This window comes from Flavobacterium sp. UW10123 (assembly GCF_040538975.1).
In the GTDB taxonomy this organism is placed as follows: Bacteria; Bacteroidota; Bacteroidia; order Flavobacteriales; family Flavobacteriaceae; genus Flavobacterium.
In genome coordinates this window covers 57,672-115,342 of sequence record NZ_JBEWQE010000007.1, presented here as the reverse complement: position 1 = coordinate 115,342, position 57,671 = coordinate 57,672, and the positions used below count along the sequence as shown (strand labels likewise).

General features: G+C 35.4%; 30 protein-coding genes (2 of these 30 cut by a window edge). All 30 read left to right on the top strand.

The features are described from left to right. Nucleotides 1–1,718 carry the 3' portion of a pectate lyase family protein gene (locus tag ABXT06_RS09800; protein ID WP_354590596.1) on the top strand. It extends 742 nt beyond the left edge of the window, so the window shows 1,718 of its 2,460 coding nt (coding positions 743–2,460); the start codon falls outside the window, past its left edge; its stop codon occupies nt 1,716–1,718. Nucleotides 1,719–1,898: 180 nt separating this feature from the next. Further along, complete coding sequence (locus tag ABXT06_RS09795) at nt 1,899–3,917, top strand: aceric acid hydrolase (protein ID WP_354590595.1); 2,019 nt, start codon at nt 1,899–1,901, stop codon at nt 3,915–3,917. 246 nt (nt 3,918–4,163) lie between these two features. Further along, a complete protein-coding gene (locus tag ABXT06_RS09790; RefSeq protein WP_354590594.1) occupies nt 4,164–5,150 on the top strand; it encodes a pectinesterase family protein in 987 nt (328 codons plus the stop codon). Between the two features lie 674 nt (nt 5,151–5,824). Continuing rightward, nucleotides 5,825–9,202, top strand: a complete 3,378-nt coding sequence (locus ABXT06_RS09785) for a SusC/RagA family TonB-linked outer membrane protein (protein WP_354590593.1) — start codon at nt 5,825–5,827, stop codon at nt 9,200–9,202. Between the two features lie 17 nt (nt 9,203–9,219). Next, nucleotides 9,220–11,190 carry a RagB/SusD family nutrient uptake outer membrane protein gene (locus ABXT06_RS09780; protein ID WP_354590592.1) on the top strand — a complete coding sequence of 657 codons (1,971 nt, stop codon included), beginning with the start codon at nt 9,220–9,222 and terminating at the stop codon, nt 11,188–11,190. A 103-nt stretch (nt 11,191–11,293) separates the two neighbouring features. After that, entirely contained in the window at nt 11,294–13,006 is a 1,713-nt protein-coding gene (locus ABXT06_RS09775; protein WP_354590591.1) for a polysaccharide lyase, read from the top strand. A gap of 276 nt (nt 13,007–13,282) precedes the next feature. After that, nucleotides 13,283–13,972 carry a DUF3826 domain-containing protein gene (locus tag ABXT06_RS09770; protein ID WP_354590590.1) on the top strand — a complete coding sequence of 230 codons (690 nt, stop codon included), beginning with the start codon at nt 13,283–13,285 and terminating at the stop codon, nt 13,970–13,972. A gap of 43 nt (nt 13,973–14,015) precedes the next feature. Next, nucleotides 14,016–15,722: a polysaccharide lyase gene (locus tag ABXT06_RS09765; protein ID WP_354590589.1), complete on the top strand. Its 1,707-nt coding sequence runs from the start codon at nt 14,016–14,018 to the stop codon at nt 15,720–15,722. A 261-nt stretch (nt 15,723–15,983) separates the two neighbouring features. Beyond that, nucleotides 15,984–19,136 carry a DUF6298 domain-containing protein gene (locus ABXT06_RS09760; protein ID WP_354590588.1) on the top strand — a complete coding sequence of 1,051 codons (3,153 nt, stop codon included), beginning with the start codon at nt 15,984–15,986 and terminating at the stop codon, nt 19,134–19,136. 155 nt (nt 19,137–19,291) lie between these two features. Further along, nucleotides 19,292–20,698: a glycoside hydrolase family 140 protein gene (locus ABXT06_RS09755; RefSeq protein WP_354590587.1), complete on the top strand. Its 1,407-nt coding sequence runs from the start codon at nt 19,292–19,294 to the stop codon at nt 20,696–20,698. A gap of 232 nt (nt 20,699–20,930) precedes the next feature. Beyond that, entirely contained in the window at nt 20,931–22,499 is a 1,569-nt protein-coding gene (locus ABXT06_RS09750; RefSeq protein ID WP_354590586.1) for a glycoside hydrolase family 28 protein, read from the top strand. 60 nt (nt 22,500–22,559) lie between these two features. Next, nucleotides 22,560–23,477 carry a glycoside hydrolase family 43 protein gene (locus ABXT06_RS09745; RefSeq protein ID WP_354590585.1) on the top strand — a complete coding sequence of 306 codons (918 nt, stop codon included), beginning with the start codon at nt 22,560–22,562 and terminating at the stop codon, nt 23,475–23,477. Between the two features lie 143 nt (nt 23,478–23,620). After that, a complete protein-coding gene (locus ABXT06_RS09740) occupies nt 23,621–25,486 on the top strand; it encodes a six-hairpin glycosidase (RefSeq protein ID WP_354590584.1) in 1,866 nt (621 codons plus the stop codon). Nucleotides 25,487–25,702: 216 nt separating this feature from the next. Further along, a complete protein-coding gene (locus ABXT06_RS09735) occupies nt 25,703–28,483 on the top strand; it encodes a glycoside hydrolase family 78 protein (RefSeq protein ID WP_354590583.1) in 2,781 nt (926 codons plus the stop codon). Between the two features lie 203 nt (nt 28,484–28,686). After that, nucleotides 28,687–30,105 (top strand): acetylxylan esterase, encoded by a 1,419-nt coding sequence (locus tag ABXT06_RS09730; RefSeq protein WP_354590582.1) that lies wholly within the window; start codon nt 28,687–28,689, stop codon nt 30,103–30,105. 291 nt (nt 30,106–30,396) lie between these two features. Further along, nucleotides 30,397–32,847, top strand: a complete 2,451-nt coding sequence (locus ABXT06_RS09725; RefSeq protein WP_354590581.1) for a glycoside hydrolase family 95 protein — start codon at nt 30,397–30,399, stop codon at nt 32,845–32,847. Nucleotides 32,848–32,949: 102 nt separating this feature from the next. Then, on the top strand, nt 32,950–34,518 hold the full coding sequence (locus tag ABXT06_RS09720) for an MGH1-like glycoside hydrolase domain-containing protein (RefSeq protein ID WP_354590580.1): 1,569 nt from the start codon (nt 32,950–32,952) through the stop codon (nt 34,516–34,518). A 69-nt stretch (nt 34,519–34,587) separates the two neighbouring features. Further along, the gene (locus ABXT06_RS09715) at nt 34,588–35,676 is read left to right on the top strand and encodes a HEAT repeat domain-containing protein (RefSeq protein WP_354590579.1); all 1,089 of its coding nucleotides are present in this window, start codon (nt 34,588–34,590) and stop codon (nt 35,674–35,676) included. A gap of 198 nt (nt 35,677–35,874) precedes the next feature. After that, nucleotides 35,875–38,625 (top strand): glycoside hydrolase family 78 protein, encoded by a 2,751-nt coding sequence (locus tag ABXT06_RS09710; protein ID WP_354590578.1) that lies wholly within the window; start codon nt 35,875–35,877, stop codon nt 38,623–38,625. Between the two features lie 143 nt (nt 38,626–38,768). Beyond that, nucleotides 38,769–39,914: a sialidase family protein gene (locus ABXT06_RS09705; protein WP_354590577.1), complete on the top strand. Its 1,146-nt coding sequence runs from the start codon at nt 38,769–38,771 to the stop codon at nt 39,912–39,914. Between the two features lie 162 nt (nt 39,915–40,076). Next, nucleotides 40,077–40,961, top strand: coding sequence for a sugar phosphate isomerase/epimerase family protein (locus ABXT06_RS09700; RefSeq protein ID WP_354590576.1), 885 nt, complete (start codon nt 40,077–40,079; stop codon nt 40,959–40,961). 186 nt (nt 40,962–41,147) lie between these two features. Next, a complete protein-coding gene (locus ABXT06_RS09695; RefSeq protein WP_354590575.1) occupies nt 41,148–43,877 on the top strand; it encodes an alpha-d-galacturonidase in 2,730 nt (909 codons plus the stop codon). A gap of 318 nt (nt 43,878–44,195) precedes the next feature. Continuing rightward, a complete protein-coding gene (locus ABXT06_RS09690; protein WP_354590574.1) occupies nt 44,196–47,720 on the top strand; it encodes a malectin domain-containing carbohydrate-binding protein in 3,525 nt (1,174 codons plus the stop codon). Nucleotides 47,721–47,888: 168 nt separating this feature from the next. Further along, complete coding sequence (locus ABXT06_RS09685; RefSeq protein ID WP_354590573.1) at nt 47,889–50,306, top strand: glycoside hydrolase family 2 TIM barrel-domain containing protein; 2,418 nt, start codon at nt 47,889–47,891, stop codon at nt 50,304–50,306. 166 nt (nt 50,307–50,472) lie between these two features. Next, nucleotides 50,473–51,030, top strand: a complete 558-nt coding sequence (locus ABXT06_RS09680; RefSeq protein WP_354590572.1) for a YdeI/OmpD-associated family protein — start codon at nt 50,473–50,475, stop codon at nt 51,028–51,030. A 48-nt stretch (nt 51,031–51,078) separates the two neighbouring features. Next, a complete protein-coding gene (locus ABXT06_RS09675) occupies nt 51,079–51,735 on the top strand; it encodes a Pr6Pr family membrane protein (RefSeq protein WP_354590571.1) in 657 nt (218 codons plus the stop codon). A 302-nt stretch (nt 51,736–52,037) separates the two neighbouring features. After that, entirely contained in the window at nt 52,038–52,400 is a 363-nt protein-coding gene (locus ABXT06_RS09670) for a BlaI/MecI/CopY family transcriptional regulator (RefSeq protein WP_354590570.1), read from the top strand. Next, nucleotides 52,397–54,409: a M56 family metallopeptidase gene (locus ABXT06_RS09665; RefSeq protein ID WP_354590569.1), complete on the top strand. Its 2,013-nt coding sequence runs from the start codon at nt 52,397–52,399 to the stop codon at nt 54,407–54,409. Before ABXT06_RS09670 ends, ABXT06_RS09665 begins: the two co-directional genes overlap by 4 nt. Nucleotides 54,410–54,702: 293 nt before the next feature. Continuing rightward, complete coding sequence (locus tag ABXT06_RS09660) at nt 54,703–56,796, top strand: alpha-L-fucosidase (RefSeq protein ID WP_354590568.1); 2,094 nt, start codon at nt 54,703–54,705, stop codon at nt 56,794–56,796. Nucleotides 56,797–57,204: 408 nt separating this feature from the next. Further along, nucleotides 57,205–57,671, top strand: the 5' portion of a protein-coding gene (gene nagB / locus ABXT06_RS09655; RefSeq protein WP_354590567.1) for a glucosamine-6-phosphate deaminase. It continues 1,447 nt past the right edge of the window; only the first 467 of its 1,914 coding nucleotides appear in the window; it begins with the start codon at nt 57,205–57,207; the stop codon falls past the right edge of the window.

Genomic DNA, 57,671 nt, shown 5'->3' with positions numbered 1-57,671 from the left:
ATAAAAATGCGGTAGAAACGGCAACCGAATCTTCAAAAGAATTTAAAGGAAAACAAACCGATAAAAGCTTTAGCGTTTCTGATTTATACAGCGGTTCAACGTATTATTGGAGAGTAGACGAAATTGATAATAATGGTGCGATAACTTTAGGAAATGTGTGGTCTTTTAAACCTGCTCAACTGGCTTTTCCAGGCGCTGAAGGATACGGAAGATATGCCGTTGGTGGACGTGGTGGAAAAGTAGTAGAAGTAACTAATTTAAATGATGATGGACCAGGAAGTTTACGTGATGCCATCAATCAGGAAATTGGTCCAAGAACGATTGTTTTTAATGTTTCAGGAAATATCAAATTGGCTTCGAGATTGGTTGCAAATCAGCCTTATATTACTATTGCAGGACAAACGGCTCCGGGCGAAGGAATTACAATCAGCAGGGCGCCAATTGGGTTAACTGGAAATGATGGAGTAATTCGCTTTTTAACTGTTCGCATTGGTGGTGGAACTACTTTTGACGGAATGGGATTAACAGGTGCAGATTACAGCATTATTGAGCATTGTTCTATCAGCTGGACAATTGATGAATCGTTTAGTTCACGTGGTGCGCATCATATTACGCTGCAGCGAACTTTAATTTCAGAAGCTTTAAACGTTGCGGGACATGATAAATATCCTGCTGGAAAAATGCACGGTTTTGCAGCAACAATTGGCGGAGATATTGGAAGTTTCCATCATAATTTATTGGCACACAATCAAGGTCGTAATTGGAGTATTGGCGGAGGTTTAAACGGAGACGGTTACTACACAGGAAGATTGGATATCACAAACAACGTAGTTTACAACTGGGGAACGAGAACAACTGATGGCGGTGCAAACGAAGTAAATTTTGTAAACAATTATTACAAACCGGGTGCTTCAACTAAGATTTTTGTTGCTTTGAATGCACAGCACGAAGGTGTTGGAAAAGGAATGCAGCGCTATTATTTTGACGGAAACATAATGCCGGGTTATTTTGATGAGAAATCTCAGGACAAAGGAAGAAAATCTACTATAAGCAATAATGAAAAAGTTGAATATGAAACTTTCGTTGATAAACCATTTTTTCCTTCTTATGTAAACACGCAATCAGCAAAAGCAGCGTATAAAAATGTACTTTCGGATGTTGGGGCGAATCAGCCGTTTTTTGATAAACATGATAATAGAATCATAGATGAAACTTTAAAGGGAACTTTCACTTATAAAGGAAGCAAAAGCGGTTTAGGCGGAATGATCGATAACGAACAGGATGCAGGAGGATGGCCAAATTTCGCCTCAGAAACTCGCCCAGCTGATTGGGACACCGATCATGACGGTTTGCCAAATTGGTGGGAAAAAGCTTTTGGTTTGAATGAAAATTCAAAAGCAGGCGATTTCTCAGATGCTAATTCAGATACGGATAAAGACGGATTCACTCAGTTGGATAATTATTTAGACTGGCTGGCTCAGCCTCATTATTTTATCAATTTAAAAGATAAAAAAGTTTTAAACGTGGCAGATTATTTCAAAGGTTTTGAAAATAAACCAGCTTATACTTTCTCTGAAGTAAAAAATGGAAAAGCGAGTTTAAAAGGAAAAGAAATTCAGTTCACAGCTTCAGATAAAGGTTTCGCCTCTTTCGTAGTAACGGTAAAAGATGCAGATGGAGATTCAATGAGCAGAACTATTAATTTCTTTGTAAAATAAAAAAATGGGTTTGCCACGAATTACAATAATTTCCACGAATTAGTTTTTTGCCACAGATTAAAGGATTTGCACAGATTATTTATAAAAAAAATCATTTTAATCTTTTTAATCTGTGGCTAAAAAAGAAAGAAAAAATTAATGCAATTGGTGTAATTCGTGGCAAACAAAAAAATATTCAAAATGAAAAAGAACATCATCATATCGTCATTATTTCTTTCAACCGTAATCTTTGCGCAGAATAAAGGTTTGGTTGCTAATTCAGAAAGTCCATATTCCAAACTGCAGAGTGTTGGCTTGCAAGATGTAAAATGGACAAACGGTTTCTGGAAAGAACAATTTGATGTAGAAACAAAAAATACCTTGCCGTATATGTGGGATTTGTATCATAACGATGAAGTTTCGCATGCGTACAAAAACTTCGAAATTGCGGCTGGATTAAGTAAAGGAACTTTTAAAGGACCTTCGTTTCATGATGGTGATTTCTACAAGATTTTTGAAGGAATGGCAGCAACTTATGCCGTTACAAAAGATAAAAAACTCGATGCCGAAATGGATAAAGCCATTGCGCTTTTCGCGAAAGTACAGCGTAAAGACGGTTATATTCACACACCAGTTTTAATTGATGAACGTTGGGGAACTTTAGGACCAGAAGAAGTTAAAAAACAATTGGGTTTTGAAAAATACAATATGGGGCATTTAATGACTGCGGCTTGTATTCATTATCGTGCTACAGGAAAAACAAATTTCCTGAATATTGCCAAAGGAGTTGCTGATTTCTTGTACGATTTCTATAAAAAAGCATCGCCAGAATTGGCTAGAAATGCGATTTGTCCGTCTCATTATATGGGAATTGTTGAGATGTACAGAACCGTTAAAGATCCAAAATATTTGGAACTGGCTAATAATCTAATTGATATTCGCGGAACCACAAATGACGGAACCGATGATAATCAGGATAGAATTCCATTTAGACAGCAGACAACCGCAATGGGACACGCCGTAAGAGCGAATTATCTGTATGCAGGAATAGCCGATTTGTATGCTGAAACAGGCGAAAAGAAATTATTAGACAATCTAGAATCTATTTGGGATGATGTAACGTATCGCAAAATGTACATTACGGGAGGCTGTGGTTCTTTATACGACGGAGTTTCTCCAGACGGAACTTCTTATGATCCAACGGTGGTGCAGAAAATCCATCAGGCGTATGGAAGACCTTTTCAATTGCCAAATGCAACGGCTCATACAGAAACTTGTGCCAATATTGGAAATGTTTTATGGAACTGGAGAATGCTTCAAATTACGGGAGAAGCCAAATATGCTGATATTGTAGAGCTGGCACTTTACAATAGTGTGCTTTCAGGAATGGATTTGGAAGGAGAAAAATTCTTGTACAATAATCCATTGAATGTTTCAAATGATTTGCCGTTTCACCAAAGATGGGGCAATGAACGTGAAGGTTATATTGCTTTGTCAAACTGTTGTGCCCCAAACGTAACCAGAACAATTGCCGAAGTTGGAAATTATGCTTACAGTCTTTCAAAAGAAGGTTTGTTTGTCAATTTGTACGGAAGTAATTCTTTGAATACCAAAACAATTAATGGAGGAGCATTAGAAATTGAACAGCAAACAAACTATCCTTGGGATGGAAAAATAACCTTGAAAATTGTAAAAGCTCCAAAAGATTTGCAAGCTTTCTTTTTAAGAATTCCGGGTTGGAGTCAGAATGCAGAAGTTTCGGTTAATAATTCAAAAGTTTCAGATAAAGTTGTTTCGGGAACTTATTTGAAATTGAATCAGAAATGGGAAAAAGGAGATGTTATTGAGTTGAATCTTCTAATGCCGGTTGAATTGATGGAAGCGAATCCGTTGGTTGAAGAAGTTAAAAATCAGGTCGCTGTAAAAAGAGGGCCTTTAGTATATTGTTTAGAATCTGATCAATTGCCAGCTAAAATTAGTGTGAATGATGTGGCTTTGAAGTTGAATTCTAAATTTGCAACGAATCCGTTTACATTAAACAATAGAAATTTGATGAGCATTGATGCCGAAGCGGTAATAAAAGCTAATAATTCGTGGGAGAAAACGTTGTACAAACCGCTTTCTGCTAAAAATGAAAATACTGTACAAGTGAAATTGATTCCGTATTTTGCTTGGGGAAATAAAGGAAAAGGCGAAATGACGGTTTGGATGTCGCATTAAATTTTGGACGCGGATGAAACGGATTGCCCTTGGCAAAACGCGGATTAAAACGGATTTTTAATTTTTGTCAAAGATATTAATCGTTCAGTTTGTCATTCTGAGGAACGAAGACACGAGCGAGAGCGAACTGGCGAAGCAATCACACACGTAACTCGACAAAGATTGGCGATTTAGATTGCGGAGTTTCTAGTGTGATCTTTCCTTCGTCAAGATGACAAAACAAAATGAATAAGTAAATTGAAAAACATGAAATACATTCTAGCCTTATTTTTACTCACAACACTTTCACTATCAGCCCAAACGCTCGATAATAAACTCACATTAACCGTTGCTCAAGACGGTTCAGGAGATTTCAAAACGATTCAGGAAGCGGTGAATAATGTAAAAGACAATTCAGAAAAAAGAGTTGTAATTACGATAAAGCCAGGAAAGTATGTGGAGAAATTAGAGATTCCAGCGACTAAGCCATTCATTACTTTAAAAGGTCTTGACCGAAATAAAACCATTATTTCATTTGATGATTATTCTGGGAAACCGCTTCGTGAACCAGATCCATCGGGGAAAAAGGAATTTGGAACATCAACATCTTATTCTTTCATGATAAAAGGAAATGACTGTACATTGGAAAATCTAACCGTTGAAAATACCGCGGGAAGAGTAGGACAGGCGGTAGCTTTACACATTAAAAGTGATAAAGTTATTGTAAAGAACTGTAATCTTTTAGGGAATCAGGATACGCTTTATTTATCAGAAGGAAATACTCGCATCTATTTTGAAAACTGTTTTATAAACGGTACAACCGATTTTATTTTCGGAGCTGCAACAGCTTATTTTTATAAATGTACTATTGAGAGTTTAGTAAATTCTTATATCACAGCAGCTTCAACTCCGCAAGGGCAGGCCTATGGTTTTGTTTTTGTTGATTGTAAGCTTACCACAAAAGACAAATCAGTAGATAAAGTTTTTTTAGGAAGACCTTGGAGGCCTTACGCTCAAACCGTTTTTATCAATACAGATTTAGGTTCGCATATTATTCCCGAAGGTTGGAACGCTTGGATTGACACAAGATTCCCAGACAAAGATAAAACAGCTTATTATGCTGAATATGGTAGTAAAGGTGGGAGCGCAAAATATATTGCGCAACGAGTATCATGGTCGCATCAATTAACGAAAGATGATATTAAAAAATATAATAGAGATTTAATTTTGAACGGATGGAATCCCATTCAGTAGTTTAAATGAAATTAAAATATATCAGACGAAAAGCCCACTAATGCCAATATTAGTGGGCTTTTCGTTTGTTTTTTTCTATATTCATAAATAGAAAAATAACATTTAAATTTTGTTGGTCAGAATTTACTTTTAAAAATTATTTTTTTTGCTAAAATTTATTTCTTGTTTTTTAAGTAATCCTGCTACTACTTTATAGTTAAATTTGTAAGTTTTTTATCTAAAAATAAATGTAATTGCAACAATTATCTCTATCGTTTTCGTAAAAATTGACATTTTGTAAGCAGTTAAATATCAGATAACATATTGTTAAGTTTTGCAGAATGTACATCAGATGTTTATTTTTGATAAAAATCTTATTGTTTTTGAGTCAAAATGAGTTTGTAAATTTTGTTTTAAGCAAACATTTGTCTTAAATATTTTGGTTCGTCTATTTTTTCCATTCGTTTTTTATTAATATTGTTTTTTTAGTCACATTTTTTTTGACATTCTGCGATTAAAACAGGATAGAGCAGGACGGTTCTAATGTGTCATCGTCATATTTTTGGAATATTAAAATAAATGTGTTTTAAACATTTAATAAAATTAATTTAAGATTCCATTAAGAAATTTTGTTAATAGACAAGACGCATTAAACATGACTAACTAACATTAATAACCTAACCAAAAAAACATTTATGAAACAAGCACTTATAAAAAGATGTAGTTTTCTTTTGTTTACGCTGATGAGTGTATTGAGTTATGCTCAAAGTAATCAAGTTACTGTAACTGGAGCTGTTACCGATAATTTATCTGGTCTTCTTCCTGGAGTTAACGTAACTGAGAAATCTACAAAAAATACAGTTACAACAGATTTTAATGGTAAGTATCAAATTAAAGTAAAACCAGGTGCTACTTTGGTGTTTTCATTTATAGGAATGAAAAAATTAGAAATTGCGATTAATGGACGTACTATAGTAGATGCTAAATTATCTGAAGATTCAAACGAGCTTCAAAATATTGTTGTAGTAGGTTATGGTACTCAGAAAAAGGAAAAACTTACGGGAGCAATTGCTACAATTAATGCCGCAGATGTTCAGGATTTACCAGTTTCAAATTTATCTGATGCTTTGAAAGGATTAGTTCCTGGATTAGCTGTTATAGATGGAGGCGGACGTCCTGGTGATGCTGCTTCGTTACAGATTCGTCAAACTTTTAGTTTCTCTAAAGATGGAGGATTCAATACTCCATTAATTGTAATTGATGATATGGTGCAGGTAGATCCAGTATCGGGTTTCCCTACATTAGATGCTTTTAATCGTTTAGACCCATCAGAGATAGAAAGTATTACAGTATTAAAAGATGCCTCTGCTGCTATTTATGGTTCTCGTGCTTCTCAAGGAGCAATTGTTGTAAAAACGAAAAGAGGTAAAGCGGGTGTTACTAAATTTTCATACTACAGTCAATTTGCCGTAAATGACGCTGTAAGCCATAGTAAAACTATGAGTGCTTATGAGTATGGAGTTTGGTCTAATAGATTTTTATCTGTTAAAAATTTAAGTAATAATGGAGTAGGTTACTTTTCAGATTCTGAATTGGAGCAAATGAAAGATCTAAATTATGATTGGTTAAAAGAAGCTTGGAGACCGGCTACTCAAGACAAGCATACTTTAACTGTTACAGGTGGTAATGAAAAAATGACATATTTTGCAGGTCTTAACTATTTTACTCAAGGGGCAAACTTAGGATCTCAAGATTACCAGAAATGGAATTTTAGAACGGGTATTAATGCTAAGATCTCGAACTCATTAGATTTCTCAGCAGCAATTTCTACTAATTCAGGCGATATAGAAAAATCATTTACAAAAGCGTCAGCTAACATTAATGATAGCAGTTATGGAAGTATTGCTGGTGGAGGTGAGCAAGCTGATTATGGATATTTATTGCACATGCCTAAATATATTCCTTGGGAAACGGTAGTAGATGATAAAGAGTACTATATGTCTCCTTTTCCTAAAACAACAAGAACTTTAGGAAGTGCAAATGCTAATACTACAATTGCTGGATGGAATTACTTTGCAACTCTAAACAACGGTTCTAAACAAATTTCGGATGACTTTTCATATAATGTGAATATGTCTTTAAACTATAAAGTTCCTTTTGTAAAAGGGTTGTCTCTTAAAGGTACTTTTGCAAGAACTGAAAGCACAGGATATACAGAACAAGTTCAGTTGCCATTTGACTTGGCTAGAATTGTTGGATATGAAAAAGCAGATATGCACTTAGCAAGTGCGGCAGTTCCATCTACTACAAATAATGGCGTTGATCCTTACTACCAAATCGATACCAACGTTCGTAACTCTCGTGTATATTATAATACTTCTCTTAGCAGAAATAATCAAGCTAACTTTTTTGCGAACTATGCTAGAGTGTTTGGTAATCATGATGTTGGTGCTATGTTTGGTGTGGAGCGCACAGAAGCTGAGTATAGAACTACACGCTTAGCTTATGAACAAACTGGAAAAGATTATGGAGGAACATATCAAACAGCTGGTGTAATTTCTTCTAACTCTATTAACACAAAAGGAGAATCAGGAACACTTTCATATTTAGGAAGATTTAATTACAGTTATAAGTCTAGATATTTATTAGAATTTCTTTTCCGTAGTGATGCTTCGACAAAATTCGCTCCTGAAAACTACTGGGGATTCTTCCCATCAGTTCAGGCAGGTTGGATTATGTCTAAAGAAGACTGGTTTACTAAAGCATTACCAGGGATAGACTTTTTGAAATTGCGTTATTCTATTGGTAAAACAGGAAAAGATAACGTACAAGCTTGGAGATGGATGCAATACTATGATGTTATTGTAGATAAAGGTGCTGTATTTGGAACAGGTAATACAGGAGGATCTTTAGGAGGCGGTGTTACTCCAAAAGTAAATCCAAATAGAAATGTTGGTTGGGATACAACAATCAAAAATAACATAGGGCTTGATATTAATGTATTGAAAAATAGATTACAAATGAGTACTGATTTCTATTATGATAGAACAACAGATATGCTAACCAACATGGCAGGTGCTGTTGGTGTGCCAATTTCAGTTGGTGGCGGTTTTGCGGAACAAAACTACGCTGCTGTTGATGCATGGGGACTTGAGGTAAGTTTGAACTGGAGCGATAAAATCAAAGATGATTTTAGTTATAATGTTGGAGTAAACTTTGGATACTCAGATAACAAAGTAAAAAAATATCCAGATCAAGCTTTGCAACATCCATCATTTAATGTAACGCAGACAGGATCTTCTTCTTTCTTCCCATATTGGGGATTCAAAACTTGGAACGGAACTTCTACGGGAGACGGAATTTTACGTACAGATGAAGATATCGCAAACTACTGGGCCTATTTATCAGAAAGAGCGGCAGCAGCTGGCACAACACCTAGTTTTAATAAAATTACTAGCGTATCTGGTATGGTTAAAGGTATGTTAGCATATGAAGATGTTGGTGGTGCATTTGATCCAACAACAGGAGAACAAGCTGGGCCTGATGGAAGAATTGATAAAAATTTAGATTATCAAAAATTGGTTAATGTAAATAGAACTTATGGTTTTACAACCAATTTAGGAATGAAATACAAAGGATTTTATGCAAGAACTCAGATCTCTACTTCTTGGGGAGGATTCCGTGAACTTGATGTTGTAAAACAAGGAACATCTTCAGCACACAACATGTGGGCTCACGAAAGCTACTGGACAGACATGTACGGACCAGATAATGTAAATGGTAAATACCCTAATTTAGCGCTTTATGACGACGAATTGGTAGGTGCTCCTTCAAACTTCTGGCAGTTAGATACTTTCCGTTGTTTTGTTAGAAACTTAACAGTAGGTTATGGTTTGCCAAAAGACGTTTTAAACAAGTTAAACATTAGTAGTCTAGCAATTGGTGTAACTGGAAATAATCTTTGGGATTTCTATAATCCATATCCTAATCACTATCGCAATATGTATGATTCATCGTATGATACTTATCCAACTTTGAGAACTTGGTCAGTAAACTTAAGTGTATCATTCTAATAAAAAAATAAGTAATTATGAAACTAAGAATAAACTCAATATTAACTCTTGTAGTATTACTTATAGTTAGTGCTTCATGTAGTGATAATTTTCTTGAAGACAAGAAAAATTTCGGACAAGTTGACGATTCATTTTATGAAAGTCAAGATCGTACAAATTGGTACATAAATAATTTGTATTATGACTTTTTCTATGCATATAAATCGCCTTTAGCAACCTTGGTAGGTCAGTATAATGATTCATACTCTAGATTAACAGAAGAGATTGGCGGAATTCAAGATCTTGTGAATCCAACCAAAACATTAGTAAATTCAGATGATGCAACTAACTATTTTGGAACCAAATTGGAAGATAAAATTAAAAATGAGCCTTATAATCGTATCAGAGACTGTAATAGCTTTTTAGAAGACATTGATGTAAAAGGATCTACATTAGACAAAACATTCCGAGATCGTGCAAAAGGACAGGTGTATTATCTAAGAGCAGTTCAGTATTTTGATTTAATGCGCATCTATGGTGGTGTACCTCTTGTTACAACAGTGCAAGGTGCATCTTCATCTAATGAAGCAATAAAACTCCCAAGAGCTTCAGTTACTGAAGTGGTAAATCAAATTGTAGCAGACTTAGATATGGCGGCTTCATTATTGCCTGGTAACTGGCCAGATGCTGGTGCAGATTATGGTCGTTTTACAAAAGGAGCTGCTATGGCACAAAAAGCTAGAGTATTGTTAACTTATGCAAGTCCATTATTTAATAAAAATTGGGATGGCTCGACAGAAAGATGGGAAGCAGCATTACAAGCTGGATTAGCTGCAGAAGCTCAATTGACAGCTGATGGCTACGGATTATATGGAAGCAACGCCAAACAATGGGATGAAATGTTTAAGGTTGAAGGTTTTAATAAAGAAGCAATTGTAGTTCAATTGCTAGGAAACGGACCAACTGTTGCTGTAAGTAATAATAATTCTTGGGAAAAAGCTATGCGTTTGGTCAGTCAAGGTGGTACAGGGGCTTTTGAAGCTCCGAAAGAAATGATTGACTTATTTCCAATGTCTGACGGATCAAAACCGACAACTGCAAATGGTTACGATCCTTTCTTATTCTTTAAAAAACGTGATCCTAGATTTTATAGAACATTTGCTTTCTCTGGAATGAAATGGGGATATGCTGAAGATGCAAACAGTGTAGCATGGTCTTACCGCTGGTTAGACGGATCTGATAAGGATAAACCGTATTTTAGTGATAACAATCAGGAAAATAGTCCAGCTTTCGTAAGAAAAATGTCAAATGTAACAGCGTCAAATGCTAGTAGTTTCCAGTATTCTGTTACTAATATCATGGAATATCGTTATGCGGAATTATTGCTAAATATTGCTGAATGCTATGCTGCAAAAGGGGACATTGGTAATACAATCAGTTATTTAGGGAAAATTAGAGCTCGTGTTGGAATTCCTGCTACAAATAATTACGGAATCGGTATTTTGACTGATAAATATGCTGCTATTGCTGCTTGTCTATATGAACGAAGAGTAGAATTAGCTTACGAAGGAAAACGTTTCTGGGATGTACAACGTTGGATGCTTTATAGTAACGAAACTCTTGCAGGAACTAGCGGTGGTACTGTAACTAAGTTAGGTTTAACACCTATTAACGGTACACAGCGTACAGGATACTACCTGCAATATAAAAATACTTCCACTAAGAGCGATCCTTTAAAAAGTGTTCGCGGATCAATCAGTGTTGATCCAGATTCGGCTAACTTTAGTACTCAACTAGATGATTTGGCAACTTTTTATACAAATAATTTCGTATTCACTAATTTATTGACTCCAATGGATAACGTAAATAACGTTGCAGTACAGATTAAATTTAATCCGAATTATTATATAATGGGATTACATACTAGTATTCTAACTCAAAATCCTTGGTTACAACAAACTATTGGATGGAACGGGGGATCTAATGGAAACTTCAATTACCAAGAATAGAGTTTAATATAAGAAACAGATTAACATACAAAGCTTTTCACCTGTATTTGTCAAAAGATACAGGTGATTTGTTTAAAAAGAATTACCACAACTAGAAATTAACATGAAAAATTCCGCATTATTTATCGCATCATCTCTGCTTTTTTTGGCAAGCGCAAAATGTTTTGCCCAGTACCCGAAGATTAGTCCAGAAGTTCAGGCTCAGGAAAAAGCAATTAAAGAAGAAGCTCAAAGACTTTCTGATGAAGCTTGGACAAAAGCTTTAGTAGTTATTGAAGAAGAAGCAAAACATGGAAAACCATATATTCCGTGGGCAGCAAGGCCAACAGATTTACCTCAGGCAGATATTCCTGCTTTCCCAGGTGCTGAAGGTGGAGGAATGTACACTTTTGGAGGCCGTGGAGGAAAAGTTTACACAGTAACAAGTCTAGAAGACCGTGGACCTGGAACATTACGTGAAGCTTGCGAACAAGGAGGAGCGAGAATTGTGGTATTTAATGTTGCTGGAATTATCAGATTGAAAAGTCCCTTGATTATTCGTGCGCCTTACATCACAATTGCTGGACAAACTGCTCCTGGTGATGGTGTTTGTATTGCAGGTGAATCAACTTGGATTGATACGCATGACGTAATTATCAGACATGTACGTTTCCGTCGTGGAGAAACTTTCGTAGGTCGTCGTGATGATGCTATCGGAGGAAATCCAGTTGGAAACATCATGATCGATCACGTTTCTGCAACTTGGGGATTAGACGAAAACATGTCAATTTACAGACACATGTACAATCCAGGACCAGGTTATCCAGATATCAAAGTGGGAACGGTAAATATTACAATCCAAAACAGTTTATTCGGAGAAGCTTTGGATACTTACAATCACGCTTTCGGAAGTACTTTAGGTGGAGAAAACTGCTCTTTCATGAGAAACATGTGGGCTAATAATGCAGGAAGAAATCCTTCTATAGGTTGGAACGGAATTTTCAATTTTGTGAATAACGTAGTTTTCAACTGGTACAACAGATCTACAGATGGTGGAGATTATACTGCAAATTACAACATCATTAATAACTTCTACAAACCAGGTCCAGTAACCGATTTAACACAGCCAATCAGCTATAGAATCTTAAAACCAGAATCTGGAAGAAGTAAATTACCTTATATGGTTTTTGGTAGAGCTTATGTAAACGGAAACGTAGTTAATGGAAACGAAAAAGTGACTAAAGACAACTGGGACGGTGGAATTCAGTTAGAAAATAAAAAAGGGGAATTAATGACTTACGATGAAGCAAAAGAATACTTTGCTAAAATGAAAGCAGTTAAACCTTTCCCAATGCCTTGGTTCAACAAATTTATGACTGCTGAAGAGTCTTATGAATTCGTTCTTAAAAATGTTGGAGCAACTCTTCCAATTAGAGATAAAGTAGACGAAAGAATCGTAAGAACTGTAAAAACAGGAGTTCCTGAATATGCTAAAGGTTTAGAGAAAAAGACTTTCTACCAATTCGAACACAGACGTTTACCGATGGATTCTTATAAAAAAGGAATCATTACCGATATTTCTCAAGTTGGTGGATATCCAGAATACAAAGGAAAACCTTATGTAGATACAGACAAAGACGGAATGCCGGATGCATGGGAGAAAAAATACGGTTTAAACCCGAATGATCCATCTGATGCACAAGGAGATTTAAACGGAGACGGATATACTAATATTGAAGATTACATCAACGGTGTAAATCCTGCGATAAAAGTGGACTGGAAAGATTTAGCTAATAATAAAGAAACATTAGTTAGACCTTTATTAGATTTAAAATAAGGAACAATTTTTAAAAACATTCTTGTTTCAGAGTAAACAAGAATGTTTTTGAAAAGAGCCTGAAAGGCTCAACGCACCAACATAGGACAACGTCCTATGTATAAAAGAAAAAAGCCCTTAAAGGGCGAAAGTAATTAATGAAATATGGACAACGGCTTGCGCCCTTTCAGGGTTTCGTCTGTATGATTTATAATTCATAGGATGTTATCCTATGGTGTTGCTTAAAGGCCGTTGGCCTTATGATTGAGTCAAAAAATACTAAAAAAAAGAAAGACAATGGCACTAAATAATATAAACGCAGGTTTGTTATCGCTGGTTTTCGCATTTTCAAGTTTAAATGCGCAACAGCATTTAGATCCTGAATATGTAAAAGTTACCAACGAAAGAGCTGCAAAAATCGTTACCAAATTAGATTTGAAAAACGAAGCAAAAGAAAAAGCAGTTTCCAATATCATCGCGCAGCAATTCAGAGATTTAACTGAAATTCAGGATGGAAGAGATGCTGAAATCAAAAAAGTAAAAGAAGACACTTCTTTAGCTAAAGAAAAACAAAACGAAAAGATTGATAAACTGAAAGCAAAAGCAGACGAATCAATTGCCAAACTGCACAAATCTTATATCAAAAAATTAAGTAAAGAATTATCAGAAGACAAAATTACTGAAGTTAAAGACGGAATGACTTATGGAGTTCTTCCAATTACAGTAGCAGGTTACAACGACATGCTTCCAAATTTAACAGCAGAGCAAAAAGACTATATCTACAAAGCTTTGGTTGAAGCCAGAGAACATGCAATGGACGCTGGTTCATCTAAAGAAAAACACGGTTGGTTTGGTAAATACAAAGGAAGAATCAACAATTATTTATCAAAACAAGGTTACGATTTAAACAAAGAAAGTAAAGACTGGCACGATCGTGTTGAGCAGAGAGAAAAGAATAAAGCAAAAGATTCTACTGCAAAAGAATAATCTCTAAAAAAACTAACTACCATTAACTACACCACACAATTAAATGCAAAATATTTTCCCAAACCGTACTTTTAAAAGAGCATTTATGACTTTGTCATTTTGTTCGCTTATGTCATCGGCATATGCCCAATATCCCGTAATTCCAAAAGATGTTCAAGCAAAAGCCGATGCTATTTTGGCTGATGAAGAAAAAAGGCTGAGCGAAATCTGGAATGCTAATCTGCATATAATCAAAGAAGAAGCAAAACAAGGAAAACCATATTTACCTTGGGCTTCTTATCCAAAAGATTTTGTTTTTGCAGATATTCCTGCTTTTCCGGGTGCTGAAGGTGGCGGAGCATATACACAAGGCGGTCGTGGTGGAAAAATATTTGTCGTGACAAGTTTAGAAGATAGTGGAAAAGGAACTTTCCGTGAAGCTTGTGAAGCAGTAGGAGCAAGAACGATTGTTTTCAACGTTTCGGGGATTATTCAACTGAAAAAAAGAATCAGTATGCGTGCGCCTTACGTAACCATTGCTGGACAAACGGCTCCAGGTGACGGAATCTGTATTGCTGGTGAAACTTTAGAAATCGACACGCACGACGTTATCATTAGACACATGCGTTTCCGTCGCGGTGCTACTGAAGTTACCAGAAGAGACGACGCATTGGGCGGAAATCCAATGGGAAATATCATCGTAGATCACTGCTCTGTAAGTTGGGGATTAGACGAAAATATTTCTTTATACAGACATCAGTTTGCAACTAATGCAAAATCAAAACTGGAAAAATTACCAGCTTGTAATATCACGATTCAAAACACGATTTCGTCAGAAGGTTTAGACACGTACAATCACGCTTTCGGAAGTACAATCGGCGGATTGAATAGTACTTTTATGCGCAATTTGTGGGCAGACAACATTTCTAGAAATGCTTCTATCGGAATGTATGGCGACTTTAATTTTGTGAATAACGTAGTATTCAATTGGTGGAATCGTACGCTGGATGGCGGTGATTATCGTTCGATGTTGAATATCATCAACAATTATTTTAAACCAGGTCCAATTACACCGCAAAACGAACCTATTTCACATAGAATCGTAAAACCGGAATCGGGTTATATTGAGCCAAAACAATATGGAAGAGCTTATGTTTCAGGAAACTTTATTGTTGGTTCACCTGAAGTTACAGCAGATAATTGGAACGGCGGTGTGCAATTAGAAAACCTTCCAGAAGCTGAAACGGCAGCATTTTTAGCAGCAATCAAACAGCCAAAACCTTTCTCAATGCCAAAATTCAAAATTATGGGAGCTGAAGAAGCATACGAATATGTTTTAGCAAATGTTGGAGCAACAATTCCAAAAAGAGATGCAGTCGATGAAAGAATTCTTAAACAAGTTCGTACAGGAAAAATCGAAGTAAAAGACGGTCTAGAAAATTCAATTGGAAAAGAATATATCAAAAGAAGATTACCTGCCGATTCATATAAAAAAGGAATCATTACACATCCAGATCAAGTTGGCGGATATCCAACTTACAAAGGAAAAGCCTATAAAGATTCAGATAATGATGGAATTCCAGATGCTTGGGAAAAGAAATATGGTTTAAATCCAAATGATGCTTCAGATGCGAATAAAGATTCAAACGGAGATGGTTATACCAATATCGAAAAGTATTTTAATGGAATCGATCCCAACACTAAAACAGATTGGACGAAAATGGAAAATAATACGGATACATTGACGAAGCTGAAATCATTGTTACAATAGTTAAGTATTCTCAACGCAAACCTGACAGGTTTTTAAAACCTGTCAGGTTTAATTAACATAAAGAATATCACCAAAGTTTGTCATTCCGAGGAACGAGGAATCACACTAGAAATTCCACAACAGTGCGTAAATATCGCGTGAGATTTCTCCTTCGTCGAAATGACAAGATTGGAGAAAATAGGATTTTATAAATTTATTGTTCCTTAAAAGGTTAATTTTAAGAATCTAAAATCTAAACTCTGAAATTTAAATTAAAAAAAAGTGAATTTCGATCAATTAAAAAATATAGTTTCTTCTTTTAAAAACACATTTTCTTTAGTGTGTATTACTCTGTTTATTAGCGGAAACATCACAGCCCAAAACACTTTCCCAGATATCGTTAAAACCAAAGAAGGCAAACTTTCTTTCACAACAGATAGCCAAGGAAACCAAATACCTGATTTTTCTTTCGCAGGGTACAGAAACTCTGAAGTTGCGATTCCGAATCTGGACAATAAAATTTTTGTTTCCAAACAAGAAGAAGACGCAACTCAGAAAATTCAAAATGCAATTGATTATGTAAGTTCTCTTAAACCAGACAAATCAGGATTTCGTGGAGCAGTTTTGTTAGACAAAGGAATTTTCAAAATCAGCGGAACATTATACATCAGAAAATCGGGAGTAGTTTTAAGAGGAAGTGGCAATTCGGAAAACGGAACCGTACTTTTAGGAACCGGATTAGAAAGAGAAGCTCTAATTAGAATTTTAGGCGTAAACGATAAAGTGTATAAAGATTCATTTGAATTTGCAAACGCGTATACACCACTTGGAACTCAGAAAATCCAATTAAAAAATACAGCAAAATTAAAAGTTGGTGACGAAATCGAAATCAGTAAACCTTTAACGGATAATTTCATTAAAGAAGTAAACATGCAGGATTTCGGCGGAGAAACTTCCTGGATTGGCTGGAAAAAAGGAGATTGGACCACAACTTGGAATAGAGTTGTAACCAAAATAAACGGAAACGAAGTAACCGTAAACGCACCAATAACAATGTCTTTGGATGACGTTTTCGGGACTTCAAAAGTAACCGTTTATTCATGGGCAGGAAGAATTGAACATATCGGAATTGAAAATATTTTACTAAAATCAACTTATAATGCTTCAAACTTAAAAGACGAAGAACATAGATGGCAAGCAATAAGTATAGAAAACACTAGAAATGCTTGGGTAAAACAAGTTAATTTCAAACACTTTGCAGGTGGAGCAATTACGATTTTAAAGACAAGTCAGCAAATTACGGTTGAAGATTGTATTGCTACAGAACCGATTTCTGAAATCGCTTCATTTAGAAGACATACTTTTTATACAGAAGGTCAGCAGACTTTATTCCAACGCTGTTATTCAGAATTTGGATATCATGATTTCGCTGTGGGCGGATTTGGAACAACAGGACCAAATGCGTTTGTACAATGCGAATCACATTTGCCATTCGAAAATAGTGGAGCAATCGGAAGCTGGGCAACTGGAGTTTTATTTGATATTGCCAATATCGATGGAAAATCTTTAAGTTATAACAACAGAGAACAAGGCGGAAGAGGCGCAGGATGGACATCGGCAAATTCTGTTATTTGGGAATCATCGGCTTCAAAAGTAGAATGTTACAGCCCGCCAACAGCACAAAACTGGGCTTTTGGAGTTTGGGGACAATTTGGAGGAAACGGACATTGGAAAAACGTAAACGAACATATCAGTCCAAGAAGTTTGTTTTACACACAACTAGAAGCCAGATTAGGAAAACTTCCAGTTCAGGCTTTTATTTATGATTTAGGTTCAGAAGCTTCTTCAAGTCCGAGTGTAGAAGTTGCTGCAGAATTAACTAAAAACTCTGCTACAACGGCAAAAAGTTTACAAGAATTGATTGCAGAAGCTTCAAAAGCAAATCCGATTAATACAGATAGTAAAGGTTTAAAAAATGCAAACGATTTAAAAGTTGTATCAAATAAAACAGAAAAATCAACTTCAAAAGTAACAACAGAAAACGGTTGGTTAACTTTTGAAGGAAAAGTAATTGCAGGAAAACAAACCAACGTAGCATGGTGGAGAGGCGATTTAAGTGATGATTTTGTGAACAAATCTACACCGCACATTACTCGTTTCGTTCCAGGAAGAACAGGAAACGGATTAACAGATAAGGTACAAGAAACAGTAGATTATTTGACTAAAAACAATATAGTTGCCTTAGAACACAATTACGGTTTATGGTACGACAGAAGGATGGACGATCACGAACGCGTTCGAAGAATCGATGACGATGTTTGGCCCCCGTTTTACGAACAACCTTTTGCCAGAAGCGGAAAAGATTTCGCTTGGGATCATTTGAGTAAATACGATTTGACAAAATTCAACGATTGGTATTGGAGCCGTTTAGCGCAATTCGTAACATTGGCAGAACCAAACGGACAATTGTTAATCAATCAGCAATATTTTCAGCACAATATTTTAGAAGCAGGAGCGCATTGGGCAAGTTCACCTTGGCGTTCTGCTAATAATATCAACAGCACAGGTTTTCCAGAACCACCGCCTTACGCAGGAGATAAACGCATTTTTATGGCAGAGCAGTTTTACGATATTACGAATGCTCAAAGAAGAAAATTACACGAAGGTTTTATCCGAAAATCATTTGAGAATTTTCAGGAAAACAGCAACGTAATTCAGTTAACAAGTGCAGAATATACCGGTCCATTACATTTTATAGAATTCTGGATTGATCAGGCACAAAAATGGAAAGATGAAACAGGTAAGAAAGGCTTAATTGGTTTAAGTGCTACTAAAGACGTTCAGGATGCTATTTTAAATGACGCCAAAAGAGTAAAAACAGTTGACGTAATCGACATTCGTTATTGGTATTACAAAGAAGATGGTTCTGCTTATGCACCACAGGGAGGCGTAAATTTAGCACCAAGACAGCATGCCAGAAAACTAAAAACAGGAAAAGAAACCGATAATCAAGTATATCGTGCCGTTCGTGAATACCGAGAACAATATCCTGAAAAAGTCATCTTATATTCAACAGATGGTTCTTCAAGATTCGGATGGCCAGCTTTAATGGCTGGAGCTTCATTGCCAAATATTCCGAAAATCGAATTGCCTCAGTTTTATTCCGCTTTAAGCGAAATGAAATTAGTTGACGGAAATACGTTTTCAGATAATCTTTGGAAACTGGAAAACAAAGGAAAAAGCTATCTTTTCTATTTGAAAACCGACCAAGATATTACAATCGATTTATCAAACGAAAAAGGAACATTTGAAGTATTTGCAATTAATGCAACAACAGGAAATATAACGAAAAAAGCAAATGTCAGCGGAGGAAAACAAGTGACAATTCCACAAGCTGAAATAAAAGAAAAAGTGCTTTTTGTAGTGAAAAAATAGTTAGCCACAGATTTCACAGATTAAAAGGATTAAAAGTAAAATCTGCCTAATCTGTGAAATCTGCGGGAAAAAATATAAAGACAAAGCTTGGAAAATCCATTAAATCAGTGAAATCTGTGGCAAAAAAATAAAACACAATTCAAAAACAACCCAAAATGAATCTGAAAATTAAATCTTTATACGCACTTTGTATAAGCTTTATGTTGACAGCACAAAGCGGATTTTCGCAATCTGTCAAAGCAAAAGCATCTCTGCCTGAAATCAAAGTATCTAAAAATCAGCATTATTTTGTTACCGAAAACGAAAAACCATTTTTCTGGCTAGGCGACACAGGCTGGCTGGCATTCGGAAAACTGGACAGAGCTGGAATTGAGAAATATTTCAAAGACAGAAAAGAGAAAGGATTTAATGTAGTTCAGGTTATGGTTTTGCATAACATCAATGCGGTTAACGTTTATGGTGCTAAAGCTTTAATAAACGAAGACGTTTCAAAACCGTTAATTACGGCAGGAAATGATTTCAAAGATGCAAAACAATACGATTATTGGGATCATGTAGATTACACTTTAGACGTAGCTCAGAAAAACGGAATCTACGTTGCCATGGTTCCAGTTTGGGGAACAAACGTTTCAAAAGGAAATAAAGTAAGCAAAGAACAAGCAATAGTTTATGCTGATTTCTTGGCTAAAAGATATAAAAACAGAACCAACGTAATCTGGTTAAACGGTGGAGACACACACGGAAACGAATTTCAGGATATTTGGAACGCCATCGGAAATACTTTAAAAACCAACAATCCAAATCAGTTAGTGACTTTCCATCCATTTGGAAGAACCGATTCTTCTGAGAATTTTCACAACGAAAAATGGTTAGATTTCAATATGTTCCAATCAGGACACAGAAGATACGATCAGGATTCTATAAAAACGAATTTCAAAGAAGACAATTATAAATTCGTTCTAAGAGATTTCGAATTAAAACCGACAAAACCAACACTTGACGGAGAACCATCTTACGAAGGAATTCCACACGGTTTGCACGATACACTTCAGCCAAAATGGACAGCAAACGACGTTCGCCGTTACGGATATTGGTCAGTTTTATCAGGCGGTGCAGGTTACACATACGGACATAACGCCGTAATGCAAATGTTCAGAAAAGGCGATAAACCAGCATACGGAAACAAAGAATTATGGACATCAGCCATTAATGCGCCAGGAGCAAAACAAATGGTTTATATTAAGAAATTAATGGAAGAAGTACCATTTTTAGAAGGAGTTCCAGATGTTTCTTTAGTAGTAAATCAAGGAGAAAAATACGATTATATTCCAGCCATTAGAGGAGAAAAATACGCTTTACTATACACTTATAACGGAAGAATAATTGAAGTAAAACTAGGGAAAATTTCAGGAGATAAATTTGAAGCGACTTGGTACAATCCAAGAAATGGAAAGAAAACTAAAATCGGAACATTTGATAATAAAGGAACGCAGAATTTTCAGCCGGAAGGCAAAAAAGAAGATGGTAATGACTGGGTTCTGATTTTGAAGTCTACTAAGTGATTAGTGAAAAGTAAAAAGTAATTAGTGAAATGCAATTTGTGAGTAAGTAATCACGAATTATCCACAATCTTGTCATTTCGACGAAGGAGAAATCTTCGCAAGAAACTCTACAAAGTTGCTCAAGCATGCGGAGCCACTAACGAAGATTTCTCCTTCGTCGAAATGACAAAAAATGAGAGTAAAAAATCTGTGCTAATCATTTTAATCTGTGGCAAAATAAAACAATACAACTATGAAAAACATACTAATAATACTCTGCTTCATAACAGGATTAAATACAACTTTCGCACAAGACGGCTGGCTAAACATCTTAAAAGAAGGCGGAAATAACAAAGGAATAAAATGCACGCAAGCCATTCAGAATGCTATAGAAAAAGCATCTAAAAACGGCGGAGGAACCATCTTTTTCCCTGCGGGAGAATATTTAACAGGAGCTCTAACATTAAGAAGCAACATTACCATTCACTTAGATTCTGGAGCGCTTTTAAAGTTTTCAGAGAATTTTGATGATTTTCTGCCTTACGTAGAAATGCGTTACGAAGGAATTGTAATGAAGAGTTTTCAGCCCTTATTTTATGCAAAAGATGTAGAAAATATTACCATCACAGGAAGAGGAATAATTGACGGACAAGGAAAAGCATGGTGGAATGAAGTGTACCGAATTGAAACTGCAAAAGAACCACTTCCTCCAACCAAATACCAAACCATGTGGGAAGAACAAAACAAAGGCCTTTACACAGAACCATATTATAAAAGAACGGTTGATAAAAAGTTTTTCAGACCATCTTTTTTCCAAGCTTACAACTGCAAAAATATTTTAATTGAAGGTGTAACCTTTAAAAACTCACCTTTCTGGACAATCAACCCAGAATTTTGTGATAATGTAACTGTTACAGGAATTTCGATTTTTAATCCACATTCGCCAAATACAGACGGAATTAATCCTTCTTCTTGTACAAATGTCCATATTTCAAACTGCCATATCAGTGTTGGCGACGACTGTATTACAATAAAATCAGGTAGAGACGGCGACGGACGTAAATATGGAAAAGCAACAGAAAATGTTACCATTACAAACTGCACCATGTTAAGCGGTCACGGAGGTGTGGTTATTGGTAGCGAAATGTCGGGCGGAATCAAAAAAATAACGATTTCAAACTGTGTTTTTGACGGAACAGATCGTGGAATCCGCATTAAATCGGCTCGCGGAAGAGGGGGAGTTGTTGAAGATATTCGTGTCGATAATATTGTCATGAAAAACATCAAAGAAGAAGCCATCGTATTGAGTCTTTTCTATGATAAAGGAACTGCCGTTGAACCTGTTACGGAGAAAACGCCGATTTTCAGAAACATTCATATGAGTAACATTACGGCTTCAAACGTAAACAAAGCTGGACAGATTCTTGGAATTACAGAAATGCCAATCCAAAACATCACTTTTTCCAACATCAATATGGACGGAAAAGAAGGTTTTACGGTAAACACGGCAACAGACGTAGAATTTCACGACGTAAAAGTAAACGCAACTGTAGGTTCATCGTTCAAAATCTCAGATTCGAAAAATGTGATTTTAGACAATGTTGGATCTTCAACAGCGATAAAAGGAGTTCCGGTTATCAAATTAGATAACGTTTCAAATACGTTGATTAATAATAATTTTCCCTTCAATCCAACTGATATTTTTATCGAAGCTAATGGAAAAGACACTAAAAATATTTTCCTGAAAAACAATATGTTCAACAATGTAACAACTACTATTAAAAAGGGAAAAGATTTAGATAAAAAAGCAATTACAGAATAAAATCGAGGAGTCAACTTTGTCAAAGTTTCGAACTTTGACAAAGTTTAAACGCAACATAAAATGAAAAAAATATTCATCATACTAACCCTTTCGCTTTTTGCTGTAAGTTATTCGCAGAAAAAGAAAGATTTATATCTTTTTACGTCATTTAGAGAACCCGCAACAGAAGGTTTATATTTGGCGTACAGCGAAGACGGTTACAACTGGAAAGGATTAGAAGGATCATTTTTAAAACCAGAAATTGGAGCCAGTAAAATCATGCGTGACCCGTCAATCACAAAAGGAGCAGACGGAACCTATCACATGGTTTGGACAACCGATTGGAAAGGCGGAAACGGTTTTGGTTACGCAAGTTCAAAAGACTTAATTCATTGGTCAGAACAGCAATATATTCCCGTGATGAAAAACGAACCAGAAGTCGTAAACGTTTGGGCTCCCGAGATTTTTTATGATGATGTAAAAAAGGAATACGTAATCATTTGGGCATCAACAATTCCATTCCGATTTGAAAAGGGAGTGGAAGACGAGAAAAACAATCATAGAATGTATTACGTAACGACAAAAGATTTTAAGACGTTTTCGGATACCGAATTATATTATGATCCAGGTTTCAGTGTAATTGATTGTGTGATTGTCAAAAAAGGAAAGAAAGATTATGTTTTGGTTTTGAAAGACAACACAAGACCCATGCGAAATATAAAAGTAGCTTTCGGGAAATCACCTTTGGGACCGTTTGAAAAACCTTCAAAACCGTTGACAGAATATTTGTCAGAAGGCCCGACAGTAGTGAAAGTGGATAAAAACTGGTTGTTGTATTATGATAATTACGGTTCAAAAAATTATAAAGCGTTAAGTACAACAGATTTTGTTCATTTTGAAGATGTATCCTCCAAAATAAGCCTTCCCGAAGGACACAAACACGGAACGATTACAACAATCTCTGAAGACGTTTTAAAGGGATTAATTGAAAAGAAATAGTTAGAAAAATTTCACGCAGATCTAAAAATGATTTAAGCAGATCAAGCAGATTTTTTAATTTTTTTAAATCAAAAAGATTAAAATTAAATCTGCGCAAATCAGCCAAAATCTGCAAAATCTGCGTGAAACAAAAAAATAATAAAATGATTGCTTTCCAAAACATAAAAACCAACATCATCAGAACAGCTACAATTCTTCTAGCTTGTACCGCTGTAAATGCACAAAACGACACGGTGCGTTATGTTGGCAAAACACTTTCAAACATCGATTATCATCACGGACAGTTGAGTCCAGCCGTTGGAGTTCACGCTACACAAATCATGCGTGCAAGCCGTGAACATCCTGAAAAAGCAGATGGTTTTGGCTGGACATACAATCATCAGCCGATGATGGCGTATTGGAACAATACTTTTTATCTACACTATTTAAGCGATCCTTCGGGTGAACATATTCCGCCGAGCCAAACTTTATTAATGACTTCGAAAGACGGTGTAACGTGGACAAAACCAGAAGTAATTTTTCCAATTTACCGCATTCCAGACGGATGGAAAAAAGAAGGAGTTGAAGGCGTTGCCAAAAATCTGGATGCGATTATGCATCAAAGAATGGGCTTTTATACATCAAAAGACAATCGCCTTTTTGCCTTGGCATATTACGGAATCGCGATGGATGAAAAAGACGATCCAAACGACGGAAAAGGAATTGGACGTGTCATTCGTGAAATCAAGAAAGACGGAAGTTTCGGCGAAATCTATTTCATTAGATACAATAAAACCTGGGATAAAACGAAATCGAAATTCCTATTTTATACCGCATCAAAAGACAAAGGTTTGAAAAAAGCCTGCGAAGAAATTTTATCAGAACCTTTGGTTTTACAGCAATGGGTGGAAGAAGCTGATCGTGACGATGAATTGATTCCGTTGCAAAAACCTTACAAAGCGTTTAGTTATTACCATTTACCAAACGGAAATGTTGTCGGTTTATGGAAACATGCGTTAACTTCCATCAGCAGAGACGGTGGAAAATCTTGGGATTATATGCCATTGCGTGCTCCAGGATTTGTTAACAGCAATGCTAAAATCTGGGGGCAAAAAACATCAGACAATCGTTATGCAACGCTTTATAATCCGTCAGAATATCGTTGGCCATTAGCGATTTCAACGAGTGATGATGGTTTAAATTATAAAGACTTATTATTGGTTCACGGAGAAGTAAGTCCGATGCGTTACGGTGGAAACTATAAATCTGCCGGCCCTCAATACGTTCGCGGAATTACAGAAAAGAACGGAACTCCACCAGACGGAAAAATCTGGGTAGGTTACAGCATGAATAAAGAAGATATTTGGGTGGCGTCGATTCCGGTTCCAGTAACTTCTGTTGTGACAGAAAATGTAAATGATGTTTTCAATACTCTTCCAAACGGACAAGAATTGAAATTTTGGAACACCTACGATTTGTCATGGGCATCGACAAAAATCGAAAAGAAAGCTGATGGTAAAAAATGGCTGACGTTGAGAGATCAGGATTATTTTGATTATTCTCGTGCGGAAAGGGTAATTCCTTTCGCCTCAAAAATGGAAGCCGTTTTCACAGTAAAACCAGAACAAAACAATCATGGATTATTGCAGATTGAATTTCAAAATAAGCAAGGTTTGCCATCGGTAAGATTAATTTTTGATTCGGATGGAGAATTAAAGGTAAAAAATGGTGCCCGTTTGAGTTCGATTACAAAGTACGAAGCAAACAAAGCATATACAATCACTGTTAAATTAGATGCTAAAAACCGTCAGTATACTATAAAAGTAAACGATGGAAAAGAATCAACAAAGATATTTTATGCGCCAACAGACGGTTTCGAGCGAATTATGTTCCGCACAGGAGAACAAAGACATTCGCCAGATGCGGACACAGCGCCAGACACAGACGATTACGATGATCTGCCTCAAACAGGAAAATTAATTCCAGAGGCAGTATTCAATATCGAATCTTTGATTACTAGAAAGTTGTAAAGAAAAAATAGCCACAACCCGAGCGATAGCGAACGAGCGAAGCAATTCACGAATTATTTTATAAACGTTGCGTAATTTTTGCCACAGATTAAAATGATTAACACAGATTATAATCCATTTAATCCTTTAATCTGTGGCAGAAAAAATTAGAGAAATAAAATGCAAAAGAATAATTAGAGAAAATTCGTGAATTCGTGGCAAAAAAAAATATACAAAGTGAAGTTTTTTAAAAGCATATTATTAGCCGTTTGTCTTCTAGTGACTGTAGTTTCTAAAGGACAAATTCTGCCTGTACGTTTAACAACAGAAATGGCTGAAAATCCATTAGCAGTTGTCGAGAATCAGCCAAAATTAAGCTGGCAATTGGTTTCAAAAGAATCTGATGCATCGCAAGTTGCTTATTTGATTTTAGTAGCTTCATCAGAAGAAAAATTAAATAATGACGACGGAGATATTTGGAACAGCGGAAGAGTAAATACCGACAAAAACCTGCATATAGTTTATAGCGGAAAACCATTAAAAAGCGAAACCAAATATTTCTGGAAAGTCAAAGTTTGGAACCAATCGGGAAAAGTTTCAAAATGGAGCAGAAACGCTTCGTTCAGAACGGCGCCGTTGGAATCAGATTTAAATCCAACTTGGATTGGCGCGATTACCAAAGCCGATAGTCATTTGCCAGAAGGAAGAACATATCATACAGCCACTTTCAACAGAGAAAAAAAGATGTCCTTTATCAATGCTTCCGATTCTCTGGCGCGTAGAAGTATTATGCTTCGCAAACCTTTCGAAGTAGAAAAAGCAGTTAAAGAAGCTGTTGTTTATATTTCAGGTTTAGGACATTATGAATTAACCATCAACGGAAAAAAAGTGGGTAACAGCCAGTTTGCGCCTTTGTGGACCGATTACGATAAAACGGTTAATTACAATGTTTACGAATTAAGTCCAAAAGAATTTCAAAAAGGCGATAACGTAATTGGCGTTCTTTTAGGAAACGGAATGTACAATACGCTTGCTGAGAGATATACCAAATTCTTTGTAAGTTTTGGTCCGCCAACTTTATTTTTTAAAATGAAAATCAAATATAACGATGGTTCAGAAGAAATTATAAAGTCTGATAGAACTTGGAAATACAGTAAAAGTCCGATTACCTATAATAGTATTTTTGGAGGAGAAGATTACAATGCCAATTTAGAGCAAAAAGATTGGAATCGTAAAGGATACAAAGATAGAGATTGGAAAAAAGTAGTTATTCAGGAAGCACCAAAAGGAGTTTTAAGACCGCAAACTGCACCGCCAGTTACGATTCAGAAACAATATGAGGTTAAAACGGTAAAAGAGCTAAAACCAAATTTTTATGTTTTTGATATGGGACAAAATCTTTCGGGATTTCCAACCATAAAAGTAAAAGGGAAAAGAGGGCAAACGATTCGTGTTTGGGTGGCTGAAGGATTAAATGAAGAAGGCACAATTGCACAGGGAAGATCTGGAAAACCTTATTATTACGATTACACTTTAAAGGGTGATGGAGTGGAAGAATGGACGCCAAAATTCAGTTTCTATGGTTATCAATATGTTCAAATTGAAAATATAAATTATAAAGAAGATAAGAATAAAGAGTTTCCAACTTTGGTTGATTTGAAATCGAATTTCATTTACAATTCGGCAGGAGAAGCAGGAAGTTTTTCGTGTTCAAATGAAATTTTCAATAAAACGCACGAACTGATTAACAACTCTATAAAAAGTAATTTTCAAAGCGTTTTTACCGATTGTCCGCAACGTGAAAAGTTAGGCTGGCTAGAAGAAATTCAGTTAAATGGTCCAGGTTTAATGTTTAATTACAATCTTCAGAATTTCCTTCCCGCAACCATGCAGAATATTTCTGATTCACAACGTGATAACGGTTTAATTCCGACAATTGTTCCTGAATATGTAATCTTTGGAGGCGATTTTACCGATTCTCCAGAATGGGGAGTTACAGGCGTGATTTTGCCTTGGATGTATTATGAATATTACGGAGATGTCTCATTATTAGAGAAATATTATCCAATAATGAAAAAGTACGTCGATTATTTAGGAACGAAAGCGACAAACAACATCGTTTCTCACGGATTGGGCGATTGGTACGATTATGGAACACATCCTGCAGGATATTCTAAAAATAGTCCGATTGCACTTTCTGCGACTTCTCATTATTATTATGGAGCGTATTTAACGGCTAAAGCAGGGAAATTATTAGGAAAAACTGAAGATTTTGAAAAATACAATGCATTGGCTTTGGATATTAAAACTGCTTTTAACAAAGAATTTTTCAATGAAGAAACCAAACAATACGGAACCAATAGTCAGTTTAGCAACGCTGTTCCAATTTTTATGGATATTGTAGAACCGCAATATAAAGAAGCAGTAATGCAAAATCTTTTAGCGGATATCAAAGAAAAAGGAGACCGTTTGACAACGGGAGATGTTGGAAATCGCTATTTATTCCAGACTCTGGCACAAAACGGCGAAAACGAAACGATGTATAAAATGCATAATCATTACGATGCACCGGGTTATGGTTTTCAGATTAAATTTGGCTTGACCACTTTAACGGAACAATGGGATCCGAGAAAAGGAAATTCATGGAATCACTTTATGTTAGGTCAAATCGAAGAATGGTTTTACCAAAGTTTAGCGGGAATCAAATCGGATCCTGAAAAACCAGGTTTCAAACATTTCTTTATTCAGCCAGAAGCGGTAGGCGATATGACTTTCGCGAAAGCAGACTACCAATCGGTTTACGGAAAAATTGCTTCTTCATGGGAAAAGAAAGACGGCAAATTTATTTTAACGGTTCAGATTCCGGTAAATACGACAGCAACAATAAAATTGCCGGTTGCTAAAAATTCAGAAATAAAAATGGATGGTAAAAGATTTAAGGTAGGTTTTGATGAAAAAGCACAAAAGCCTGTTTTAGAATTAGGATCGGGAATTTATACAATAGAATGTCAATTGTAGTTATGAGTTATGAGTTCTAATTAAACCCGAAAAAAAATCAAGAAAATCAATTGCCTCCTGCTTTAGCTGGAGGTTCAAAATAAGACAAGTCAAAAGGCTTTAGCCAAATGTGAAAGTTCGGCTAAAGCCAATTTTAAAAAATCAATTTATTCCCTCCAGCTAAAGCAGGAGGCAATTCAAAAAATGTGTTGAATTATATCAAAATGAAAAAAATAAAATACATCTTCTTAGTTTCCATTTTTGCTTTGACATTTGCCAATGCACAAAGCACTTCTGACACTAATTTTAGAAAGCCAGTATCAGAAACACTGAAAAAAATAGAAACTCTTTTTAACGTAACGATCAACGACGACAGAGGTTTATTAAAAGGAAAAGAACTGGATTATGCCGATTGGAGAATTGAACCTGGAAATCTGCCACTTTCGCTGACTAATATTTTAGCGCCGTTTGAATTGATGTATTTTAAACAACCCGATGGAACCTACATCATACGCAAGTATGAAAACCATAAAGTTTCGGTAGATAAAGGAAAAGAACGTTTGTTTTACTTAGAAAGCCTTTACTCGACGAAAGAACAATGGGAGAAACGCAAAACGGAGTTAAAAGCTTGTATGATTGCATCATTTGGTTTGGATAAGGCACCCCCAATGCCCAAGTCTAAACCACTTTTAACTCCAAAAAGAATTTACAAAGACTACAGTGTAGAAAATATTGCTTTGGAAATTCTTCCCGGAGTTTATGCAACAGGATCGATTTACAAACCATATCCGTTTAATAAAAAGTCGGCTGTAATTATTACGCCAGACGGCCATTTCGGTGACGGAAGATACAGAAAAGACGAGCAGTACCGTTGTGCCATGATGGCCAAAATGGGCGCAATTGTAGTCGGTTACGATTTATTTGCGTGGGGAGAATCGTTATTGCAGTTTCCAGAAGAAACGCACAGAAACAGCATCGCATCGACAGTCCAATTGTTGACAGGAATTCGTTTATTAGATTATTTATCAACCGTAAAAAATGCCGACATGTCAAGAGTTGGCGTTACTGGTGGCTCAGGCGGAGGTTCGCACACAATGTTTTTATCGGCGATTGATGATCGTGTGAAAGTTTCAGCTCCGGTTGTAATGGTTTCGTCACATTTTTCAGGCGGTTGCCCTTGCGAAAGCGGACGCGGAATTCACTTGTGCGGAAACGGAACTAACAATGCCGAAATCTCAGCTATGATGGCACCAAAACCGCAATTGATTGTTTCGGATGGAAAAGACTGGACATTGGCGGTTCCGGAACTGGAATTTCCTTTTATCCAAAGAACATACGAATTGTACGGAAAGAAAGATTTAGTAGAGAATGCGCATTTTGCCAAAGAAGGTCATGATTTCGGAATTTCAAAACGCATGGCTTTGTATCCGTTTATGGCGAAATATTTAAATTTAGATTTGAATAAAGTAAAGGACGACAAAGGCGAAATCGATGAATCGACTTGCGTAATTGAACCAAAAGAAAAGCTGTTTGTTTTTGGAGATAAAGGAGAAAAACTGCCGAAAAATGCTCTAAAAGACATCAACAAATTATATGAAATGTTCGGAGAAAAAAATCTGAAGGTTTACGAGGTTAAGAAGTAATAGAGTTTGCCACAAATTTCACGAATTGGCACGAATTATTTTTTTGCCACAGATTGCACAGATTAAAAGGATTTTTTTATCTCCTTAATCTGCAACCCGAGCGATAGCGAACAGGCGAAGCAAATCTGCGGGAGTAAAATTTTTTCACGCAGATTTTGCAGATTTTGCAGATTTTTAATCAGTGAAAATCCTTTTAATCTGTGGCAAAATAAATTAGAGCAATTGAAATAAAAATTTAAAAAAGAAATTAGTGCCAATTCGTGTAATTCGTGGCGAAAAAAAAAATATAATATGAAGTTAAAAATTAAAATAACGGCAATCTGTTTTGGTATTTTTTCCATAACTGCAACAGCTCAAAGCGACCTAAAATTATGGTACGATAAACCCGCATCCATCTGGAACGAAGCTTTGCCTTTAGGAAACGGACGTTTGGGCGCAATGGTTTTTGGTGATCCAGCAGTAGAACGTTTGCAACTGAACGAAGAGACCATTTGGGCAGGTTCACCAAACAGCAACGCACATTCAAAATCAATAAAAGCATTGCCAATTGTTCGTCAGTTAATTTTTGATGGGAAATTTGATGAAGCCCAGGATTTGGCAACGCAGGATATCATGTCGCAAACCAATGACGGAATGCCATATCAGACTTTCGGAAGCGTTTACATTTCATTCAACGGACATCAAAAATATACCGATTATTATCGTGATTTAGACATCAGTAATGCAACGGCAAAAGTAAAATACAAAGTAAACGGCGTTGAATTTACAAGAGAAATTCTAACTGCATTTTCAGATCAGGTTATTGTGGTAAAACTTTCTGCAAGTCAGCCTGGACAGATTACATGTAACGTTTTCATGAACAGCCCAATTGATAAAACAGTTGCTTCAACTGAAGGAAACCAGATCATACTTTCGGGAGTTGGAACTAATTTTGAAGGCGTAAAAGGAAAAGTAAAATTCCAAGGCAGACTAACAGCTAAAAATAAAGGTGGCCAAATCGATGCCAGCAACGGCGTTTTAAGTGTCATCAAAGCTGATGAAGTGACTTTATACATTTCGATTGCAACCAATTTCAAAAACTATCAGGACATTTCTGGTGATGAAATTGCGAAAAGTAAAGACTATTTAGCGAAAGCGGAAACAAAAGATTTTGAAACCATAAAGAAAGCCCATGTTGATTATTACCAAAAATTCTTCAACAGAGTGGCGTTAGATTTAGGTTCAAATGAATTGACAAAGAAACCAACAAACGAAAGAATCAGAGATTTCTCGAAACAATTTGATCCGCAGTTGGCTTCGTTGTATTTCCAATTTGGACGTTATCTTTTAATTTCGAGTTCACAACCAGGTGGCCAGCCAGCCAATTTACAAGGAATCTGGAATGATATGGTAACTCCGCCTTGGGACAGTAAATACACCACAAACATCAATGCCGAAATGAATTACTGGCCGGCACAGGTAACCAACTTGCAGGAAATGCACGAACCTTTTGTGCAAATGGCAAAAGAATTAGCCGTGACAGGTGCAGAAACAGCGAGAATGATGTACAATGCAAGCGGTTGGGTTTTGCACCACAATACCGATATTTGGCGTGTAACCGCTCCAGTCGATTCTGCTGCTTCGGGAATGTGGCCGACGGGAGGTGCTTGGGTTTGTCAGGATTTATGGGAAAGATATTTATATACTGGTGATAAAAAATATCTAGCAGAAATTTATCCAATCATGAAAGGCGCTGCCGATTTCTTTTTAGATTTCATGATTGTGGATCCGAACACAGGATATTTGGTGGTTGTTCCATCAAGTTCTCCTGAAAATACACATGCAGGCGGAACTGGAAAAGCGACTATCGCATCTGGAACTACGATGGATAATCAGCTGGTTTTTGATTTGTTTACGCATGTTATGGAAGCTTCTGCTTTGGTTTCTCCTGATGCTGCTTATGTGAAAAAAGTGAGTGATGCTTTGGCAAAAATGCCTCCGATGAAAGTCGGAAAACACAGTCAGTTGCAAGAATGGCAAGACGATTGGGACAATCCGAAAGACAATCACAGACACGTTTCACATTTATACGGATTGTATCCAAGTAATCAGATTTCACCAATTAAAACACCTGAATTATTTGAAGCGGCTAAACAATCGTTGATTTACAGAACAGACGAATCTACAGGCTGGTCTATGGGATGGAAAGTCAATTTATGGGCGAGATTATTAGATGGAAATCATGCTTATAAATTGATTCAGGATCAATTGCATTTAGTTACAGCAGATCAAAGAAAAGGCGGAGGAACGTATCCGAATATGTTAGATGCACATCAGCCTTTTCAAATTGATGGAAATTTTGGATGTACAGCCGGTTTTGCCGAAATGTTAATGCAGAGTCAGGAAGATGCGATTCATCTATTGCCAGCTTTACCAACGGTTTGGAAAGACGGAAGCATAAAAGGTTTAGTTGCAAGAGGCGGTTTTGTAATCGATATGACTTGGAAAAACAATAAAGTTTCGAAGTTGAAAATCTATTCAAAAATTGGAGGAAACTGCCGATTGAAAGTTGAAAATACGTTAAGTGGTTCTTCAATCAAAAAAGCAAAAGGGAAAAATTCAAATCCGTTATTTTACAATGTGGAAGTGAAGAAACCGATTATTTCTAATGAAGCGAAATTGCCTAAAGTGCAATTGCCGAATTATACTATTTATGATGTGAATATGAAAGCGGGGCAGACGTATACTTTTTCGGGGAATTAAAATTATTTTAAAACCATATAAGTGATATAAGAAAATATAAAGTAAAACTTAATTGAACTTATATTACTTACATGGTTTAACTTTAAAAAGATTGAATTTTAAATGTTGACAAATTTCAAACATAAAATAATAACACTATCAATTGTAATTGCATGCATAAACAGCAGTTGCAAATCTGGTGTCGACCATTCTCAAAAGGGAAAATCAGCTGTTTTAAAAGAAAAAAACTTCAAACATTATGTGGATTATTTCAACACGATGGAAGATGAAAACCTAAAATTTGCGATTCCAAATGACAGTGCATGGGCGTGGATGGAGAAGAACATTCCGTTGTTTGAATGTCCACAGCAGAATTTTGAGGAAATTTATTATTTCAGATGGTGGAGCGTTCGTAAGCATATCAAAAATACACCGCAGGGATTTGCAATTACAGAGTTTTTGGTAGACCGTTCGTATGCCGATAAATACAATATGATTAGTTGTGCTTTGGGACATCATATCAACGAATTCAGATGGGTTCATGATTCGAAATACATTGAGCAGGATGTGAAACTTTGGTATAGAGGAAATGATGGAAAACCAATGAACAAATTGTATAAATTCAGCAGTTGGACAGCCGATGCATTGTACAATCGTTATTTGGTGAATAAGGATGAAAAATTCTTATTGGATTTGTATCCAGACATGGTTACTGATTATGCCGTTTGGGAAAAAGACCGTCAGCGTAAAGATGGTTTGTTTTGGCAGCACGATGTAAAAGATGGAATGGAAGAATCCTTGAGTGGCGGGCGCAAAGTACAAAATGCAAGACCAACGATAAACAGTTATATGTATGGAAATGCTGTAGCAATTTCTAAAATGGCTGAAATGAAAGGCGATAAAGAAGTAGAAGCAAAATTCAAAGCAAAAGCTGATGTTTTGCAAAAATTAGTGGAGACTAAGTTATGGAATCAGAAAAGCGATTTTTTTGAAACTTTAACAGAAAAAGATACTTTAGCACAAGTTCGAGAAGCAATCGGATTTATTCCTTGGTATTTTAATCTTCCAGAGCAAAACAAAGGATTTGAAAAAGCTTGGGAGCAGATTAAGGATGAAAAAGGATTTTCGGCTCCGTTTGGTTTGACAACAGCAGAAAGAAGAAGTCCAAGATTTAGAACACACGGAACAGGAACCTGCGAATGGGACGGTGCGATTTGGCCATTTGCAAGTTCGCAGACGCTAACGGCTTTGGCGAATGTTTTAAATAATTACAATCAGAATTTTGTAGCAAAACCTGATTATTTCAAACAGATGGAATTGTACGTTCAGTCGCAATATTACAGAGGGAAACCTTATCTTGGCGAGTATTTGGACGAAACAACAGGCTATTGGTTAATGGGAGACAGAGAAAGAAGCCGTTATTATAACCATTCCACTTTCAATGACTTAGTGATTATGGGTTTGGTTGGTTTACGTCCGAGAGCTGATGAAAAGATTGAAGTAAATCCGTTGATTCCACAAGAAAAATGGGATTGGTTTTGTCTGGATAATGTTCTATATCATGGCAATATTATTACCATTCTTTGGGATAAAACAGGAGAAAAATATAAGAAAGGAAAAGGTTTTAGAATCTTTAAAAACGGAAAAGAAATTGCAGTTTCTGATAAATTAGAGAAGTTAGTTTCTGAATAATTTTAAACCTAACAGTTTTTAAATCTTGTCAGGTTTAGCAGATAAAATTGATTTAGTTAAGAATAAAATTTGGAGAAAACAGTATTAAACTATTCAATCAAAGGTGGTGTATTTCATATTATATGGAATATGGTATTTGTGGTTTTAGGTATTTACTTTTTATCACTTATAAATGTTGAAAAATTTACATTTAAATTTAGCAATTTAGTATTACCGATTGTTGCCGTTTTATTTATCATCGTTTATGGAAAAAAAGCGGTAATGACGCTCTTTAATTTTCATAAAAAAATAATATTCTCACAAGAAGGATTAGAACTTAATGAGATTTTTTATGAATGGAAAGATGTTGTATTTTCAAGAGTTATTGCGAAAACAGAACATACGGCAAAGTACAATTTGAGCTACAAGGAGTTTTACCTCACTTTTGTTTATAAGCAGAAAACCATCGAAATAAAAATAGATGATTACAATGTATCTGAAAATGAAATTAAGGAACTTGTAAAAAAATATACTCCAAAGTTTACACCAAGCACTATGAGCGAAAATAAAGCAGTTTACCAACCTATACATGGTTTTGACCAGATCATCACTCTAGATGAATATTACGATCTTGAATATGAGGAATCTGAAGAAGCAATTAAAGACATTCAGAAATTGGCGGTAAAAGATCTAGAGTCAGTAAAGCGCTTTTGTGAAAACAATATTTATGCACAGCCTGATAAAGTTAGATTTGTCTACTATGCATTGAGTGAGGATGAAGATCTTGATAAATGGGCAGATTTTCTTTCAGATGAATTCAGAAGGGTTTACCAAATAGGATTAGAGCAAAATAAAGTTAAGGAACTTTCTTCTGTTATTAATGAAATTATAGTAGAGACAATAGATTCCTATCCTGCAGAAAGGGTTAGAGAAATACTATTAAAGGGTTTAGATCATAAAGAATTTGAAACTCGTTTGAATGCTTTGGAATTTCTTCCTGATTGGATTGATGAACAGGTTTTAAAGGCTAATCCATCTATAGTATCGAAACTGAGACAAAAACTGAAAGATCCTGAGTGGAAGATACGCTGGGAAACAAGTAAGTTATTAGAACAAAATAAAATTGCTTTTGAGAGTTTAAGCACATTGGATAAATTAAGACGATTTATAAAACCTTAATATTCGTAGAATTGTTCTCATTTTTGTCATTTCGACGAAGGAGAAATCTTCGCAAGAAGCTCGACAAAGATTGGATTATTGTTACCGAGTTACTTGCGAAGATTTCTCCTTCGTCGAAATGACAATACTTTGTCTATAGATAGAAAACAAAAAAGACCTAACAGGTTTTTGAAACTTGTTAAGAAAAAATATAATACCATGAAAAAGTTTTTTTTACATCTTACCTTAATCATTTCACTTTTCACAATTTCGGCGAAAGCCCAAAACAAAATAAGTGTAAGTGATTTAAAATGCGAAATGCTAACGAATCCAGAAGGGATTGATGTTTTAGAGCCAAGATTGAGCTGGAAAATAAAAGCAGACATAAATGATGTAAAACAAACTCATTATCAAATTTTAGCTTCCTCGTCTTTAGAAAAATTAAATGCTGGAAACGCAGATTTATGGGATAGCGGAAAAGTACAAAGTGACGCTTCTGTCAATGTAATTTATAACGGAAAAAAACTAAAAGATAGACAGGACGTTTATTGGAAAGTAACGGTTTTTACCAACAAAGGCGAGGCTCAATCAAAAGAAACAGCACATTTCAGTATCGGAATTTTGACTTATGCTGATTGGAAATCAACACGATGGATTGGGTATGAAAAAACGTCGAAGGGAGATAGTATTTCGCAGTATTCGCGATTATCAGCCAGATATTTAAGAAAAGAAATCGACTTAAAAAAGAAAGTCAAAAACGCCAAGGTTTATATCATGGGAATGGGCTTGTACGAGCTATACATTAACGGAAATAAAATTGGCGATCAGGTTTTGGCGCCCGTTCCTACGGATTATACCAAGAATGTAAAATACAATGTTTTTGATGTGACTTCGCAATTGCAGGAAGGAAAAAATGCGTTGGGAACGATTTTAGGAAACGGACGTTTTTTTACCATGCGTCAGGATTATAAACCTTATAAAATCAAAACTTTTGGTTATCCGAAAATGGCTTTGCAATTATTTGTAGAATATACAGATGGAAGCAAAGACATAATCAGAACAGATGATACATGGAAAATCACAACTGACGGTCCGATTTTATCCAACAACGAATACGATGGAGAGGAATACGACGCTCGCAAAGAAATGAAAGGCTGGAACACTGTGAATTTTGATGATAAAAAATGGCTTTCAGCAGAATATGTTCAAGAACCAGGCGGATTCTACGAAGGACAGATGTCGGCGAATATGAAAATTAAACGTGAAGTAAAACCGATTTCAATCAAACAAACAGCAAAAGGAACTTATATCTTAGATATGGGGCAAAATATGGTGGGCTGGTTGCAATTAAAAGTAAAAGGAAATGCCGGCGACAAAATCACGATGAAATTTGCTGAATCTTTACAGCCAGATGGTTCGTTATATATTGCGAATTTACGTGATGCCAAAACAACTGATATTTATACTTTAAAAGGCGAAGGTGAAGAAATTTGGGAACCACGTTTTATTTTTCACGGTTTCAGATTTGTAGAAATTTCGGGTTTCAAATCCAAACCAACTTTGGAAAATTTTGTTGGGAAAGTAGTTTACGATGATATTCAGACTATAGGAACTTTCGATTCTTCGAACCCAATTATGAATCAGATTTTTAAAAATGCATGGTGGGGAATTAGTGGAAATTATAAAGGAATGCCAATTGATTGTCCGCAGAGAAATGAGCGTCAGCCTTGGTTGGGAGACAGAACAACGGGAGCTTACGGAGAAAGTTTCTTATTTGATAATCAGACATTATATGCAAAATGGTTAGATGATATTAAAAATGCACAAACTATTGACGGCGGAATTCCAGATGTGGCACCAGCTTTCTGGCGTTATTATGGAGATAATGTAACTTGGCCGGGAACGTATATTACCGTTGCTGATATGTTGTATCAACAATTTGGTGATAAAAAAGTAGTGGAAAAACAATATCCGTCTATGAAAAAATGGATGGATTATATGGAAGAAAACTATCTGGTTGATGATATCATGACCAAAGATAAATACGGCGATTGGTGCGTTCCGCCAGAGTCGTTGGAATTAATTCGTTCCAAAGATCCTTCTCGTTTAACAGATGGCGAATTGATTTCGAGTGCCTTTTATTATCAGCTTCTAAATATCATGAAAAAGTTTGCTGTGATTGCCAATTCGCAAAATGATATTAAACATTATGATGAATTAGCTTCAAGAATAAAAAAAGCATTCAACGCTAAATATTTTAATGCATCCAAAAACAATTACGGCAATAATACCGTAACAGCCAATTTACTGCCTTTGACTTTCGGACTGGTTCCAGAAGAATTACAGCAAAAAGTCTTCGAAAATCTGGTACACGAAGTGGAAGTAACTAAAAACGGTCACGTAAGTACAGGAGTTATTGGAACGCAGTTTTTAATGCGAACACTGACTAATTTTGGGCGCGGTGATTTGGCTTTCAAACTGGCTTCAAACAAAACCTATCCAAGCTGGGGTTATATGATCGAAAATGGCGCAACAACCATTTGGGAACTTTGGAACGGAAATACTGCCGATCCTGCAATGAACTCGCAAAATCATGTGATGCTTTTAGGCGATTTATTGATTTGGTATTACGAAAATATGGCTGGAATCAAAAGCAATCCTGAAACTCCGGGCTTCAAACAAATTATTATGAAACCAGATTTTAATGCGGGATTGACTTATGTAAATGCGTCTTACGAATCAATTTACGGAATGATTAAAAGTGATTGGAAAAAGGATAAAAAAGCTTTGGTTTGGAATATTACTATTCCTGCTAATACAACGGCTGTAGTATATCTTCCTGCTATTGATGTTTCATCAATCTCGATTAATAAACAAAAGTTGGATAAAACTTCTTATACCCATTCAATAGAAAAAAATAAAACAGTTGTGACACTTTCGTCAGGAAATTATACGATAAACGTTAAATAATCTGCATTTTTAATAATTCGGGACAGTACAGGATACATTGTTAATTTTTTGGTGTTATTTTTACACTTATTAAATATTTTTACCTAAAAAAATGTTAGGTATGTATTTATAGTCAGAAAAAATAATTCATAATTTAATTAAGAATGAAGGTAACAAAATTAGCATTTGTCTTGTTTGGACTTTTCCTTTTAGGAAGTTGTAAATCGGCTTTAGAGAAAAAGACTTGGAAAGAAGGAATTTTAGTAGATCAATTTATTTACGATAAAGCGCCTTATCCGTCTTGCCACGCCGTTACAATTGTCGAAGCTACAAATGGTGATTTAGTTGCTTCATGGTTTGGAGGCACGCACGAAAGAAATCCTGACGTTTGCATTTATGTAGCCATCAAACCAAAAGGAAGCGATACTTGGAACGAAGGTGTAAAAGTTGCCGACGGAGTAATGAAAGAAGGCCCAAGATTGCCAACTTGGAACCCTGTTTTATATCAAATTCCGGGAGGCGATTTAATGTTATTCTACAAAATAGGACCAAAACCATCAGAATGGTGGGGCGTAATAAGAACTTCATCTGATGGTGGAAAAACTTGGTCTGAGGCTCAAAAAATGCCGGATGGTTTCTTAGGGCCAATCAAAAATAAACCAGTTTTATTAAGCAACGGGACTTTATTATGTCCGTCAAGTATCGAAGGCGATGGCTGGAGATTGCGTATGGAATCTACTCCAGATTTCGGAAAAACCTGGGTAATGGGCGATACACTTCCAAGAGGAAAACAAAAAATCAATGCGATTCAGCCAAGTATTTTGTTTCATAAAGACGGAAGTATTCAGGCTATCGGAAGAACTAGAAACAGAGCGATTTTCAGCACATTTTCAAAAGATAATGGAAAAACTTGGTCGGATGTAGAGTTAATCGGACTTCCAAATAACAATTCAGGAACTGATGCTGTAACGCTTAAAGACGGCAGACATTTGTTAGTATACAATCACGTTCTTCCTCCAGGAAAAGAAGCAAAAGGACCAAGAACACCTTTAAACGTTTCCGTTTCAAAAGACGGAATTAACTGGAATGCCGCTTTGGTTTTAGAAGATTCAAAAATCAGTCAATATTCTTATCCTTCGATGATTCAAAGTTCAGACGGAATGGTGCATATCGTGTACACTTGGAGAAGAGAAAAACTGAAATATGTAAAAATTGATCCAAGCAAATTAGTGGCACTTCCAATCAAAAACGGAATCTGGCCGGGCGACGAAGGAAAAGTAGTTACAGTGGTAAAAGCCGAAGAAGAGTAATAAAGATATAGCCACAGATTAAAAGGATTAAATGGATTAAAAAAATCTGCTCAATCTGCCAAATCTGCGTAAAAAAAAACTCTCGCAGATTTGGCAGATTATGGAGATTGATTAGAAAAAAATCATTTTAATCCTTTAATCTGTGGCAAAAAAAATATAACCATGAAATCTAAAAGAAATTTATTTATTGCGCTACTTGTTGTTCTATCAACAACATTTAATAGCTGTGTAACTGCTCAGTCTTCAAACAAAAAACAAAAATACAAAGTGGCGGTTTGTGACTGGATGATTTTAAAAAGACAAAAATTAGGCGCTTTTGGTTTAGCAGCTGAAATAAAAGCGGATGGAATCGAACTAGATATGGGAGGTTTAGGAAATAGACCAACTTTTGATAGTAAATTGGGTGACCCAGTTGAAAGACAAAAATTCTTAGATAAATCAAAAGAAACTGGAGTTGGAATCAGTTCAATTGCGATGTCGGGATTTTATGCACAGTCTTTTGCCACAAGAGAAATCACACCTATGATTACAGATTGTATTCAGGCAATGAAAAACATGAAAGTAAAAGTGGCGTATCTTCCATTAGGAACTCAAACCGATTTAGTTAAGAATCCAGAATTGCGTCCAGAAGTGATTAAAAGACTGCAATGGGCAGGAAAAGAAGTGGGTAAAATAGGCGGCATTATCGCAATTGAAACTTCATTGAGTGCTACAGAAGAGAAAAAGCTTTTAGATGAAGTCGGCTCAAAATATATTAAAAGCTCTTTCAATTTTGCGAATGCTTTAGATAATAAAAGAGATATTTCATCAGAACTAAAAATATTAGGGAAGAAATATTTAGCGCAGATTCACGCTTCGAATACCGATCAGTTTTGGTTAGAAAATGACAAAGCTATTGACATGCTAAAAATCAAACAAACTTTGGACGAAATGAAATGGAGCGGATGGCTGATTGTAGAGCGTTCTCGCGACGTAACGCAAGTTCATAATGTTAAAGCCAATTACGGAGCAAATGTGGCTTATTTGAAGAAGATTTTTCAGGATTAATTTTTTAGCCACAGATTAAAAGGATTAAAATGATTTTTTAAATCTGTGGTAATCTTTTTAATCTGTGGCAAAAGAATCAATAGAAAATCTGCCAAATCTGCTGAATCTGCGTGAAAAAATTATCTCTCGCAGATTCAGCATATCTAGCAGATTATTTTTAGAATGAATACCCAAAAACAGCATACTATGAAATATTTACAATTACTTTTTTTATGTCTTTACGTCTCTTTCGCGACAGCGCAGAACATCACTGTTGTGAGTGATCCGAGTTCGCCGAGAGCAAAATTTGGAGCAGAGAAATTATCAGAAACCCTTTCAGCAAAAGGGTTCAGCGTAACTTCTTCTGATAAATTCAAAAAATCAAAAGATAAAGTAATTGTAATTGGAGAAAAAGGAACCGATTTCTGGAAAAAAAATGCTAAAAGTGCTAAAATTGATGATAGCAAATTAAACAAGAAAGAAGGTTTTCAGATTCGTACTCAAAATAATGTAATTTACATTGAAGGAACAGATGCTTCAGGAGCTTTGTATGGTGCTTTGGAAGTAACAGATAAACTTAAAGCTTCAGGAAAACTTCCTTCAGAAATCAATATTGACGACAGTCCGGAAATGGTTTTGAGAGGAGCTTGCATCGGAATGCAGAAACCGGTTTATCTTCCAGGACGAGATGTTTACGAATATCCATATACACCAGAAACTTTTCCGTGGTTTTATGATAAAGCACTTTGGATTAAATATTTAGATATGCTGGTAGAAAACCGCATGAACTCTTTGTATTTATGGAACGGACACCCATTTGCTTCTTTAGTGAAATTAAAAGACTATCCGTTTGCGGTTGAGGTAAGCGATGAAGATTTCAAGAAGAACGAGGAAATCTATAAATTCTTAACAGTTGAAGCCAATAAACGTGGAATCTGGGTCATTCAGATGTTTTATAATATTATTGTCTCTAAGCCTTTTGCAGAGCATTACAATATTAAAACACAAGATCGTTCAAGACCTATTACGCCTTTATTGTCTGATTATACTAGAAAATCTATCGCCGCTTTTATCGAAAAATATCCAAATGTTGGATTAATGGTTTGTTTGGGAGAAGCAATCAATACGGTTGATGATGACGTGGAATGGTTTACTAAAACTATTATTCCAGGTGTTCGTGATGGATTGCAAGCATTAGGAAAAACTGAAGAACCGCCAATTATTCTTCGTTCTCACGATACAGACGGACCTTTGGTTATGGAAAAATCACTTCCATTATATAAAAATTTATATACAGAAAGTAAATATACAGGAGAATCTTTAACGACTTACACGCCAGGCGGACCTTGGGGAGAAACGCACAAACAATTGAGTGCTCTGAAATCAATTCACATTGAAAACGTTCATATTTTGGCTAATTTAGAACCTTTTAGATATGGTTCGCCAGATTTTATTCAGAAAACAGTAAAAGCGATGCATAGTGTTCATGGCGCAAATGCACTGCATTTATATCCGCAGGCATCTTATTGGGATTGGCCCTATTCGGCAGATAAAACGAAATCAGGAGAACGTTTATTAGAAATGGATCGCGACTGGATTTGGTACAAAGCTTGGGCAAGATATGCTTGGGATAGCAAAAGAGATAGAAATGAAGAAGTTAAATATTGGGATAATGATTTAGCTGCGAAATTTGGAACTTCTCAAGAAGCAGCAAACAGTATTTTAAAAGCTTACGAAGAAACAGGAGAAATTGCTCCAAAAACCTTAAGACGTTTCGGAATTACAGAAGGAAACCGTCAAACTTTATTGTTAGGAATGTTCGAAAGTCAGTTGGTAAATCCATCCAAATGGAGAGTATATCCTGGATTCCACGAATCTTGCGGGCCAGCGGGTGAATTGCTTTTGGAATATGCTAAAAAAGAGTGGAATAAAGAACAGCATTCTGGCGAGCTTCCTACCCAAATTATTGCTGAAATTACAGAACACGGAAGATTAGCGGTTGAAGCAATAGATAAAGCCGAAGCTAGCGTAACCAAAGATAAAGAAGAATTTGCACGTCTTAAAAATGACATTCATGCCTACAAAGCGTTTGCCGATTTCTTCTCAGAAAAAGTAAAAGCAGCGTTATTGGTTTTAAGATATAGTTATTCAAATGACATTACCGATTTAGATAAAGCTTTGCCTCATTTAGAAAAGAGCATTGAGTATTATGAGTTATTGGTAAACTTGACAAAAGACACATATTACTATGCCAACAGTATGCAAACAGCGCAGCGCCGAATTCCGATTGGTGGAGACGACGGAAATAACAAAACTTGGGCAGAATTATTACCACATTACGAGCGTGAATTATCGAATTTTAAAAGAAATTTAGAAAAGCTAAAAGCATCAAAAGATGGTAAAATAGAAACTAAAGAAGGAAAACCTTGGAAAACGGCAGAAGTAACTTTCATCGATGAAAAACCGGGAACTTATTTAGTAAAAACTGGAACAAAAGTTTATGGAACAGATATTTCTGAGTTAACTAAAGTTGCTCCTGAACTTCAAAATCTTAGAGGATATTCGTTTGTAGAAAACGATCAAAACGAAAAAGGAACCCATTTGAAGTTTAGAAACACAAAAGCGGTTAAATTAGTAGTTGGTTATTTCAATTCAGATCAGAAGCGATTTTTATTACCGCCAAGTTTAGAAACTGATGCTGCTGGAAATGCGCATGGTCAAGCCGAAGTAGTTCTGGCAAGTGCAATGAATTTAAAAGATTTACCACGTGTAAATATTCATACCTATACTTTCCAACCAGGAGAGAATAAATTAGATTTAGGAAAAGGAAAAGTATTAATTTTAGGTTTCATCGACGCAGATCAAACCATAACACCACGTGATGTAGGATATATCGATGCAGGAGAAAAAGCAGCTATTGATTGGTTGTTTTATTAATTTGCGTTCCTGCAAGGTTTTCAAAACCTTGTAGGTATAATAAAGTTTAGAATTAAAAAAATAATTTGGGCGTGTCCCTCCGGGTCGGGCTTTCGGCTATATCTTTTATTCCGCTCCGCTACATAAAAGGATACCGCCTCAATCCCTCACGCGAACTCGTAATTAATTTAGACCTAACAGCTTTTTAAAACTTGTCAGGTCTGTGTTAAAGAAACATATACGTTTCCTGCAAGGTTTTCAAAACCTTGTAGGTATCTAAAATGAACGTTAAAAAGTTAAACCTACAAGGTTTTGAAAACCTTGCAGGAAATAGAAAATATGAATAGAATAGTTTTTTTTATTTTTTGTTTTTTTTCAAGTCTTTGCTTTGTTTGGAGTCAGAGCAAAGATTCAGGGAAGTTTCGTAAAGAAATTTCACTGAATTCGTCTTGGGAAACCGTAATACTGGATAATCTTCCGCTGAAAGAAGAAGATTTTGTAGAAAATCTAGAAACTGATTCCAATTGGCAGAAGGTTAGTGTGCCTCACAATTGGGATCAGTATTATGGTTTCAGAAGAACAAAACATGGAAATTTGCACGGTACTGTTTGGTACAAAAAAACGCTTAAACTAGATAAGAAAGGCAGTTTAAAACAGCATTTTCTTTATTTTGAAGGTGTAAGTTCTTATGCAACAGTTTGGGTAAATGGCAAAAAAGTTGGCGAACATAAAGGCGGAAGAACCACTTTTACTTTAGACATTACCAAAGCGGTTTCTTTCGATAAAGAAAACATCATTTTAGTAAAAGCTTCACATCCATCATTTATAGCCGATCTACCTTGGGTTTGTGGAGGCTGTTCGGGAGAATGGGGATTTTCGGAAGGTTCACAGCCAATGGGAATTTTCAGACCAGTTTCTTTGGTAATTACAAACAATGTTAGAATTCAGCCGTTCGGTGTTCATATTTGGAACGATAAATCAGTTTCCAAACAAAAAGCGATTCTTCATACCACTACAGAAATCAAGAATTACAGTATTTCACAACGAAACTTAACTGTCGAAAATATTCTTTTGGATGCTTCAGGAAAGAAAGTTGTTATTACAAAAAGTGATAACAAAATCAATTCGGGAGAAACAAAGGAAATAGCACTGACACTTCCTGAGATTCAGAATCCGAAATTATGGTCGCCATCCAATCCTTACTTGTATAAATTGGTGACTTCGGTTTATGAAAACGGAAAAATAATCGATCAATTAAAAACTTCATACGGAATTCGCTGGGTAAGTTGGCCGGTTAGTCGAGACGGAAAAGACAATCGTTTTTTTATCAATGATGAACCTGTTTTTATAAACGGAGTCTGCGAATACGAACATTTGATTGGAAAAAGCCATTCGTTTTCAGATGAAATGATTCATTCCCGAATCGAACAAATCAAAGCAGGTGGATTCAATGCTTTTAGAGAAGCGCATCAGCCTCATAATTTATTGTATCAAAAAGAACTGGACGAAAACGGAATCCTGTTTTGGAGTCAGTTTTCTGCACATATTTGGTACGATACACCAGAATTCAAAGAAAACTTCAAAACCTTATTACGAGAATGGATTAAAGAGCGCAGAAATAGTCCATCTGTTGTGATGTGGGGATTGCAGAACGAAAGTACAATTCCGAAGGAATTTGCAGAAGAATGCACACAGATTATCCGAGAAATGGATCCGTTATCAGCTTCGCAAAGAATCGTAACAACTTGTAACGGTGGAGAAGGAACAGATTGGAATGTAGTTCAAAACTGGTCAGGAACGTATGGCGGAGATCCGTTAAAGTATCATTTAGAAATGACTACGCAGTTATTAAACGGAGAATACGGCGCTTGGCGTTCAGCCGATTTACACACCGAAGGCGAGTTTGACCAAAAGGGAACTTTAAGCGAAAACCGTTTTTCTCAATTAATGGAAATTAAAGTTAGAGAAGCCGAATTGGTAAAAGATAAAATTGCGGGACAATTCAACTGGCTTTTTGCTTCGCACGAAAATCCGGGAAGAGTGCAGAACGGAGAAGGTTTTAGAGACATTGACAAAGTCGGTCCAGTAAATTACAAAGGTCTTTTTACCATTTGGGGCGAGCCTTTAGATGCGTTTTATATGTACCGAGCAAATTATGTTTCGAACAAAACCAATCCGATGGTGTATATCGTTTCGCATACTTGGCCAAGCCGTTGGGAAAAGCCGGGAATCAAAAACGGAATCGATATTTACTCGAATTGTGATGAAGTAGAATTGTTTAATGATGTCAATAAAGTTTCACTTGGAAAATTAAAAAATCCAGGAATCGGACAGCATTTTCAATTTAATAATGTCAACATTCAGTACAATGTTTTATATGCCGTTGGTTATGTAAACGGAAAAGCAGTTGCTAAAGATTATATTGTTTTAAATAATCTTCCGAAGGCACCAAATTTTGAAACTTTAATAACTAGTAAAGCAGATATTACAAAAGCAAAAAGCGGTTATAATTATATTTACAGAGTAAATTGTGGAGGTTCTGAATTGACAGATTCTGCTGGAAATACTTGGTTTACCGATACACATAAAAATGGACAAAATAGTTGGGGTTCGTTATCGTGGACAGATAATTTTGAAAAATTGCCCGACTTTTTCGCCAGTCAAAGAAAAACTTTCGACCCAATAAACGGAACAAAAGATCCTGAGTTATTTCAAAGTTTTAGATACGGAGTTGATAAACTGCGTTACGAATTTCCTGCACCAGACGGGGAATATTTAGTCGAATTATATTTCACAGAACCTTGGTACGGAACTGGTGGCGGAATGGATTGCAAAGGCTGGCGATTGTTTGACGTAGCAATTAATGATAATGTTGTTTTAAAAGATTTCGATATTTGGGCAGAAGCCAGACATGATAATGCTTTGAAGAAAACATTCAGAGTAAAAAGTACAAACGGAAAAATTGTGATTTCATTTCCAAATGTAAAAGCTTCACAAGCGATTATTTCTGCGATTGCGATTGCAACAAAAGATATTCATGCAAGGCCTGCGGAGGAATCACCAAAAAATATTCAGAATGTAAGTTTGAATTCTAAAAATGATTTTAAAATTGCTTCATGGCTAGATATTAATTTGAAGCAATTTTCAAACTCAGATGTGAGTTTTACCGAATTGCCTTCGGAGGTTTTTGGAGCAGATTATCTACAGTTTTCAGATGTAAATATACCTTCTGGAAATTTCGATTTATTGAAAGATTCGAATGTCTATGTAATTATTTCTGTATTTGAGCCAGTTCCTGATTGGTTGAAAGGCTTTACCAAATTGGAAGAAAAAGCTAAAAATAGTTTGAATTTCTCTTTTGATGTTTATAAAAAAGAAATTAAAAAAACGGGTAAAGTTGAATTTGGTAAAGCAGGGTCACATTTTACAATTGCAGTTGTTCCAACTTACGATATGGGCGAGAAAGATGATTCTAGACCTATCGTAATCATTGAAGCTGAAAAAACAAAAACAACAGGAACTGGAATTGAAAAAGGAAATTTCAAAAAAGCCGATTATGTTGAGTTTACTAAGAAAACAAATAATAGTATCGAATTTGAAGTAAAACCAGGAGTTGCGGGAATTTATTTAATGCGTTTTCGTTTTATGAATCGAAACGAAACGCCATTAAAAGTGAAATTCAAAATGGAAGATGCCTACGGAATTTTAATGCGAAATGATACAATTGAGTTTTTTCCATCACCTGAAAAATGGAAAATTTTGAATACGACTTCAGGTGGTTATATTAACGCAGGAACGTATAAAATTACATTGGAAGGTGATGATTTGAAGGGATTAATGTTGGATAATTTCGAGTTTCAGTGATTTTTTGAGGTTCAAAGGTTCAAAGGGACAAAGGTTTAAACGTTCGTTAACGAATTTGATTGTAGAGACGCACTGCAGTGCGTCTACGTTCCAATTGTCCATACGTTGTGTTAGACGCACAGCAGTGCGTCTCTACAGAAAAATACGATTAGAATAAAAAACATATTTATGATTAAACATAAAAACATATTTCAAAAAATTACAATTGCCTTATTGTTTTCAGTATCAGTTTTTGCACAAAAGCAAGCCAGAATTATAGAAGATTTCAATAAAAATTGGAACTTCAAATTAGGAGATTATCCTGAAGCAATAAATGCCAATTTCAATGCATCAGATTGGAGAACACTTCAATTACCGCACGATTGGAGTATTGAAGGCGCTTTTGATAAGGATGCCAAAACCAAGCAAGCACAAGGATTTTTACCGGCTGGAAAAGGCTGGTATCGTAAAGTTTTTACTATTTCTGCGAACTGGAAAAACAAAACTATTTCAATTGAATTTGATGGTGTTTTTAAGAACAGTGAAGTTTTCATAAACGGAAAATCATTAGGAATTCGTCCAAATGGTTATATTTCTTTTGGATATGACTTAACGCAATATTTAAAGTTTGGACAATCAAATACAATTGCTGTAAAAGTTGATAATGATGCACAACCGAATTCAAGATGGTACACAGGTTCTGGGATTTATAGAAATGTGCGTTTGGTTGCCAGTGAAAAACTGCATGTAGGGAAATGGGGAACTTTTGTAACGACTCCAGAAGTTTCAGCAGAAAAATCAAAGATACATCTGGAAGTTACGATTGATAATGATAATGCTGTTGCAAAAGAATTTAAACTGGTTACTTCGATTGTAAATGCAGAAAATAAAGAAGTAGCCAATTTTACATCAACAGAAAAAATTGGCGCTAAAACCTCAGAAAAAAAGGTTCATGATTTGGTTTTGAATCAGCCGAAATTATGGAGTACAGAGAATCCATATTTGTATAAAGTGATTACCAAAGTTTACGAGAAATCGAAATTGGTTGATAATTATGAAACGCCGCTTGGTTTTAGATTTTTCAATTTCGATTCAGAAAAGGGATTTTCTTTAAACGGTGTTCCAACTAAAATATATGGAGTTTGTTTGCATCACGATAACGGTGCTTTGGGTGCAGTAGAAAACATTCATGCTGTTAGAAGAAAACTGATTCTGATGAAAGAAATGGGAGCAAATGCGATCAGGATGTCTCACAATCCGCATTCTTTAGAAATGATGCAATTATGCGACGAAATGGGATTTATTGTTCAGGATGAAGCTTTTGACGTTTGGAAGAAGAAAAAAGTGACCAACGATTACCACAAAGATTGGGACGAATGGCACAAACAAGATTTAGAAGATTTTATCAAAAGAGATCGCAATCACCCGTCGGTTATGATGTGGAGTATTGGAAACGAAATTAGAGAACAGTTCGATTCGACTGGAATTGCGATTACAAGAGAATTGGCGAAAATTGTAAAATCATTAGATACGACTCGTCCTGTAACTTCGGCTTTGACTGAAAATGTAATCGAAAAGAATTTTATTTATCAATCTGGAGCTTTGGATCTTTTGGGTTTCAATTACAAACATGAAGATTATAAAGATTTCCCAACTAAATTTAAAGGACAGAAAATATTAGCTTCAGAAAGTGTTTCGGCTTTAGAAACTCGTGGACATTACGATCAATCGGATGTTATTAAAGCGTGGCCAACCAAATACGGAGCTCTATTTGATGGAAATGCAGATTGGACGGTTTCGGCTTACGATCAGGTAAAATCGTATTGGGGAGCTACGCACGAAGAAAACTGGAAAACGATTAAAAGTCAGGATTTCATGGCGGGAACTTTTATCTGGACAGGATTTGATTATATCGGAGAACCTGATCCGTATCCTTATCCTGCGAGAAGTTCGTATTTCGGAATCGTCGATTTAGCCGGACTTCCAAAAGATGTGTATTATATGTACCAAAGCGAATGGTCGAAAAAAACAGTCTTGCATATTTTACCGCATTGGAACTGGACAAAAGATCAGGAAATCAACGTTTGGGCATATTACAATAATGCCGATGAAGTAGAATTATTCTTAAACGGAAAATCGCTTGGCAAGAAATCAAAACAAAATGATGATTTGCATATTGAATGGAAAGTGAAGTATGAGCCGGGAACTTTAAAAGCTGTTTCAAGAAAATCAGGAAAAGTAGTTTTAGAAAAGGAAATCAAAACTGCGGGACAAGCTTCTAAAATTGATTTAAAAGTTGATAAAACCGCAATTAAAAATGATACTTACGATTTGGTTTATGTAACCGTTTCTATGTTGGATAAAGACGGAAACGTATTACCAAATGCTATGGATTTAATTAATTTTGAAGTAAATGGTGGAGGAAAACTAGTTGGTGTTGATAATGGTTATCAGGCCAATTTGGAGTCGTTTAAAGCAAATTCTTGTAAATTATTTAATGGAAAATGTGTTGTTATTATTCAGTCTAATGGAAAGGGCGGCAATATTCAGTTGAAAGCGACGGCTGCTGGTTTGCAAACTTCAAAGATTGAAGTTAAAGTAAATTAATCTCGCAAAGTCGCGGAGACGCAAAGTTTTTGAACCATATAAGTTATATAAGATAATTTAAGTTTTGACTTGTTTTACTTACATAACTTATATGGTTTATTTCTTTAAATAAACTTTGCGTCTCCGCGACTTTGCGAGATTCTTTATACATTTATAAAAAAAACAAATGGAACCAACTTTCTTTCCAGATCAATCAGAATTCAGAAAATGGCTTGAGAAAAACCACAAAAATGAAAAAGAGCTTTTGGTAGGTTTTTATAAAGTTACAAGCGGAAAGCCTTCGATAACTTGGCCAGAATCTGTTGATCAGGCGCTTTGTTTCGGCTGGATTGACGGCGTTCGAAAATCTATCGATAAGGACAGTTATACCATTCGTTTTACACCCAGAAAACCCTCTAGCATTTGGAGCGCGATCAATATTAAGAAAATGGAAGATTTAACTAAATCAGGATTGATGACCGATGCTGGTTTAAAAGCTTTTAGTTTTAGAACCGAAAATAAATCCAAAATATATTCGCATGAAAAAGAACCTGTACCGCTTTTGGAGGTTTATGAAAAACAGTTTAAAAGCAATATAACTGCTTGGGAATTTTTCGAGAAACAAGCGCCTTCCTACAAGAAAGTTATAATTCATTGGATTATGAGTGCCAAACAAGAAAAAACACAACTTTCAAGACTTGAAAAAACTATTGCAGAGAGCGAAAAACAGAAGAGAGTGCTATAAATATTTCGAATAAAATTGTTATTTTAGTGATCTGACTTTAAGTAAAATATGGAAAAAGAAAATACCACAACAATTAAAGGGGAAATTTTGCTGGGTATTATTTTTGCTCTCGAATTGTACGCCTTACCAACGCAGTTTTATTTATTATTACAAGGAGGTGAATTCACTTTTTTTAGTGCAGCAGTTCGTTTTTTTAGTTTTTTTACCATTACAACAAATACGATCGTTTTTCTTTGTACTGCTTTGTTATTGTTTGGTGGCAAAAGCAGGGCAAATGCTTTCTTTAGAAAGTGCACTACTATTACGGCCATTACAGTTTATATATTGATTGTCGGAATTGTTTTTAACTTACTGCTTCGCCCAACTCTCCATTTAGAAGGACATCATCTTATTGTAAGCGAAATTTTTCATACGGTTGTTCCCATTTTATTTTTGGTTTTCTGGCTGTTTTTTGTAAGTCCAGAAAAGATCTCTTTTAAAGTTATTTCGTCTTGGCTGATTTATCCAATTATCTACATCATTTACACGCTGTTTCACGGAATTGCAACCGAATTTTATCCGTATCCTTTTATAGACGCAACTAAATTAGGTTTTCAAACGGCAATTATAAACGGATTTTTCGTTTTGATCTCTTTTGTGGTTTTGTCTGCGATTTTGATTTCGATTTCAAAAATTAGGACTAAGAAGATTAGCTTGGAGGACTAAAATAAAATATTCAATCTTCTAGTTAGGAATTGACAAAAAGGAACTTTCTTCTTTCCTTCTTTCTCCTGAAATTTTTCTACAAACTTCCGATGGTATTAATTTAATAGATCAAAAATATCTTGATTTTTATGTCTAAACTTTACTTTTAGGTTGTAATTTATTGTTTTTAAAGTTATTAGGTATAAAAAATCATTGCCTGATATCCCGTTTTTACTGGTTCAACTAATAAATTAGTATAAATATTAATCAATTAGTTTTGCTACTAATTAATTAGTAGTTATATTTGTCAAAAGATTTCCACTATGATAAAATTAGCCAAACGAGAAGAACAGATTATGCAGGTTTTTTGGGATTTAAACAAAGCCTTCATCAGAGACATTATTCCATTGTTGCCAGATCCGAAACCACATTATAATAGTGTGGCGACGATTGTCAAAATATTAGAAGAAAAAGGATTTCTAAATCGGGAAACAATAGGGAATATGCATTGCTTTTTTCCAGTAATTCAAAGAGAAGAATATCAACAATTTGCGCTGAAAGATATTGTGAGTCAGTATTTTGATAATTCGTATCCACGAATGCTTGCCTTTTTTGCTAAAGAGCAAAAATTAACCGAAAATGAATTGGACGAAATTGTAAACATGATAAAAAAAGATTCTATATGATACCTTATATTCTATACACGGCGCTTATCCTTTTTGCTTGCCTGATGTTTTATAAACTGCTTTTGCAGAAAGAAACTTTTTATAATTTGAATAGATTTGTTTTGCTTGCCTGCATGCTAGTAGCTTTTACTTTGCCGTTGTTGCCTATTCCGCAGCAATTCTCCCTTCAAAAACAGAAAGAAACTGCAGCTATTCCTTCCATAAAAAAAACAGTTGCAAAAGAACCAACTGCTGAGCTGAAATCACTTTCTGTAAATGAAGTTTTAGTAAATGAAACAAAGCAACAATTTAATATGGCTTTGGTCCTGCAGTGGATAGTGTATTTGTACTGGTTTGGTGTCGTTGTTTTTGCGCTTAATTTTTTGATGCAAGCTGTCATATTATTTTACAGAGCGTACACATCAGAGATTATTCGGGATGGAAAATTTAGAATTGTTGAAATAACAGGCGATAAAGCACCTTGTTCTTTTGTTAATAATATTTTTATAAATCCTGAAAAATATGAATGGGAAACGTACAATCAGATTTTGCTGCATGAAAAAATTCACATTGAGCAAAAACATACTATTGATCTTTTGCTTGCAGAAATCGTACTTGTTTTTCAGTGGTTTAATCCTTTTGCTTGGCAATGGCGAAAAGCATTAGAAAGTAATCTTGAATTTTTGACTGATAACGAAATGCTACAACAAGGTAGCGTAGAAAAAGAAAGTTATCAATTTAGCCTGCTTAAAGTTGCGGCGCCACAATTTCCTTTGAGTCTTACAACTAACTATAATCAATCATTACTCAAAAAACGAATCATTATGATGAATTCAAAAAAATCAAACGTAAACACAACATGGAAATATTTTTTCCTGTTACCATTATTGGTATTGTTTGCCTGCCTTTTTAATCAACCGGCAGCGCAAAGTCAGACGCTAACTTCGAATCTTAAAAACGAAGGAACTAAAGCGAGTCCAAACACTCAAAAGGGTGATCAAACCGAAGGAAACTGGTTTGCAACAATCAAAGGCAATACGGTAGAAATGGAATTTAAAAACGACGAGAATAGCCATTCTACTCATACTTATGATATTAGCGAGTTTAGTGGATTATCAAAAGATAAACAAGGAACATTTTCTCTAACGCGTGAAGCGGGAACAATGAACTTTACCGGAAAATTTGAAGGAAATAGCGGAATGGGAACGTATAAGTTTGTTGGCAATAAAAATTTTGCCAAAGAAATGGCTGCACAAGGAATTACATTGGCAGATGATACAGATCTTATGGTTTTCTTTGCTGTAAATATAAAAACGTCGTATGTAAAAATGCTACATAAAAAAGGGTATAAAAATGTAGACAAAGAGCAATTAATTCCGTTGGCGGCTTTAAACGTAAGTGAAGATTATATTAATTCTATTAAAGATGCTGGAATTGGAAATATAGATGTTGAAACGCTGATTCCTTTTAAATCCTTAAACATTGATAAAGCTTTTATTGAAGATATTATTAAATCGGGTTATAAAAATGTTTCACCAGAAAATCTGATCGCTTTAAAATCTCAGAATATTGACGGAAAATATATTAACGATTATCGTTCTTCAGCAAAAACAAAAAAGAATGAAAATAGGGAAGAAGATGAGGACAATATTATTGCTTTCAAATCTTTAAATATAGATAAAGCTTTTATTGATTCATTCAAAAAAGCGGGCTATAATGATCTTTCAAACGATGATTTAATTGCTTTAAAATCTTTAAATGTAACTCCAGAATATGTTAATCAATTTGAAAAAGTAGGTTATAAAAACATTTCGTCTGAAAATCTAGTTGCTTTAAAATCTCAAAATATCACAGCAGATTTAATTAAGGAGTATAAGGATCTAGGGTTTTCAGATCTAGATTTAGATGATATTGTGGGGGCAAAAGCGGTTGGTGCAACGCCAACTTTCATTAAAGCTATGAGAGAAAAAGGACACAACTTTAAAGATATTGGAAAGTATATAGCTTTAAAAGCAGTTGTTGGCAACTAAGCTGATATTGCTTTTGATAGTTAAAGCAATACATTTTCTCTGTAAATAAAATATTCAAGTTGTAAGACTACAATCAAAATATACGAATAAAGCCCAAGTCTACAGATTTGGGCTTTATTTTTTAGACAACTTCAAAAACAGTTGTTTTAAAATAGTATGCCCAAACGAATTATTTAAATAAAACCATTTCATACCAAAATGCTGTAAAAAATGTTGTTGGTCGAAATTCTATTCGAAAGATTTCAATTTATACTACATTTATGCTTTATAGATTATTTTAAAGCAAATCAGTAATGAAAAAAATATTTCTTTCCTTATGTCTTTTGGGTATAATTTCTAGTGCTTCAAGTCAGGAATTGATGAATGCTCCAAAGCCTTTTGGACCACTTCCGACACAGAAACAAATTGATTGGCAAGAAATGGAATTTTATGCTTTTGTGCACTTTTCATTAAATACATTTACGAATAAAGAATGGGGATATGGAGACGAATCTCCAGAACTGTTTAATCCGTCGCAGTTAGACGTTCGCCAATGGGCGCGCGTGGTAAAAGAAGCCGGAATGAAAGGAATTATTCTAGTTGCCAAACATCATGACGGTTTCTGTTTATGGCCTTCAGCTTATACAGAGCGTTCAGTAAAAAATTCGCCTTGGGAAAACGGAAAAGGTGATTTGGTAAAAGAATTGGCTGCGGCTTGCAAAGAATACGATTTAAAATTAGGATTATACCTTTCGCCTTGGGATAGAAATCATCCGCAATACGGCAAACCTGAATATGTTACCTATTTCAGAAATCAGTTAAAAGAATTATTGACGAATTACGGAGATGTTTTCGAAATGTGGTTTGACGGAGCAAATGGCGGTGACGGTTATTATGGCGGCGCAAACGAAACTAGAAAAATCAATTCGCTTACGTATTATAACTGGGATGAAACTTATAAATTAATTTATGATATCGCACCAAAAACTTTAGTTTGGGGAGTTGGTCCATCTGAAGCACGATGGATTGGGAATGAAGATGGACGTGCAGGAAAAACTAATTGGTCGCTACTTCGTCAGAAAGATGAATTAGCAGGAAAAGTACATTATTCAGAATTTATGTCTGGACATGAAGACGGTGAAAAATGGGTTCCGGGAGAAGCCGACGTTTCAATAAGACCAGGATGGTTTTATCATTCAGTAGAAGACGATAAAGTGCGTTCGCTTGACGAAATGGTCGATATTTACTACGAATCGATTGGACGAAATGCTACTTTATTATTAAATCTTCCAGTTGATACTCGTGGTTTAGTTCATGAAAATGACGAAGCAAGATTGAAAGAACTGGTTGCCACAATTAAAGCCGATTTCAAAACAGAACTATTAGCAGGAACTCAGGTTCAGGCTTCAAACATTCGTGGAAACGATACTAATTTTGGTCCGCAAAATGTTATCGACGGAAATAAAAATACCTATTGGGCAACAGACGATAAAGTAAAACAAGCTACAGTTGAATTTACGTTTAAAAAGCCAACGACAATAAATAGAATTTTACTTCAAGAATATGTTAAATTGGGTCAGCGCGTAAAAGCGTTTTCTATTGAAGTAAAAGTTGATGGACAATGGAAAATCATTGCTAATGAAACTACAATTGGTTACAAAAGAATTTTGCGTTTAGATCGCGTTACAGCTTCTGCACTTAGAGTTAACGTTTTGGATGCAAAAGCTGGATTTGTAATTAGTACAATTGAAGCTTATAACGCGCCGACTTTTGTAAAAGAACCGCAGATTTTTAGAGATAAAAATGGTTTGGTTACGATTAAATCGGAAGAAGGAAATGCTATCTATTATACTTTGGATGGAAAAGCGCCTAATGAAAAAAGCACTTTATATAAAGCTCCATTCGTATATAATAAAGAAGTAGAAATTAAAGCTATTTCACGAAATACTAAGGAGAAAATCAATAGTGGCATAAAGTCGGCAAAATATGGAGTTTCTAAAGAGAAATGGAAAGTAATTTCGGTTTCAAGCGGTGATAGCAAATCGGTTGAAAGAATTATTGATGGCAATGTTAATACTGATTGGAGTTTTGGAAATGATGAAAACAAATTGCCACAAAGTGTTGTTATAGATATGGGAGAATTGATCAGTATTAAAGGTTTTACTTATACGCCGCAACAAGTTGGTAACAATTTAAATTTGATTTCAAATTATGAATTGTATACAAGTGTAGACAGTTTTTATTGGGACAAACAATCAGAAGGAGAATTTTCGAATATTAAACATAACCCAATTGAACAAGTAAAGAGTTTTGCTGCAGTAAAAGCAAGATTTTTGAAATTTGTCGCTACAGCTGCGGTAGGAAAAGTACAAACAGTTTCGATTGCTGAAATTGGTGTTGTGGAATAAAATACAGGTTTCCAAATTCATTCCTTAGGAATGTTTCATCGGTAGAATCAAATTTGTATTACGATTATATGTTCCGTAGGAACGTTTGATTAATAAAACGAGGTTACATTTCTATGAAATCAGGTGTTCCTACGGAACACAATGCAAAACAATATTTTTTTTCTACCGACCAGATATTCCTACGGAATATTGAAACATAATTCGTTTGCAGAAATGAATAAAACAAATCTGTGATTATCCGTGTTTTCGCAAAGCGAATCTGTTTTATCCGTGTACTATTTAATCAAAGAGGTTATCATTCTTATTTTGTCTTTTGCCGAAGCTTAGCCGTTATTAGTCGAATTTTTAATACGAGCGGATAATATAATTCTACTTTTATCTTGCGTTAATTAAAACAGCAAGAGTGGCATGATTAAAGAAGATATAGGTTTTAGAGAAGCAGGGAAATTTGAAGAGACTCGTTTTGAGAAAATTCACAATGTTATTTTCGAATCGTCGCAAGAAGCTTCTTTATTGGTCGCTCGTGAAATTGCCAATTTAATTCAGAGAAAGAATGAGCTGAATGAACCTTGCGTTTTAGGTTTGGCTACAGGTTCTTCGCCTATTAAAGTTTACGAAGAATTGGTGAGAATGCACAAAGAGGAAGGGCTTAGTTTTGAAAATGTAGTGACTTTCAACTTGGATGAATATTATCCGATGGATAAAAATGATATTCAGAGTTACTATCATTTTATGCATGAGCATTTATTTAATCATGTTAATATTCATCCAGAAAATATCAATATTCCAGACGGGCAGGTGAGTGCCGAGGAATTGCAGCAATATTGTATTGATTATGAGATGAAAATTATCTCTTACGGAGGATTAGATTTTCA

Excerpts from the sequence above, each read along its gene's own strand:
- ABXT06_RS09795 (WP_354590595.1), top strand. The coding sequence starts at position 1,899 with ATGAAAAAGAACATCATCATATCGTCATTATTTCTTTCAACCGTAATC.
- ABXT06_RS09790 (WP_354590594.1), top strand. The coding sequence starts at position 4,164 with ATGAAATACATTCTAGCCTTATTTTTACTCACAACACTTTCACTATCA.
- ABXT06_RS09785 (WP_354590593.1), top strand. The coding sequence starts at position 5,825 with ATGAAACAAGCACTTATAAAAAGATGTAGTTTTCTTTTGTTTACGCTG.
- ABXT06_RS09780 (WP_354590592.1), top strand. The coding sequence starts at position 9,220 with ATGAAACTAAGAATAAACTCAATATTAACTCTTGTAGTATTACTTATA.
- ABXT06_RS09775 (WP_354590591.1), top strand. The coding sequence starts at position 11,294 with ATGAAAAATTCCGCATTATTTATCGCATCATCTCTGCTTTTTTTGGCA.
- ABXT06_RS09770 (WP_354590590.1), top strand. The coding sequence starts at position 13,283 with ATGGCACTAAATAATATAAACGCAGGTTTGTTATCGCTGGTTTTCGCA.
- ABXT06_RS09765 (WP_354590589.1), top strand. The coding sequence starts at position 14,016 with ATGCAAAATATTTTCCCAAACCGTACTTTTAAAAGAGCATTTATGACT.
- ABXT06_RS09755 (WP_354590587.1), top strand. The coding sequence starts at position 19,292 with ATGAATCTGAAAATTAAATCTTTATACGCACTTTGTATAAGCTTTATG.
- ABXT06_RS09750 (WP_354590586.1), top strand. The coding sequence starts at position 20,931 with ATGAAAAACATACTAATAATACTCTGCTTCATAACAGGATTAAATACA.
- ABXT06_RS09745 (WP_354590585.1), top strand. The coding sequence starts at position 22,560 with ATGAAAAAAATATTCATCATACTAACCCTTTCGCTTTTTGCTGTAAGT.
- ABXT06_RS09740 (WP_354590584.1), top strand. The coding sequence starts at position 23,621 with ATGATTGCTTTCCAAAACATAAAAACCAACATCATCAGAACAGCTACA.
- ABXT06_RS09730 (WP_354590582.1), top strand. The coding sequence starts at position 28,687 with ATGAAAAAAATAAAATACATCTTCTTAGTTTCCATTTTTGCTTTGACA.
- ABXT06_RS09725 (WP_354590581.1), top strand. The coding sequence starts at position 30,397 with ATGAAGTTAAAAATTAAAATAACGGCAATCTGTTTTGGTATTTTTTCC.
- ABXT06_RS09720 (WP_354590580.1), top strand. The coding sequence starts at position 32,950 with ATGTTGACAAATTTCAAACATAAAATAATAACACTATCAATTGTAATT.
- ABXT06_RS09710 (WP_354590578.1), top strand. The coding sequence starts at position 35,875 with ATGAAAAAGTTTTTTTTACATCTTACCTTAATCATTTCACTTTTCACA.
- ABXT06_RS09705 (WP_354590577.1), top strand. The coding sequence starts at position 38,769 with ATGAAGGTAACAAAATTAGCATTTGTCTTGTTTGGACTTTTCCTTTTA.
- ABXT06_RS09700 (WP_354590576.1), top strand. The coding sequence starts at position 40,077 with ATGAAATCTAAAAGAAATTTATTTATTGCGCTACTTGTTGTTCTATCA.
- ABXT06_RS09695 (WP_354590575.1), top strand. The coding sequence starts at position 41,148 with ATGAAATATTTACAATTACTTTTTTTATGTCTTTACGTCTCTTTCGCG.
- ABXT06_RS09690 (WP_354590574.1), top strand. The coding sequence starts at position 44,196 with ATGAATAGAATAGTTTTTTTTATTTTTTGTTTTTTTTCAAGTCTTTGC.
- ABXT06_RS09685 (WP_354590573.1), top strand. The coding sequence starts at position 47,889 with ATGATTAAACATAAAAACATATTTCAAAAAATTACAATTGCCTTATTG.
- ABXT06_RS09680 (WP_354590572.1), top strand. The coding sequence starts at position 50,473 with ATGGAACCAACTTTCTTTCCAGATCAATCAGAATTCAGAAAATGGCTT.
- ABXT06_RS09675 (WP_354590571.1), top strand. The coding sequence starts at position 51,079 with ATGGAAAAAGAAAATACCACAACAATTAAAGGGGAAATTTTGCTGGGT.
- ABXT06_RS09670 (WP_354590570.1), top strand. The coding sequence starts at position 52,038 with ATGATAAAATTAGCCAAACGAGAAGAACAGATTATGCAGGTTTTTTGG.
- ABXT06_RS09665 (WP_354590569.1), top strand. The coding sequence starts at position 52,397 with ATGATACCTTATATTCTATACACGGCGCTTATCCTTTTTGCTTGCCTG.
- ABXT06_RS09660 (WP_354590568.1), top strand. The coding sequence starts at position 54,703 with ATGAAAAAAATATTTCTTTCCTTATGTCTTTTGGGTATAATTTCTAGT.